Source organism: Pseudomonas sp. MWU16-30323, from assembly GCF_020515595.1.
Classification (GTDB): Bacteria; Pseudomonadota; Gammaproteobacteria; order Pseudomonadales; family Pseudomonadaceae; genus Aquipseudomonas; species Aquipseudomonas yamanorum.
This window is the reverse complement of the sequence record NZ_JAIWYM010000001.1, coordinates 509,571-567,241: the sequence shown is the minus strand read 5'-3', so window position 1 is coordinate 567,241 and position 57,671 is coordinate 509,571. Positions and strand designations below refer to the sequence as shown.

The window sequence follows — 57,671 nt, the reverse complement described above, 5'->3', positions numbered from 1 at the left end:
GAAGCCACCGCCGTTGGTGCCCAATTGCTTGATCGCAATCTGGCTGGCAGCAGGCCCCAGCGGGATCACCTGGTCAACGCCCTGCAGGGTCACCGCGTTCACATAATGAGCGAAGGTTTGTGGCACCCCCTGCCAGACCAGGAACAACGCAAACACCAGGCACAACGGCAACAGGCCGTAGAGGGTAGCGCGGGTCATGTCGACCCAGAAGTTGCCCAAGGTCTTGGTGGATTTGCGACCGATCCCACGGCACAGCGCAACCAGCACGGCAAGGCCGGTGGCGGCGCTGACGAAGTTCTGCACGGTGAGACCGGCCATCTGGCTGAGGTAGCTCAGGGACGCTTCACCACTGTAGTTCTGCCAGTTGGTGTTGGTCATGAAACTGATCGCGGTGTTAAACGCCAGTGTCCATTCCAGACCCGGCAATTTCTGCGGGTTCAGCGGCAGATACTGCTGGAACAGCAAAAACGCGAACAGCAGCAGGAAACCCGCGAAGTTGAAGGCAAGCAACGCCAGCGCGTATTTCTGCCAGCTCTGTTCCTGGTCTGCATCGACCCCCGAAAGGCGATAGCAAACACGCTCGACCGGGCCGAACACCGGCGTGAGCCAGGTTCGCTGCCCTTCCATTACCTTGTAATAGAACCGCCCCAGGGCCGGTGCCGGAATCAGCACCAAGGCAAAGAAGGCGATGATCAGCCAATAGTCATAACTGTGCATAGCCTGCTCCTAGTTCCGATCCGCGCGTAACAGCGCAACCAGCAGATAAATGAACAGCGCCACAGCCAACAGCAGTGACACCCCGTCCAGAACGCTCATGGAAGTTTCTCCGTCGTGCGGCGACTGCCGCGTGTAGGAGGATTGTCCGCAGGAGTGGCGTAAAGGAACGAGAGCGACGGTAGGGGTGGGGCGTAAAGACGGCGTAAAGAGTGGGTTTATGCGGGGTTTACGGGGGGTATGCACTTCAAATGTGGGAGCCGGGCTTGCCCGCGATAGCGTCAGACCAGACACCAACGCCCTCATCTGGTGCAGCGCTTGAGATGATTCAAACGCCAAACCGTTCCCTCGGCGACAGTTCGGCGCCTTTACGACACCGCATTGGCTAATGGCATGTCCGCTGCAATGCCCTGAAACATTCCAAACCGTTCAGGGAGCGCTACACGATGAACACACACCTCAAACCCACCTTGGGCACCCTGCATTTGTGGGGCATCGCCGTCGGACTGGTGATTTCCGGAGAATATTTTGGCTGGAGCTACGGCTGGGGCGTGGCAGGAACACTGGGCTTCCTGGTGACCTCACTGATGGTCGCCGCCATGTACACCTGCTTTATATTCAGCTTCACCGAACTGACTACCGCGATTCCTCACGCCGGCGGCCCGTTTGCCTACAGCCGCCGGGCATTTGGTGAAAAAGGCGGATTGATTGCCGGGCTGGCAACACTGATTGAATTCGTGTTCGCCCCGCCCGCTATCGCCCTGGCCATTGGCGCCTACCTGAATGTGCAGTTCCCGGCCCTCGACCCGAAACACGCGGCCGTCGGCGCCTACATTGTGTTCATGGGCTTGAACATTCTTGGCGTGAAGCTGGCGGCGACCTTTGAACTGGTCGTATGCGTGCTCGCCGTGGCCGAACTGCTGGTGTTCATGGGTGTGGTCGCTCCCGCTTTCAGCTTCAGCCACTTCGCCCTGAATGGCTGGGCCGGCTCCGACACCTTCGGCGCGCCGGCAATTGCCGGGATGTTCGCGGCGATTCCCTTTGCCATCTGGTTCTTCCTCGCCATCGAAGGCGCCGCCATGGCCGCCGAAGAAGCGAAAGATCCCAAGCGCACCATTCCAAAGGCCTACATCAGCGGCATCCTCACCTTGGTAATCCTGGCGATGGGCGTGATGTTCTTTGCCGGCGGCGTCGGCGATTGGCGCACCCTGTCGAACATCAACGACCCCCTGCCCCAAGCAATGAAAACCGTGGTCGGCGACAGCTCGGGCTGGCTGCACATGCTGGTGTGGATCGGCCTGTTCGGCCTGGTGGCCAGCTTCCACGGGATCATCCTCGGTTATTCCCGCCAGTTCTTCGCCCTGGCGCGCGCGGGGTACCTGCCCTCTTTCCTGGCCAAACTGTCGCGCTTTCAGACGCCGCACCGGGCAATCATCGCCGGCGGCATCGTCGGTATAGCCGCCATCTACAGCGACGGACTGATCAACCTGGGCGGCATGACCCTGACCGCAGCAATGATCACCATGGCCGTGTTCGGCGCCATTGTCATGTACATCATGAGCATGCTCAGCCTGTTCAAACTGCGTAAGACCGAACCGCTGCTGGAACGCACCTTCCGCGCACCGGGCTATCCGATCGTGCCGGGGATCGCGCTGGTACTGGCCGTGGTGTGCCTGGTGGCGATGGCATGGTTCAACGCGCTGATCGGCCTGATCTTCCTGGGCTTCATGGCGGTGGGGTTCGTGTACTTCCAACTGACCGCGCAAGATCGCGCCGATGCACCGGCCGATGCAATGTTGACCGGGCTATAAGGTTACCGAGGCAGAACGGGCCTACAATGAACTACTAACAAAGCCCGTTACTCAAAGCAGTCATTACCGTGGGAAATTCCCCCCACGGTTTGCTGCCTCAAGGAGAGCCCTATGCCGTGGTATGCCTGGTTGATATTAGTGGTCGCGATCGGTTCGATCGTCGGTGGTTTGTTGATGCTGCGAGACAGCGCCAACAAGGTTGAATTGACCGAAGAACAACGCCAGCGCGTGGCAGAGCGAAATGCCCAGGCGGACTCCAAGGATGCCCAGGATCGCTGAGGCTGAAGCGGCTCCCCGTTGAGCCGCACAATTTTGTAAACACCCGCGTATGCCCCGCCAAGCTTGGTTAATATGGCCTGATGTTTCGGAGGCCTTCCTATGCGCTATTCACAAGACCACAAAGCTCAAACCTACCAGCGCATCATCAAGGAAGCCTCGGTACGCTTTCGCCGCGACGGCATTGGTGCGACAGGTCTGCAGCCGCTGATGAAAGCGCTGAACCTGACCCATGGTGGGTTTTATGCGCACTTCAAGTCCAAGGATGAATTGGTGGAGAAGGCGTTGCAGGCGGCAGCGGCAGAGTTGGATGCGTATTGCGAAAAGCTGTTTAGCCAGGAGCGGCCGCTGGAAGCGTTTATCGACAGCTATCTGTCGGAATGGCACCAGACTTCGCCGCATGAAGGGTGCCCGCTGACGACCATGTCTCCGGAGATGGGGTTGCGTGGGCAGCACAGCCGCACGACGGATGAGGTGCTTAAAGCGCGACTCAAGCAGGTAGAAGCGGCGCTTGGCAGCCCGAATGCCGGGGAGCAGAGCCTGGTGCTGATGTCGACGCTGGTGGGGGCGTTGGTGTTGGCGAGAAGTGTGAAGAGCGCCGAGTTGGCGACGCGGATTCTTGATGTGGTGCGGGGAAGCTTGAAGGCGGAGCTTGTTGAGCAAAAGAAAGCCGGTCGATGACCGGCCTCCCCGCCTGCTTTCAGGTTCTTATTTCACCTCAAGCCTGTCGCGGTTCTTTTCCAGAAGCGCCTTGCCGATTCCCTTTACTTCCAGTAACTCATCTATCGCCGTGAAGGGGCCGTTGGTTTCACGGTAGGCGATGATGGCCTTCGCTTTGGCTGCGCCGATGCCGAATAGGTCGCGGCGCAGGGTTTCAGCGTCGGCGGAGTTGAGGCTGACTTTGGTGGATTGCTCGACCTTGGTCATTTGAGTGGCGATGGGGGTCGGGCTCTCGGGTTTGGTGGCGGGTGCGGCTGTGGTGGCTACCGAGAGGCTGGTGAGGAAGGCGAAGATGAGGGATGAGAGATACGCTTTATGCATTGGTGACGCTCCATGACATCGATAAGGGAAAAGCAGCTTTTCCGAAGCTGCTTTTCAAACTTAGGTGATGTTTGGAGTGAGTCAAAAATGGGTGAGTTACAGGGTGTGAGTTTAGGGTTCCAGGCGGCGTTGTTGGTAGATCCAGTCGACGATTTCGCTATCCGGGGCGTAACCGCTGACAGTGTCACGTAGAAGCTGGCGCACGCGGGTGTAGTCGTCCTGATCCACAGCAGCAAGCAACTCGGTCAGCTTGACCTTGAGTACATCCCAAGCCAAATGATCTTCATTGGCGCTCATGATCATCGGGTGTTGAGTAGCTACCACGTTGTCACCAATCAGCAACTCTTCGTAAAGCTTTTCGCCGGGGCGCAGGCCCGAGAACTCTATGGCGATATCGCCATGGGGATTCTTATCGGAGCGAATACTCAAGCCAGAGAGGTGAATCATCTTCTCTGCCAGCTCGACTATTTTCACCGGCTCGCCCATGTCCAACACGAATACGTCACCACCCAGGCCCATGGAACCTGCCTGAATCACCAACTGCGCGGCTTCAGGGATGGTCATGAAATAACGTGTGATCTTCGGGTGGGTCACCGTGAGCGGGCCACCTGACTTGATCTGTTTGTGGAATAGCGGAATTACCGATCCCGATGAACCCAGCACATTGCCGAATCGCACCATGGTGAAACGGGTTTTGTTGACCCGTGAGATGTTCGCCTTGTCACCGAACAATACCGGTGCCAACTCACGGCTAAGGGCTTGCAGAGTCAACTCGGCCAGGCGCTTGGTACTGCCCATCACATTGGTCGGGCGTACAGCCTTGTCGGTGGAGATCAGCACAAAGTTCGACACACCCGCCTGCAACGCCGCCTGTGCAGTGTTCAAGGTGCCGATGACATTGTTCAATACGCCTTCGGCGATGTTGTGTTCAACCATCGGTACATGCTTGTAGGCTGCGGCATGGTAGACAGTGTCCACGCGCCAGGTTTTCATTACATCCAGCAGTTTGGACTGATTGCGCACCGAGCCCAGGATCGGCAACAGCTTCACCGGCAGCGACTCACGATGGACACGCTGCTCCAGCTCCGAAAGGATGCTGTAGAGGTTGAACTCACTGTGCTCAAATAGCAGCAATGTGGTCGGACGCAAGGCCAGGATCTGTCGGCAGAGCTCGGAACCGATCGAACCACCCGCCCCGGTCACCAGGACGCTTTGCCCCTTGATACAGTGCTCCAGCAACTCGGCTTGCGCAGGCACCGCATCACGCCCAAGCAGGTCGGCGATATCGACTTCCTGGATGTCATCCACCTTGACCCGACCACTGGCCAGGTCCATGAACCCTGGAACACTGCGCACGTGGAGTGGAAAGCCCTCGAGGTAGCCGAGAATTTCCCGACGACGACCGCGATTGGAGGAAGGGATGGCCAGCAATATTTCCTGGGCACCAGTGATGTCGACCATCCGCTGGATGTGTTTGGGTTTAAAGACCTGCAAGCCAGAAATGACACGGTCTGAGATGCTGGCATCGTCGTCGATAAAAGCCACTGGACGCATCACACGTCCCATACGCAGAGCCGCGACCAACTGGTTGCCCGCGGCACCGGCGCCATAAATGGCAACCCGTGGCAGACCATCCTCACGATTCGTGAACGGCACGTGTTGAGCGGCAGCGAACCAGTCCCCGAGAAAGAACTGACGCATGCCCAAACGCAGTCCACCCACCATGATCAGACTGAGCCACCAGTAATTGAAAATAATGGAACGCGGGACGACAGTCTGATGGTTGCCGTACCAGTACACCAACACACCCAGAATGAGGGAAGAAAGACTCACGGCCTTGATGATTGCTATCAACGCATCATTGCCAAAGTAACGCATCACTGCCCTGTACATCCCAAAACGGACAAACAAGGGAATGGCAACTATTGGCGCAGCGAGAAACAGCCACAGATGGGCCTTCAGCGGGTTGACCATCTCATCAAAGCCGAGCCTTACGACAAATGCCAGCCACAAGGCCGCCCACACGACAAATATGTCGGTAGACACCTGAATAAGCCGTTTCTTACGCCGCGGAAGGCCCAAAAGAACCGTCCGTAACCTCCCCATAATCCCTTCGTTCACTCAGACTGCTCCTGCTATTTACTCGCCAGCGCTCATTCTACGTTTCTTAGCGAATTTTTCCTGAAAAAAGTCGCAATACACTCAAACGACCTTCTCAAGTGACCCCGCGTGAAACTTGATAGCCAATGCAACCAGCGGCAGATAAGCCAATAATAGGCACACCAAGCCGTCCAGTTGTAACAATACAACCGCCGCAGCCCAAGGCAATAGCCAGAACAGGTTGATAGCCCCCACCGCCAAGGTTATCGGGCGATGCGTGCCAAACTGCCTGGATGCATACTGATAGGCGTGGCTGCGATGGGCTTCGTAGACTTTATCACCACGCAGCAGCCGACGGATCAATGTGTAAGTGGCATCGACGATAAAAACCCCTAACAGGATCAACCATGCCCAAAGCAGTTGCGATGAAGCCCACGCCGCTTGAATTGAAATAATTCCAAGGGCAATCCCAAGGAATCCGCTGCCTGCGTCCCCCATGAAAATGCGCGCAGGGGGGAAATTCCAAAACAGGAAACCTGCTACCGCCATCGCGAGAATAAATGGCAACCAAATAAGGTGATCCAACCCGGCTAACCAGTAAAGCAGGCATACGCCTAGGCAGGCACAAATAGCCTCGACACTGGCAATGCCGTCAATCCCGTCCATGAAGTTATAAAGATTGAGCATCCACACCAGATAGAACGCTGCCAGAACGTGCCCGATCCAGCCAAAGTCAACACTGAAGCCTATGACTTGAAGGGGCGGCAATCCGCCTAACCAGAAGAGCGCCCAGGCCGCCGCGGCAAAATGTCCCAGCAAACGCCAACGTGCAGCAATATGACCATGATCGTCCATAAAGCCGACAATCGCGATCAGCGCACCTGCGCCGCCCAAACCGATAATGATCGCAGCCGGTACAAGTTGCGCATACCCCAGTACCAACAGGGAAAGCAGAAATGCCACCACAATCGCAACACCACCGCCGCGAGGCGTTGGCACCGAGTGTGAACTTCTGGCATTTGGAATATCTATGATGCTTCGAGACAGCGCATAACGCCTCAATGCCCAAGTCAATCCGACCGACAATGCAAAAACGACGACAGCAAAATACCCATAGATCATCGTTTTTTAAGCTCCATATAATGTGACGCCGTGACCTTCAGCGCGGCGTCAACCGACAGCGGCGGTTGCCACTGCAACAGATTCCTGGTTTTCGAAATGTCGACCTGCAGCGACCCCAGGAGTCGCTGCGAAATCGCTTTTTTGCCCACCAACGTTGCGGCGGCCTGCAACATATAGCCGGGCATTGGGAAAAGATTGGCACGCTTATTCAATGCCTGTGCCATCTTCTTCAACAGGCTGGCAGTTGATAAATCGTCACCATCACTGACCAGAAACGTTTGATTAGCCGCGTTTGGATGAGCAATACAGGTGACGATCAAATCCACCAGGTTATCCAGTGCCACCAGACTCCGGCGGTTATCAATCGCAGCGAAGGGTAAGGGAATACCTTTGTCCATCCAACGTATCATGCTCAAGAAGTTAGCCTTGACGCCCGGCCCATAGACCAGCACAGGGCGGATAATCACAACTTCCATACCGGTCTTCTCAGCCATTGCTCGCAATCCTTGTTCCGCCTCCATCTTGGAAACGCCGTATGGGTCGCGAGGGGACGGCACGTCGTCTGCAGTGAACGGTGAGCCCGCCTGAGTAGCCTCACCGTTTACTTTGATCGAGCTAATAAAAATAAATCGCTTGACGCCGGCCGCCGCCGCTTGAGCTGCCAAGTGCAAGGTGCCCGAAACATTGACCTTGCGAAACTCGACAAGAGGGTCAGCAGAAGCATCGTTCATTACATGTACACGAGCAGCGCAATGCACAACCACCTCATGACCGGCTAACACAGGCGACCAGTTAAATGTATTATCCAGCGAATCGAATTTTACACGCTCAACACTGGCCGGGATTGATCCCAACGGTTGTCGAAGTGCGGCAGTGCAAGAAAAATTCAGAAAAGCCAATCGTTCTATTAATGCCCGCCCCAAAAATCCAGAAGCGCCTGTCACAAACACCTTGGTCATCAACATAGCCCCCGCACTAGTAAATTCCAAAAACGATAACTACCGCCAGAAGAACGCGATCTCGAAAACGTCGCCGGGTGCTGTTTAGATTTTTTACAAGAAATGAAAAAGGCACTTCGCCACGGCGAACCAACGCAACAGGCAACTGTGGCAAATTGGTCGACAACAAGCTGGAAATCTTGGAAATTTCGTTTCGATACCATCCAGATCTCATCAACGCCAAACGCGCGACAAGCGCCTTGATCCCCTTATTTGCGCCCACCTGATTATTGCTATGTTGGCGATAGAGAATCTTGGAGGAAGGATCAATAAACCAGGCTATCTTGTTAGAACGGTACCACGCATAGGCTAACCAATCGTGCAAGGATACTTCATTCGCGACCGACCAGTTCTCCACAAGAAACGCTTTGAAACGGAGCGCTTGCGAAACGCTAAGCACGTAGCTGCAACCAGGCCCCGCCGCTTCAAATACAAAATCATACTCGCGTTGTTTTTGGGACTTATCAAGAATCACTTGACGACCATCCGGCCAGAACGCCGTCACGTTGCAGGAATAAGCTGAATATTCAGAGTTCGACAGTTTCTCGTGAGCCGTGAATAGCTTGTCATCAATCCAAATATCGTCCTGATCGGAAAATGAAATGTAATCAAAATTGCTGAAGTCAACATCGCGAATCAGTCGAAAGAAATTCTTCGCCGCACCACCAAATTTCATACCGTAAGGCAACAACCGAACGCGAGCATCCTGTTTGCCGAGTTCTTCAAACCACGCCTCGGTTCCATCAGAAGAAACATCAACGCTGACGAAAAGTGTCACATCGACACCTTGCTGATTCAAAATGGAATCCACTTGCTCCTGCAACCACTGGGTGCCATTGTACGCAGCCAGCAACACCGCCACCTGCGCACGTTTCGATGAACAACTGCTAACTACCGTCATACATCCACCCAAGCCGAGTTTTCAGCGTTATATACCTTTATCACTTTCGCTGGCGAGCCCACCACAATGCTCATGGGTGGAACGTCGCGAGTAACAACAGACATTGCACCAACAATACTGCCCTTCCCAACCGTCACCCCTGGCAATACACACACAAACTCCCCCAACCAAACGTCATCTTCTATAACAACGGGAGCAGCAGCAATTTCGCGGGTAACCGGATTCTCGAAAGGCGAAGAATGCTTGCCACTTCCCTTATAGACCCCATGATTGTGGTCGCTAATAAAGACTTTACTAGCAATCAGAACCCGATTGCCGATCGTTATTGATTGAACCGCACCGATATGCACATAGTCATTGATCTGTACATCATCGCCCACGCTTAGGCAAATTCCCGGTATTGTAGGGAATGCATCAATCCGACACCCCACGCCTGTCGTAAAATTTTTACCGATTGTCACATGACTACGGCCGCGAATATAAAAAGGCCGCCTAACTATTCTCGCTGTTCGATAAAACAACTTTGTATAGATGAGGTCACCCAGCAGCTTTATCCCCCCCCAAACACCATAGACCTTTAGCACTTTAATAACCTTCTCTTAGTAAGGAGAGTATCCACAAAACTTTACCATCTTGGCCACTGCACGCAGCAATAGAGCTGATCGACCAAGCGCCAAAACCACCTTGTGTTTCTGCCCGAGTAACGCGTAAGTGTCTGAACGCCTGGCACTCTTGATCACCGGGAGCCCACGGAGTTCAACGACAATGCGTGAATAATCTCCATAAGCTGGCACCCTGAACGCGGCAAGCACCAACGCATGAGCAACCTGCTTGGAGGCATGAGCGGAAAACAACGTGTCGTATTTTTCCCAAACGCCATTTTTCATCAAAAATTGCTTTTCCAGCTCTAACGTCTTTATCAGAGAGGCAAAGAAAACCTCGCCCACTGCACGGCTGGTGCTGCCGTCTCTCACCAAGGCATGATAATAGACCTTGGAAACAAAGGCAGTGGTTGACGAGAAAAATGAAATCGCTCGCGAAAAATACATATCTTCACAAGCTCTAACGGGCGGAAATTCAATACCGTGCGCGTTAATAAACGAACGCCGGTATACCTTATTAACAGGGCTGGACAGCACCGAATCATCCAGCATGGCCGCGACAAAGATAGCTTCGCCCGACAACTCTGAATACTTGAAACTGTCAATTTTATGAACGACCTGGTTATTCTGATCGATAAAATCCAAACCATAACTAATAAAATCGAGTTGATTTTCTTCAATACGACAAATCATATCAGAACAAAGACTTTCATCTATCCAGTCGTCAGCATCCACAAAAACGATATACTCACCCGAAGCGACGCTTACACCAAAATTGCGCGCCACACCCTGACCACTGTTGACTTGAGTCAAAATCTTTACATTATCGACGCCGTCGAAATAACGCTCACAGACATTCAGGGAATTATCCGTCGAGCCATCATCCACGATAATAATTTCTATAGGCTTATACGTCTGTGCCACCAAGCTTGCCAAGCAACGCTCAATATAATTTTCGACGTTATACATGGGCACAATAATGGAACATAACGATTGCGGCATCATACTTACTCCCAAAAAAACATATAGGGAACAAAAGGTGAAGCTCCCTCACCAACACTGTCCGAAAAGTTTTTCATCTTCAGTACAAAGGCAATAACAGCTACAGCAACAAGTGTAATTTTAGTGATGTTGGAAAGCACAACACGCTCGCCAGATATGGATATTGCAAAATACAAAAACGTCCCAAAACTTATCAATTGCAAAAAGCGTAATCCAGCATAAGAATATTGTGCTAGGCCAAACATGAAAAAGGACAATCCCAATAGAACCAAACAAGCAGGCAAGGTATTCTTGCGAGTTCCAGGATCAAGCATCCATATAGACAACGAGCATGCCGTGACCGCTAACGTCGACAGGCCAGAAAAAATCGACGTGGTGTATATTTCAGAGTAACTTTCCAGCTTCGCCATAAAATACGGATAAGCAGCAGCAAACCCCGCTCCAAACAAAATGCCTGATCCGATTAATACCTTCCATTGCCTACTGTAAAGAACATAGAGCATAAGCCCCAGCACACCTCCGGAACTCTGAATCAAACTTGCGACCACCACCCACACAATAAACTTTTTTACCTGGTACTCCCTTAAATATCGCTGCGCCCAAAAAACAATAGCAAAAGAAAGACCATACCGTATGCCGTTCATGACCATATCAAAGTAATAGGTCGGTATGATAAAAGCACAAAAAATAAACAGTGACTGTTTTTTGTCCATCACCCCCAAAACCAAAAATAAAGTTGTGAACGCGCCTAACGCAGCCAGTATTGCCCTTGGGTTATCTAAAACACTGGAGAGCAGCAGAATCAACCCTTCAAAAAAAGGCTCAAATGTGTGCGTATATTCCCCAGCTTCAATTATCTTCTGAATTTCCTGCAAGTAGACTGCAGTGTCGACTCCGACATTGCCCCTCAACAGGGCAAGCAAAATCATTGGCATCAACCCAAAGATGACAAACGTACGAGGCCATCTTATTTGGCCACCCAGCGTACTTACACACACAAAAAACAAGGTACTTAAAATGTAGAAGGCCATAAAACCTCACATCGCTGCAAAATCAATTCATAAAAAGCTAAGGTTTGGACCAATAACATTCCACACACTCAAAGCACCTTCATCGTGCACGACAGGCAACAACCGACGCTCCACGTTTACACTGCACTCCTTAATCAAACATACCGACCACCCAGCCTTAGCAAAACTTCGCTGTCCAGCGTTAGAGTATTAGAAACACAGCTAACGCTTATTTAGACCGCCCTATTTTTTTAACGTGGAAGTTGTAGCCTGACACCGTGCCCCTCAAGAAATGTTTGCAACGCCTTCTTCGCCGAATACGAAGTTGCTTCGCCTTTCAAAATCGCCACTTCACTACCCCCCGCTTTTCGGCCGCGCAGGCGACTGGCAATCCGCGAAACGACCCAAAGAAACTCGGACCAAACAGAACCGATCAATTGACCGACAATCTTGCCGTAGCCATATAAAGAAGCCGATTTCCTTAAAGAGGCGAACGTCTGTTTATACGAGCCGGGAAAATACAAAAAGCACTTGACCAATAACCGACCGAAATTTGGCCGAATTCGAACCCGATCAGCCATCTCCACTTGTTCTATCGCCTTTAGAAGCGAGTAAGACCAGACAGTGGGCACAGAGTAGAATTCTGGAATGCGCTCATCCCAAACCAGATTCTTAAACGGTGCAATATGCGCGTTCTCTCTGAGCTTTCCGTAATGCCCGCCCGAACTGCTTTGCCCGGAAGTACTGACACCTGATGCACCTGGAACGATCACCGGGTAATCAATGAGAAAACAATTCGTTGACTCATTAGAAATAAGGTATGAACTATAGATATCGGGGCTGACCCCGCCAAATAAATTACCGTACTTTATTTTGATCCTGCGAGCCAAGTCCGCCGATATCATGCCGGCATACGCACGCGGCATGTCAAAAACGCCACCGCCGAAATTGTCAACGGCGTAGGTCATTGATGCTTTCAGGTCGTGGGAAGTCACTGCACCATTGAACGGCGTGATGTGTACCGTTCCAGAATACATGTCACCACGGGTTGAATGTTTGAAGTCATCCCAATAATACAGCGCAGGGAAACTGAACTTCAAAGAGTCGATATGCTTTTCTTTCGCCCACGCAGCGACTTGCATGACTTCATTGGAGACGAAATCATCATCTCCAATAAAAATCAGATACTCGCCATCGGCAGAGTCCAAGCCAAGATTAAAGTTATCTACCACACTTATGCCTTGTCCGGATCGCACCAACTTTAAACGGGATGCCGAGTACTCGCCCGCAAAATGACTGGAAATATCGTCTACCGGACTTGAGTCACACACGACTACCTGAATATCCTGTGAAATCTCCAGAATAGACCGGATAGATTGCACAGCATATTTGGCCCTGTTATGCGTTGGTATGATTACACTTAATAGAGTCATACCTATTAACCGATACTTTGCTTAATGTAAGCCAACGTCATCAGCAGTTCTTTAATTTTTTCAATGCTCAGTAGTTCTGTATTGTGAGAAGTGTAGTCGTCGATCGCATTGGCCTCAGGATGACCTTCAATAATAAATTTATCATAGTTAAGGTCACGGTTATCCGCAGGGATACGATAGTAACGGCCCATGTCCTTAGCTTTGGCCATTTCCTCACGAGACACCAACGACTCATAGAGCTTTTCACCATGGCGAGTGCCTATGATATTCACTGCGGCATCACTGGCAAACAACTCCTTAAGTGCAATAGTCAGGTCACCGATAGTGCTGGCGGGCGCCTTCTGAACGAAAATATCGCCCTGTTCACCATACTCAAATGCATGAAGTACAAGATCAACAGAGTCTTCCAGGCTCATCAAAAAACGAGTCATGTTTGGATCAGTCACGGTGAGCGGTACGCCGGCCTTGATCTTTTCAACGAAAAGAGGAATCACAGAGCCGCGTGACGCCATCACGTTCCCGTAGCGGGTGGCGCAAAAGACCGGGCCGCCTTCACGGACAGTCCGAGACTTAGCGATCAAAATCTTTTCGCCCATTGCTTTGGAAATACCCATTGCATTAATTGGGTACACTGCTTTATCAGTGCTGAGGAGCACAACGCGTTTAACATTATTGTCAATCGCAGCATTCAAAACGTTTTCGGTCCCGGTAACGTTCGTCAGTACTGCTTCCATTGGATAAAATTCACACGAAGGTACCTGCTTCAGGGCTGCGGCGTGAAACACGTAGTCCACACCAGCCATGGCGCGGTTGATACTTTCATAATTCCGTACGTCACCAATATGGAACTTCACTTTAGGATTATTCAAAGCAATACGCATATCTTCTTGCTTCTTTTCATCCCGACTAAATACGATGATTTCTTTGACATCAGTATTCAGAAACCGATTCAATACGGTATTACCAAACGAACCGGTACCGCCTGTGATCATTAAAACTTTGTTATCAAACATAGTACGACCCACCTATCAACTAAGTATATATAAAGCAGAACCAAAAACTGAAACAGATGCGAGAACCAGGGTAAGCACCAACAATGCTGAGCGTATCGCGTACGGTCTTACAGCGGGCAGACGGGACGCCCTGATCCAAGACAGCACTGTCGAAGCGGTATGGTAGCCGGAGTAAATATAGCAAACCGCTTCAATATTTCTTCCCACTGCGGCTACCGTCGCGAGCACTAACGTAATAACAGTCAGCGACGCAGAAATCAGGGCTTGATAACGATAGTCTTTGGAATAAATCAACAAGCTATAGGGTATAAAGCCAAATGCACCGATGGCTAAGCCTGGAAGCAGAATTGCAACATAGGTTGCAATTAGGGAGTTATTATCACTTGTACCAACCCAAAGATCGATAATAGGTGTACGAAACCACCACAAGATAAAGGTTGGCAATGCGGTAACGACAAATACCGATAGCGCAAATCTGATCACTGTCTTATGTGCGGCACCTGCCTCTCCTCTCGCGGTCTCACGCAAGAAAATTGGCTGAAAATACTGACTAACCGGTCCCGCCAGAATAGAAATAGGCGTCATACACAACAAGCTAGCCAAATAGTAAGGCGCAACACTACTGGCGGATGCGAACATTGAAATGATCGGCTTATCCAACTGGGTTACTGCCGCACCCGCAGCGGAAAACAAAACTAGCGCACCCCCCATTTTTGTGAGCGCCAGTGCGTCCTTCAGCGTTGGACGTTTTAGTTCGAGAAGCACACCGTTCTTGCTGGAAAGTGCATTCGTAATGAATAAACGTGAAAACCACCAATGGACAGCGGTGACAGCCAACTGTGTGACGATGAATGTTTCCAGCGTAGCCGACACATAATACAATGCAGCGGCAGTTACACATGCACGAAATACAACACCGACGATTTGTATTGCACTACCTAACGTATAACTGCGGCGCGCAATCAAACTGCAATAGTATAAATTCTGCATGACGAGAAGCCAAAATAAAACTACTGCGCCTATAACTACTAACCAGGAAGCAGAATTGCCGATATAAAAAAACTTCAACGCTACCGCAAGCAGTAGCAAAGCCGCGTAAAATCCGGACAGACTTAACTCAGCAGTTCGCAGTTGACCAAGAATGGATCCATTGTCATCAGCGGAGGAAACAGAAATTTCTCGCCCTATCAGCGTGGACATTCCAAGGTCCATCATTACCAGAAGCGCTTGAAGCGATAGAATCACCGCTACTACCCCGAACTGCGCACTTCCCAGCAAACGGCTATACAGAGGCAAAAAAAGGAAGGCCACGATCAAGCCGGAAGACCTTCCCACGTACAGCATTAACATTTTACCGACAATAGAGGCTCGCAAGTTCATGCGCTTTTATCAACTTTCATATTAACCACTTCTTTCAAAGCATTGGCAATATATAGCACATCAGCCTCTTCCAACCACCACCCACACGGAATGCCGATAATATGGTCCTGTAAATAATCTGTATTGGGTAACGGGCAGCGTTTACCATCAAACCCACTATAAATATCATTGCGCTGATGTACACCAGAAGCCATCACGCCGCGCTTTTTTAACTCACTGATTACGTGCTCTTTCTCTTCAACGAATACTAAAAGAACCCAATAGGCGGGTTTGTCAGATTCACGTACGGGAACAGGCTTCAGTCGCGGAATATCTGCGAGGAGCGTCTGCAACAGACCAGCATTCCTAAGAGTAATATTCCGCCTGGCCATAAGCGTTTCGAATTGCGCGCAGCCCAACGCAGAACAGAGATTATTTAGAGTTATCCCCCAGCCTATCTCGGGAATATCGGACAACGGGTTAATTTCCCCCGACGCAGCTCTGAAGTGATCAAAGTTGATACCAAAACGCCTCAAATGACGGGCCCTGGTCGCCATCAGCTCGCTGCGGCAGGCTAATGCTCCACCCTCAGTCGTATTGATCTGCCGATTAGGATAAAACGAGTAAATAGCAAAATCGCCGTGTGTGCCTACGGTGAGCGCATCTTGCTCCGCCAGAAGAGCATTATCGCAATCCTCTATGAGCACAAGATTGTATTTTTTGCATAAATCACTGATTTCTTTCGCGGGTCCTGGGTATCCCGCTACGTGATACAAAATCACGGCTTTGGTCTTATCAGTAATTTTCGATTCCAGATCCGCCAAGTCCACAATTACATTCCCAGGGGTTACATCGACCCAAACGGGGGTGGCTTTGACCTGGGCGATTGCTGAGTTGGTGGACAAACAAGCGAATGCAGTCGTGAGTACCTCGTCGCCTTGTGTCACCCCCGCCAGATGCAGAGCGAGAAACAAAGCACTCGTCATGTCTACTGTGGAGACTACGTGGGGCATCCCGACGATGCTCTTTAGGCCCGTCTCAAACTTTGCAACCCACTCTCCACCTGCGATCCTGCCAGAGCGCAGTATATCCACAGCTACAGCCTCCATTTCGGGAAGACCGACCACACCGTACAGAGGCAATACCTTAGACATCCTGACTTCTCTCTTCAACCGCGCTTAAGTACGTCGACAATACGCTCACGATCCTCAACAGACACCCACCAGCCACACGGAATATGGATCAACCGCTTGTAAAAATCGTCCAGACCGGGCATAGCACCTGCGAAAGGCTTGAATACAGAATGAAAGTGATTTGGACGATGGAGCTTGGAAGCCATCACCCCGCTGGCAGCTAACAGCTTTTCAACTTCAGACGAATCATCCGATAGAAGTGTATACAGCCAGTAAGCAGGGTTCACCGCTGACTGTACTGGGGCAGGACACAAACCTGGAATCTCTTTCAAGGCTTCGTCAAAAAAACGCCCGTTGTCTTGGTGTCTTTTCAATAGAGGTGAAATTGTTTCAATCTGCTTTAAGCCAATCACCGCAGCGACGTTGTGCATATTGTATTTATAACCAACCGTCGTGATATCAACTTCAGTGCGCGGCACACCTTTTGCCAAACCAAACCAACGGAGCTTACGGGCGTCGCCCATCTGGCTAGGGTCTTTCATCATAAGCATACCGCCATCAATGGTGGTCATATGCTTAATCGCTTGAAAAGAAAAAATAGCGTAATCGCCGACTGTACCGATCGGTAGCCCGTTATATTCAGCCCCCAACGCATGAGCGCAGTCTTCAATCAGCGAAAGGTTGTGACGGTCGGCAATTTCCCTCAGCTCTTTTAAACGGGCAGGATAGCCCGCGTAATGAACAACGCAGATGGCCTTTGTTTTGGAGGTCACAGCAGCTTCTACTGCATCGGGGCAAAGATTCCCCGTATCACGCTCAACATCCGCAAATACCGGGGTCGCCCCCATCTGCAAAATAGTGGTGTTAGTTGGCTCAGCAGTCATGGAAGTCGTGATGACTTCGTCACCGGCTTTAACGCCCGACAAAATCATTGCCAAGTGAAGTGCCGCAGTACCACTGCTGGTGGCCAAGACATTTTTCAGTTTGAACGTTTCGGCAAAAACGTCTTCAAACCGATAAACATACTCCCCCTCGGAAATCATGCCACTGTATAGCACCGACTCCAAGGCAGGCATCAGAATCTCGCGCCGCGGCATCGCAACTTTCACTAGAGGAATCGGTGAGTTTACATTTGACATTTTTCAGATCCGATCAAGAAATTTAATGTTGGGTAGTTCAACAGGAGCAGCGACGCCCAAATATCTAACCATCCTAATGGCCGCTGGACTTAAATCAAATTCAAGGCCCTGTTCTTCCAACTCGGCTATTAAAGAATCCTCTTCACCAACGTTGAGAGAACAGCGATCCGGCATGGATGCCCTGATCAAATCGACAACATCTTTTTTCTTCCCAAACCAGTCCGCTATGCTGAGTCCTCCACCCGCTACGAGCACGATGATTCCCGCGTTCTCGCTTGAGATCATCTGCCCGCCGGTCGCAAAAGGAGGAAGGCCACGCTCAGCCTCGCCGGCATATGATGAGTCGGGCCAGTCGCGCGTCGTATACTCTAACGTGCTGCGTTGCTCTTGCATCAACTGAATATGGCCGAAGCGGTCTCGCTCATCGGTGATAAACCCTTGACCGGTATAAACCTCCGGCTTTTGCGTCCACAGGATCAATGCAGCCAGATTTCGGTGCTGGCCAAATTCTATGGCGCTGCTCATTAAGCTCGAAGCCAAGCCTTTTCCACGGGATTTTTCATCCACACAGACTAAACCTATGAGCCCAACAGAAACGTCTTTGCTGACATCCAGGGTTCTAATGACTAATGCAGCGATTGTCTCATCAGAGCCTGATGAGTCCTTGATTTCGACACAAGAGACCTTTTCGACACACGACATCCAAGGAAAATGGGTGAGCAGGTCGATTCCCCGCCCTCTGGAGGAAAAAAAAACCTCCCAAAACAGTCGACGAGCACTCTCCGGAACCCCCGAAGAAATAACTGGCTTGAACGTAGGGTCCATCCGATGTGACTCCATTTATTAAGGCGGCACAAGACAAAATGACAAAATTCTGACTCGAGATTTTACCGTTTTTATCGTTGCTCCGCACTCAAAAGCCCATGGGACGATAAAGGCCATCCTGACTTCAATGTTGGGTTGAGCGAGATGCCAGGCCTCTCACGCGAACATCCAAGCGCATCGATTGCTCATAGGATGCTCTGTTATCTCCCGAGTTCCCACATGAAGGCAACGAAAAAGCGCTCCTCCAGCACCCTCAGGAAGAATAGAACGCACTCGCAGGAGAACCTGGATCAGGCGTAAAGGCGAGCATATAGCCGCCCAGGGAATCACTTAGCCTGAGGACTTTCCACCCTCATGGGAAGACTCACCATCGCAGGACGACTCGCCGCCCAGCCACGCGCAAGTGCGATGACCCCACCGAGAAGACCGCCCGCAATCAGGCCAAACAGAATGATCAGTGTTTTTTTCGGTTTCAGCGGCTGCAATGGCTCCAGGGCCTGCTGATCAATAACGACAAGTTTGAGATTGTCCAAGTTGACATTAAGGTTCTTCAACCGGACGATTTCGGCGCGCAACGGCTCTATGCCCGCAAGAAAAATATCTTCATTTTTACGCTGATTTAGCACTTCAATTTGCCGATTTGACTTGAGCAATTGCAACTCTTTTGCTATTTGCGAGATGCGCCCCTCGGTGAAATCGTCTGACTTGCGCGCCATCAACGCCGCACGCTCAGCCTTTAGTGCATCCACCCCCATAAAGTAAAGGGGGATTTGCTGATTGTTTATCTCTGTTCGCATAACACTAACGTTCGAACCCGCCGAGTCACCCAAAGACGTAGGCGTGGTGGGCTTAACAATCCCCAACGAACGCGCGATACCAATAGCCTCATCCAGCTGGGCTATACGGTAAGTGCGCTGGGTCTTCAACTGCTCACGAAGGGCTTTTAGCTCATCCATTAACTGAGAACGGCGCAAAACGTCAACTTCTTGCAAAGAGGCAATTTTGCTCTGCTTATCATTTAAATAACCTGAGCGTGCCGCCTCTAACTTGCCTTGTAGCTCGTTGAGCCGATTTCTCACGATCACATCAATGTCCGCGGCAACTTGCTTGCGCTCGACGGCAACGGCATAGGCTACAAAGCCATTAAGAATAGAAACACCATCAACGCCTTCAGGGTAATTCATCTCAAGTTTTAGAAATGAACTTAGAGCATCGGTATTTTTCGTGTCCGATGAGGAAAGATTGATGGAGTTCCGATTAAACTCTTCGAAACTTTGCTCCAAGCTCCGCCCTGGATGTACAAAGGCCTTGAACAACTGTTGATGTTCACGAAAGAACCCGAGCCTTGTCTCATAAGACTCCAGCGAAGTTCCGACCTTTAAAAGCGCAGCACTGGGAGGAAGCGTATAAACCTCTGACCGGTTCAGCGCATCCAGCTCGTTGATGGCAACAGGGCGCAAGACGCTACTTACCTGATACACCGGAGTGGCCGTGAACGCATATATGCCAGCCAGCAAGCCAGTGCCAGCCGCCATGATCATGATGAGTTTTTTTTGCCGCCAAATCGCTTGAATTAGCGCGACGACATCGATTTCGTCGGACGGTGGTACGGGTGGAGCGCGAAAACTACTACTCACAACAAAGACCTGCCTTCAAAGAGAAACTGCTGGCTCGTTATGCAGACTTAATTGTGTGGGTTCTTTTATTCTGTTTATCTAGCCGCTAAGTCCCGGCGTCTCTGCCAAGTTTTTAGCGCACAATTGCCCGTTTCGAGAACTGATCTCAGTTTGCCAGCTATCCGATACATTACAAGTCTTGACATATTCGTAGGAATACTCCTACTGCACTAGGGGAAACCCTGAACGGCTTCGCTCCAGGAGAACAAAAAAGGGGAAAAATTCTGAATGGGCGAGATAACACTGAATGTAACGTCCCCATAGGTTCCTACAGCGACCGCATCAATACGGCACCCTGCATCGATCGAGACTCAATTTAAATAAAATTATCTGACGAACGGTATCCAGCCCCCCTCATGAGCCTTTGCAAAGCAATCTGGAACCGCGACTAGATCCTTCCCGCAGCAGCGGCCTTATGGCGGCGATGGCCAAACAAAGCCCCCAATAGTGGCCCGAGCAACATTCCAACAATAAAAGCGAGCACAATAAATACCGACGCCGGTGCCTGCCCAGTAGCAAGCCCCAGGAATGAAAGGGTCACGCTCTGCTGATTCTCCAGCACAAATGCCACTACTACCAAAGCAACAATCAGCACCACCAGCACAACCGCAACGCGCTTAACCCCACGCATAACCTTCTCCTACCCCAAAAACACTCAGACGCCTTCTTCCTCATCTTCGTTCACCCGGTCACGCAATTCCTTGCCCGGCTTGAAGTGAGGCACGAACTTGCCATCGAGGCTAACGGATTGGCCAGTCTTAGGATTACGCCCCACACGCGGCGCCCGATAATGCAGCGAAAAGCTACCAAACCCACGAATCTCAATCCGATCGCCGGTGGCCAGGCACTGTGACATCTGTTCAAGCATGGTCTTGATGGCCAGCTCCACATCTTTGGATGAGAGCAGCCCTTGATGGGTGACAATTCGTTCGATCAACTCCGACTTCGTCATATTTTTCCCTTCTTTTTCAAGCAGCTAGGAAAAGCGCTTCGAAGGTTTTAGCATGACCGGAGGAATTTGAACAGCCCATGTATTGACTTATATTCAAAGACTTGGGGTGTAACTCGAAGAGAGTTGTCACTGTGCCCCACGACAGCCAGCTCTCGCTCAGCCTCACTGGAGCCACTCCAGCGCGGTCACTGCCAGATAGAGCCTACAATCGCGAATGCACTGCCAGCGCGACGACAGCGCTCCTGCCGCAGAACGCCAAGGAGACGCTGCGCACAACACCAAATCCCAGGCACAAAAAAGGGCGACCGAAGTCGCCCTTTTTCTATGGTCTGACAGAACTTAGTTCTGCTTTTCCATTTGTGCACGCAGCAGGTCGCCCAGAGTGGTAGGACCAGCAGAAGGCTCAGAGGTAGCTGGCTTGTCGCGCAGGCTCTGGATGGCTTCTTTCTCTTCAGCATCGTCTTTCGACTTGATGGAGAGCTGGATTACGCGGCTCTTGCGGTCAACGCTGATGATCTTGGCTTCTACTTCTTCGCCTTCTTTCAGAACGTTGCGCGCGTCTTCAACGCGGTCACGGCTGATTTCGGAGGCTTTCAGAGTCGCTTCGATATCGTCGGCCAGAGTGATGATGGCGCCTTTAGCGTCAACTTCTTTCACGATGCCTTTAACGATTGCGCCTTTGTCGTTCTCTTGAACGTACTCGGAGAACGGATCGCTTTCCAGTTGCTTGATACCCAGGGAGATACGCTCGCGCTCTGGGTCAACCGACAGGATAACGGTGTCCAGCTCGTCGCCCTTCTTGAAACGACGAACAGCTTCTTCGCCAACTTCGTTCCAGGAGATGTCGGACAGGTGAACCAGGCCGTCGATGCCGCCGTCCAGACCAATGAAGATACCGAAATCGGTGATCGACTTGATGGTGCCGGAGATTTTATCGCCCTTGTTGAACTGGCCAGAGAAATCTTCCCATGGGTTAGATTTGCACTGCTTGATGCCGAGGGAGATACGACGACGCTCTTCGTCGATGTCCAGAACCATAACTTCCACTTCGTCGCCGACTTGTACGACTTTCGAAGGGTGGATGTTCTTGTTGGTCCAGTCCATTTCGGAAACGTGTACCAGGCCTTCTACGCCTTCTTCCAGCTCTGCGAAGCAGCCGTAGTCGGTCAGGTTGGTAACACGCGCGGTGACGCGAGTGCTTTCTGGGTAACGAGCCTTGATAGCGACCCATGGATCTTCGCCCAGCTGCTTCAAGCCCAGGGAGACACGGTTGCGCTCACGATCGTACTTCAGAACCTTGACATCGATCTCGTCGCCAACGTTGACGATTTCCGATGGATGCTTGATACGCTTCCAAGCCATGTCGGTAATGTGCAGCAGGCCATCGACGCCACCCAGATCGACGAATGCGCCGTAATCGGTGAGGTTCTTGACGATACCTTTGACTTGTTGGCCTTCCTGCAGGGATTCCAGCAGAGCTTCACGCTCGGCGGAGTTCTCTGCTTCCAGGACGCTGCGACGGGAAACGACAACGTTGTTGCGCTTCTGGTCGAGCTTGATGACCTTGAATTCGAGTTCTTTGCCTTCCAGGTGCGTGGTGTCGCGCACAGGACGAACGTCGACCAAAGAACCTGGCAGGAACGCACGGATGCCGTTAACGTCGACAGTGAAGCCGCCTTTAACCTTACCGTTGATAACGCCCTTGACCACTTCTTCAGCTGCGAAGGCTGCTTCGAGAACAATCCAGCATTCAGCGCGCTTGGCTTTTTCACGGGACAGCTTGGTTTCACCGAAACCGTCTTCAACCGAGTCCAGAGCAACGTGAACTTCGTCACCGACATTGATAGTCAGGTCACCAGCATCGTTGTAGAACTGTTCCAGCGGGATCAGAGCTTCAGACTTCAGACCAGCGTGAACGGTTACCCAGCGAGCTTGGTAATCGATATCAACGATAACACCGGTGATGATGGAGCCTGCCTGAAGGTTCAGGGTTTTTAGGCTTTCTTCAAAGAGTTCCGCAAAGCTTTCGCTCATTTTAATTCCTGTTGATAAGGGCGAAGAATACGCCCATCTCCACACCCCAGACGGTGTGGGTCAGTTTCAATTAAAAGAAGCACCACAGGACTATGACTGGTCCCCTGCAGCCTTCTTGGTCACCCGGCGATATCGCGAATGGCGATTTCACTCAAGATGCGTTCCAGCACCTGCTCGATGGACAACTCCGTGGAATCCAGCTGTATGGCGTCAGCCGCCGGCTTGAGCGGGGCTACCGCACGCTGGGTATCACGCTCATCGCGTGCACGGATCTCATCTAGCAGACTCGACAGACTAACACCATCGACTTTGCCCTTCAACTGCAAGTAACGGCGGCGGGCCCGCTCCTCGGCACTGGCAGTCAGGAAAATCTTCAGCGGCGCCTCGGGAAACACCACCGTGCCCATGTCGCGGCCATCGGCCACCAGACCCGGCGGCTCCTGGAAAGCCCGCTGGCGCTGCAGCAAAGCATCGCGCACCGCCGGCAATGCGGCGACCTGGGAAGCCCAGGAACCGACCTGTTCGTTACGCAGGTCATCGGTCACATCGTCCCCTTCCAGGATGATGCGCTGGGGATGACCTTCCGTCGCCCCGACGAACTGCACGTCGAGATGCGCAGCCAGCAGCTTCAGCGACTCTTCGTTGGTCAGGTCGACACCATGGTTGCGTGCAGCAAACGCCAGCAAGCGGTACAGCGCCCCGGAGTCCAGCAGGCACCAGCCCAGGCGCTTGGCCAGGATGCCGGCGATCGTGCCTTTGCCCGAGCCACTTGGCCCGTCGATGGTAATCACCGGTGCTTTGATATTCACAATTGAGCCTCTTGGGCAACACGGATGCCGACTTGGGCACACAGTGTAAGAAAATTCGGAAAAGACGTAGCCACGTTGGCACAGTCATGGATACGAATCGGCGCAGCCGCTCGCAAGGAGGCCACGCTGAAGGCCATGGCAATCCGGTGATCGCCATGGGCATGGACTTCGCCGCCGCCTATCACGCCACCGTCGATGATAATCCCATCAGGTGTCGGTTCACACTTCACGCCCAGGGCGAGCAGACCGTCGGCCATGACCTGGATCCGGTCAGACTCCTTGACCCGCAACTCCTGCGCCCCGCGCAATACCGTCCGGCCTTCGGCGCACGCCGCAGCCACGAACAGCACCGGGAACTCATCGATAGCCAACGGAACCAGAGCTTCAGGAATCTCGATCCCCTTCAATGGCGCCGCGCGAACACGCAAATCCGCAACCGGCTCACCACCCACTTCCCGCTGGTTTTCCAAGGTGATATCCGCGCCCATCAGCCGCAGGATATCGATCACCCCGGTACGGGTCGGATTGATGCCCACATGCTCAAGCAATAGCTCGGAGCCTTCGGCAATCGACGCCGCCACCAGGAAGAACGCCGAAGAGGAAATATCCCCGGGCACTTCGATATGGGTTGCGGTCAACGCGTGACCGGACTCGACCGAAGCCGTAGCACCCGCCACTTCCACCGGGTAACCAAACCCACGCAACATCCGCTCGGTATGATCACGGGTCGGCGCCGGCTCGGTAATCGAGGTTTTCCCCTCCGCATACAACCCAGCCAGCAACAGGCAGGATTTAACCTGAGCACTGGCCATTGGCAATGCGTAGGTCAGCCCCTTAAGTGCCTGGCCACCGCGAATCGTCAGCGGTGGGCGCCCTTCCGGCCCGGTTTCGATCACCGCGCCCATTTCCCGCAATGGCTTGGCCACGCGATTCATCGGACGCTTGGACAGCGAGGCATCACCCGTCAACACACTGTCAAAGCTCTGGGCCGCCAGCAAACCGGACAACAGCCGCATGGAGGTGCCGGAGTTACCGAGATAGATCGGACCTGGCGCCGACTTCAAGCCATGCAGGCCAACCCCGTGAATGGTGACGCGCCCATGGTGCGGACCTTCAATCACTACACCCATGTCGCGAAACGCTTGCAAGGTCGCCAGGGCATCTTCACCCTCCAGGAAACCCTCTACCTCGGTGACACCGTCCGCCAGGGAGCCGAGCATGATCGAGCGATGGGAGATCGACTTATCCCCAGGCACCCGAATCTGCCCGCTCAAGCGGCCACCGGGGTTGGCCAGAAACACCAGGTCATCCGCACTTGCAGCCGCATCCATGTAAGCCCGACGCGCCAGAATCTTGCTGAAATGCTCCCGCGCCACCCGCGCACGGGTGAACACGCCCAACAACTGATGCCCGTCGCCCGCATCCACCGCGTCGCGCAAGGCGTCGAGGTCGCTGCGGAAGGTATCCAGGGTGCGCAACACTGCATCGCGGTTGGCGAGGAAGATGTCGTGCCACATCACCGGGTCACTGCCGGCGATCCGGGTAAAGTCGCGGAAACCACCGGCGGCGTAACGGAAAATCTCGAGGTTCTCGTTGCGCTTGGCCAGCGAATCCACCAGGCCAAACGCCAGCAAATGCGGCAGGTGACTGGTCGCTGCCAACACTTCATCGTGGCGCTCGACCTGCATATGCTCGACATCCGCCCCCAGCTCGCGCCAGAGCCGATCCACCACGGCCAATGCCGCAGGATCAGTCTCCTCCAGCGGCGTCAGAATCACTTTATGGCGACGGAACAGCTGCGCATTGGACGCCTCTACCCCACTCTGCTCGGACCCGGCAATCGGGTGCCCGGGCACAAAGCGCGCGGGCATGCCACCAAAGGCCAGCCGCGCCGCGCGCACCACATTGCCCTTGGCACTGCCCACGTCGGTCAGGATCGCCTGCCCCAGATCCATGCCAGCCAACAGCGCCAGCAACTTCTCCATGGCCAGGATCGGCACCGCCAACTGAATGACATCCGCCCCCTGACAGGCAACGGCGAGGTCCGCCTCACAGCGATCCACCACGCCCAACTCCACCGCCAACTTGCGCGATTGCGGGTCCAGGTCCACACCGACCACTTCGCCACACAGGCCGCTTTCCCGCAGACCCTTGGCAAAGGAGCCGCCGATCAATCCCAGACCGACCACCACCAGGCGACCGATCATAGGCACAGCAGGTTGCAATGCAGTGACATCAACCACGAGCCAGAACCTTGGCCAGCGCCTCGAGGAAGCGGCTGTTTTCAGCAGGCAGACCGATGGTGATGCGCAGGTGGTTCGGCATGCCGTAATTGGCCACCGGACGCACGATCACACCTTCACGCAACAGGCCCTGGAACACGGGAGCGGCCACTTGACCCAGGTCGACACAAATGAAGTTGCCCTTGGACGGAATCCAGCCAAGGCCCAACTCACGGAAGCCTTCCTGCAACTGCAGCATGCCGCTTTCGTTGAGGCGACGACCTTCCTCCAGGTACTCAGCGTCCTGCACCGCGGCGCAAGCCGCCGCCAGCGCGAGGCTGTTGACGTTGAATGGCTGGCGCACGCGGTTCAGCACATCGGCCACCACCGGGGTGGACAGGCCATAGCCGACCCGCAGCGACGCCAGGCCGTAAGCCTTGGAGAACGTACGCGAGACCAGCAGGTTTGGATAAGCCGCGAGGAAGTCCAGGCCATCCGGCAGGTCGCTGCCTTCGGCGTACTCGATGTAAGCCTCGTCCAGTACCACCAGCACGTGCTCCGGCACGTCTTGCAGGAAGTTGTCCAGCACCTCGGCACTGAACCAGGTGCCGGTCGGGTTGTTCGGGTTGGCGATAAACACGACGCGGGTCTGCTCATCGATGGCCGCCAGCATGGCCTGCAGGTCATGCCCCCAGTCTTTCGCAGGAATCACGCGCGCCTCGGCGCCAACGGCCTGAGTGACGATTGGATAGACCGCAAACGCATGCTCGCTGAACACGGCGTTCAGGCCCGGCGCCAGATAGGCACGGCCGACCAGCTCCAGAATGTCGTTGGAGCCGTTACCCAAGGTCACCTGATTCAGCTCAACGCGGCACTTTTCCGCCAACAAGGACTTGAGTTCAAAACCGTTCCCATCCGGATACCGGGTCAGTTCAGCCAGCGCATCACGAATCGCAGCCAAAACCTTGGGGCTTGGGCCCATCGGATTTTCGTTACTGGCCAGCTTTACGATCTTCGACGGATCCAGATTCAACTCACGCGCCAGCTCGTCCACAGGCTTGCCCGGAACGTAAGGCGACAGTTGTTGCACGCCCGGCTGTGCCAGGGCGAGGAAGTTGCCACTCATGTTAAAGCCTCACAAAACCGCTTTCGGGTAAGAGCCCAGCACCTTGAGTGCCACGGCTTCCTGACTGATTTTCTCGAGCACGCCCTTGACCAGTGGGTCGCGGTGATGGCCGACGAAGTCGATAAAGAACACATAAGTCCATTTACCGCTGCGCGAAGGACGAGTCTCGATTCGCGTCAGGTCAATCCCGTTGTCGTGGAACGGCACCAGCAGCTCATGCAGCGCGCCAGGCTTGTTGCTCATGGAAACGATGATCGACGTCTTGTCGTCGCCGGTCGGCGGCACTTCCTGGCTGCCGATCATCAGGAAGCGCGTGGAGTTATCCGGGCGGTCCTCGATTTTCTCGGCCAGGCGCGTCAGGCCATACAGGCCAGCGGCCATGTCGCCGGCAATGGCCGCCGAATTCCACTCACCCTTGACCCGCTTCGCCGCTTCGGCGTTGCTGGACACCGCCACACGCTCCACATTCGGGTAGTGCGCGTCCAGCCACTTGCGGCACTGGGCCAGGGACTGGGCGTGGGAATAGATGCGGCTGATGCTGTCGGTCTTGGTGTTCTCACCCACCAACAGGTGGTGGTGGATACGCAGCTCGACTTCGCCGCAGATCACCATGTCGTGCTCAAGGAAGCTGTCGAGGGTGTGGTTGACGGCGCCTTCGGTGGAGTTCTCCACCGGCACCACGCCAAAATTCACCGCACCGGCTGCCACTTCACGGAACACTTCATCGATCGCCGCCATCGGCTTGCTGATCACCGCGTGGCCAAAATGCTTCATGGCCGCGGCTTGGGTGAAGGTGCCCTCAGGGCCCAGGTAAGCCACTTTCAGCGGCTGTTCCAGCGCCAGGCACGAAGACATGATTTCACGGAACAACCGCGCCATCTCTTCGTTGCCCAGCGGGCCCTTGTTGCGCTCCATCACGCGCTTGAGCACCTGGGCTTCACGCTCCGGACGGTAGAAAACCGGCACTTCGCCTTCAGCCAGGGACGCCATTTTCACCCGTGCAACTTCCTGGGCGCACCGCGCGCGCTCACTGATCAGCTCCAGGACTTTCTCGTCCAGGCTGTCAATGCGTACACGCAGGGCCTTGAGTTCTTGCTCAGACATTAGCCGTGTTCCTTTTCGAACTCTGCCATGTAAGCCACCAGCGCCTTGACGGCGTGGATATCCACAGCGTTATAGATGGAGGCGCGCATGCCACCTACCGAACGGTGGCCCTTGAGGTTCAACAGGCCGCGCTCGTCGGCGCCAGCCAGGAATGGCTTGTCCAGGCGGTCGTCCGCCAGGCGGAATGGTACGTTCATCCACGAGCGGTCGGTCAGGTTGATCGGGTTGCTGTACAGGTCGCTGGCGTCGATGAAGTCGTACAGGGTACGTTTCTTCTCTTCGTTGAGCTTGCCCATGGCAGCCACGCCGCCCTGCTCCTTCAGCCATTCGAACACCAGGCCCGACAGGTACCAGGCGAAGGCCGGCGGGGTGTTGTACATCGAGCCGTTATCGGCCGCGACCTTGTAGTTGAGCATGGTCGGGCACAGCGAACGTGCACGACCCAGCAGGTCTTCACGGACGATGTTGACCAGGATGCCGCTCGGGCCGATGTTCTTCTGCGCGCCGGCGTAGATCATGCCGTACTTGGACACATCGATCGGGCGCGAGAGGATGTCCGAGGACATGTCGCACACCAGCGGAACATCACCCACTTCCGGCACCCAGTCGAACTCCAGGCCGCCGATGGTTTCGTTCGCTACGTAGTGAACGTAGGCCGCATCCTTCGACAGTTTCCATTCGTTCTGACCAGGAATGGCGAAGTAGTCGTAAGGCTTGGCAGTGCCCGCCACATTGACGTGGCCGTAACGGGAGGCCTCTTCAATGGCCTTCTGCCCCCAGATACCGGTATCGATATAGTCGGCAGTGCCACTTTCCGGCAACAGGTTCAGCGGGATCTGGGCGAACTGCTGGCTCGCGCCGCCTTGCAGGAACAACACTTTGTAGTCAGACGGGATGTCCAGCAAGTCGCGCATATCCTGCTCGGCCTTGGTGGCGATGGACACGAACTCATCGCTGCGATGGCTCATTTCCATCACGGAGAGGCCTTTTCCATGCCAGTCGAGGAGTTCACCCTGCGCGCGCTGCAGGACTGCTTCAGGAAGCGCCGCGGGACCGGCACAGAAGTTATAGGCTCTCTTGCTCACATCCAATCTCACTCTGATCTGGTGGGGTGGTGCAATAAATCGGGGTTTCAATATTTCAAAAGGGACAAACAACAAGGGGGCGAATCTTCATCCGCCCCCTGTGTGTCCGCTTATTCCTGCGGTTCTTCTTCGTCTGCGGCAGCGTCGAGTGTTGGCTCGTCGACGCCGTCATCGGCATCGCCGATCACTTGCCCCTCGAGCGCAATCCCCTCTTCGCCTTCCAGCTCCTCGCCTTCGACTTCCGATGGCTCCTGGACACGCTCAAGGCCGACCAGTTTTTCGTCCTTGGCCAGCTTGATCAAGGTCACGCCCTGGGTGTTACGCCCCAGGCTCGACACTTCATCAACCCGGGTACGTACCAGGGTGCCCTGGTCGGAAATCAGCATGATTTCCTCGCCGTCGAGCACCTGGACCGCGCCGACCAGGCGGCCATTGCGGTCGTTGCTGACCATGGCGATAACGCCCTGGCCACCACGCTTGTACTCCGGGAACTCGCTGATGGCGGTGCGCTTGCCATAACCACGCTCGGAAGCGGTGAGGATCTCGCTGCCTTCTTCCGGAATCAGCATCGAAATCAGCTTCTGCCCTTCCGGCAGCCGCATGCCGCGCACACCGCGGGCGGTACGGCCCATGGCGCGAACGTCGGATTCCTTGAAGCGCGTGACCTTGCCGCCGTCGGAGAACAGCATGACTTCACGCTCGCCATCGGTGATGGCCGCGCTGATCAACACGTCGCCTTCGTCCAGTTCGAGGGCGATCAGGCCCACGCTGCGTTGACGGCTGAAGGATTCCAGCGGGGTCTTCTTCACGGTGCCCTTGGCGGTGGCCATGAAGATGAAGTGACCTTCGGTGTATTCGTCCACCGGCAGCATGGTGGTGATGTATTCATCACTGTCCAGCGGCAGCAGGTTGACCAACGGACGACCACGGGCGGCGCGGGACGCTTCCGGGATTTCGTAGGTTTTCAGCCAGTACACCTTGCCCTTGCTGGAGAACAGCAGCAGCGTGGTGTGGCTGTTGGCAACCAGCAGGTGAGCGATGTAGTCCTCATCCTTGACGCCGGTAGCCGATTTGCCTTTACCGCCACGACGCTGGGCCTGGTACGCAGCCAACGGCTGGGTCTTGGCATAGCCGCCGTGGGAGATGGTCACGACGCGATCTTCTTCCGGGATCATGTCACCCAGGGTCAGGTCGAGACGGGCATCGAGAATCTCGGTGCGGCGCACATCGCCGTATTCGGCGCGGATCACTTCCAGTTCTTCGCGGATCACTTCCATCAGGCGCACGGCGCTGTTGAGGATGCGGATCAGCTCGCCGATCTGGTTGAGAATCTCCTGGTACTCGGCCAGCAGCTTCTCGTGTTCCAGGCCGGTCAGACGGTGCAGACGCAGTTCCAGAATGGCCTGGGCCTGTTCCGGGGACAGGAAATACTTGCCGTCGCGCAGGCCGTACTGTGGATCCAGGGTCTCCGGACGGCACGAATCGGCACCGGCACGTTCAACCATCGCCACTACGGCGCTGGATTCCCACGGCATCTTGATCAGGGCTTCCTTGGCTTCCGACGGGGTCGGCGAGGCCTTGATCAGGGCGATGACCGGGTCGATGTTCGACAACGCAACCGCCTGGCCTTCCAGGATGTGGCCGCGTTCACGGGCCTTGCGCAGTTCGAACACGGTACGGCGGGTCACCACTTCGCGGCGGTGACGCACGAAGGCTTCCAGCAGATCCTTGAGGTTCAGGATGCGCGGGCGGCCGTCGATCAGCGCAACCACGTTGATACCAAACACGCTTTGCAGCTGGGTCTGGGCGTAGAGGTTGTTGAGGATCACCTCAGGCACTTCGCCACGACGCAGCTCGATCACCACGCGCATACCGTCTTTGTCAGACTCGTCGCGCAATTCGGTGATGCCTTCCAGTTTCTTCTCTTTAACCAGCTCGGCGATCTTCTCGATCAGACGCGCCTTGTTCAGCTGGTAAGGCAGTTCGGTGATGACGATCTGCTGACGGCCACCGACCTTGTCGATGTCTTCGATGATCGAGCGGGCGCGCATGTAAATGCGGCCACGACCGGTGCGGTAGGCTTCGATGATGCCGGCACGACCGTTGATGATCGCGGCAGTCGGGAAGTCCGGGCCGGGGATGTATTGCATCAGCTCATCGACGGTCAGCTCAGGGTTGTCGATGAGGGCCAGGCAACCGTCGATCACTTCACCGAGGTTGTGTGGCGGGATGTTGGTGGCCATGCCCACGGCGATACCGCTGGAGCCGTTGACCAACAGGTTGGGAATACGGGTCGGCATGACCGCCGGGATCATTTCGGTGCCGTCGTAGTTCGGCACCCAGTCCACGGTTTCCTTGTGCAGGTCAGCCAGCAGCTCGTGCGCCAGCTTGGTCATGCGCACTTCGGTGTATCGCATGGCCGCAGCGTTGTCGCCGTCGACCGAACCGAAGTTGCCCTGGCCGTCTACCAGCAGGTAGCGCAGGGAAAACGGCTGGGCCATCCGAACGATGGTGTCGTACACCGCAGTGTCGCCGTGAGGGTGATACTTACCGATCACGTCACCGACAACACGGGCAGATTTCTTGTACGGCTTGTTCCAGTCGTTACCCAGCTCGCTCATCGCGAACAGCACACGCCTGTGCACGGGCTTCAAGCCATCGCGCGCATCAGGCAGTGCCCGACCGACAATTACGCTCATCGCGTAGTCGAGGTAGGACTGTTTCAGCTCGTCTTCGATATTGACCGGGAGGATTTCTTTGGCCAGTTCGCCCATGAGAAGCCTGATTCCTTTTTCGGGTGAAACCTCGTCACATCCTATGGGACGAACGAAGCTCGCCGCTGCCGGCATGATGCCTGGCAACGACTTACGACAAATCAACGAGTTATGACACGGATCTGCGCATTGAAGGTTACCCCTTGGGGTGACCCTGGAAACCGCCGGATGTTATCACAATCGCCGCCACGCACCTATCCCCCTGATGCGCATGGAGCATAGTAAGTTGACGGATGACAGGCTTGACGGCGACGAGAGGGGCTTAGAACTGGATCCCGGATGTTTTTTGGAGGCGAATTGCCTTAATGCAGGCGTTTACGACACATCAATTGCGCCATCTTCGCCGTGTCCGGGCGCTCGACGATGCCTTTTTCAGTGACGATCACATCAATCAGGTCCGCTGGCGTCACGTCAAATACCGGATTGAAGGCGTCTACATCGGCGGCTACACGGGTGCCGCCGACTTCCAGCAGCTCCCGGGCGTCGCGCTCTTCAAGCGGCACGTCATCACCACTGGCCGCCATCAGGTCGATGGTGGAACTGGCTGCCACCACCATGAAGCGCACGCCGTGGTGCATGGCGCACACTGCCAACTGATAGGTGCCGATCTTGCTGACCACGTCACCATTGGCCGCAATGCAGTCGGCACCGACGATCACCCAGGTCACGCCCTTGGTCTTGAGGATATGCGCACCCGCCGAATCGGCATTCACGGTGACAGGGATGCCCTCATTGGCCAACTCCCAGGCCGTCAGCCGCGAGCCTTGGAGCCAGGGCCGGGTTTCGTTGGCATAGACTCGCTCCACCATGCCTTCCAGGAACGCCCCGCGAATCACGCCGAGGGCCGTACCCACGCCGCCCGTGGCCAGCGCCCCTGCATTGCCATGGGTCAGGATCGCCTGGACGTTGCCCTGGTGCTTGCGGATCAGCTCAACACCCAGCTGCGCCATGGTCAGGTTGGCTTCGCGATCACTTTGGTGAATCGCTACCGCCTCAGCTTCCAGTACCGCCAGCGGGTCGGCGTGTTTCTTGAGGCGATCGAGGCAGTCACGCATGCGCTTCATGGCCCAGAAAAGATTCGACGCCGTCGGACGGGTATCCGCCAGCAATGCGTAGTCCTCTTCCCAGGCAGCTTGCCAGTCATCGCCCTCGGCGATGTGAGCGCGAGCGGCCAGCACCAGGCCATATGCCGCACTGATGCCAATGGCCGGCGCACCGCGCACCACCATCGAGCGAATGGCCTCGGCCACCTGCGCCGCACTGGTACAGGCGACCCAGGTTTGCGCAGACGGCAAAATACGCTGATCGAGCAGGTACAGTGCGCCATCACGCCAGTCGATGGCCTTCACTTTCTCCGCTGCCAACAGTCGATCGCGCATCCCTCACCCCGCACTCATGAACAAAAGCCGCCGATTATAGCGATCCGCCAGCCAGGACGCTCGGGTATACTTCGCCGTTCTCTATAGATGCCTGGGAAACTGCCCTCGATGACACCGACTGCCGCCCCGCTCGACTTATTGCTGCTGCCCACTTGGCTGGTACCTGTCGAGCCTGCCGGCGTAGTGCTCAAGGAGCACGGCCTGGGCATTCGTGACGGGCGTATTGCATTTATCGGCCCACGCGCCGCGGCCCTGAAGCTTGCCGCGACCGAAGTGCGCGAACTGCCGGGCATGCTGCTCAGCCCTGGCCTGATCAACGCCCATGGCCACGCGGCCATGACGCTGTTTCGCGGCCTGGCCGACGACCTGCCGCTGATGACCTGGCTGGAAAACCATATCTGGCCCGCCGAGGCCAAGTGGGTCGACGAAGCCTTCGTGCGCGACGGCACTGACCTGGCGATCGCCGAGCAGATCAAAGGAGGTATCACGTGTTTCTCGGACATGTACTTCTTCCCGAAAGTCGCCAGTGAACGCGTGCACAACGCAGGCATCCGCGCGCAAATCGCCATCCCGATCCTGGATTTCCCGATTCCCGGTGCTGCTGACGCCGACGAGGCGATTCGCCAGGGCGTCGAACTGTTCGGCGACCTCAAGCATCACCCACGGATCAAAATCACCTTCGGCCCCCACGCGCCGTACACCGTCTGCGATGAAAACCTGGAAAAAATCCGCATGATCGCCGAGGAGCTGGACGCCTCGATCCACATGCACGTACATGAAACCGCCTTCGAAGTGCAGCAGTCCGTTGAACAGCGCGGTGAACGCCCGCTGGCACGGCTTGGCCGCCTGGGTTTGCTGGGGCCGCGCTTCCAGGCCGTGCACATGACCCAAATCAGCGATGACGACCTGGCTTTACTGGTAGAAAGTAACACCAGCGTGATCCACTGCCCGGAGTCCAACCTGAAACTGGCCAGCGGCTTCTGCCCGGTGGAACGCCTGTGGCAAGCCGGCGTCAATGTGGCAGTAGGCACCGACGGCGCCGCCAGTAACAATGACCTCGACCTGCTGGGCGAAACCCGCACCGCCGCGTTGCTGGCCAAGGCCGTCGCCGGCTCGGCCACCGCCCTGGATGCCCACCGCGCCTTGCGCATGGCCACCCTCAACGGCGCTCGGGCCATGGGCCTGGAAAGTGAAATCGGCTCGCTGGAAGTCGGCAAGGCCGCCGATATCGTGGCCTTCGACCTGTCGGGCCTGGCGCAACAACCGATCTACGATCCGGTCTCACAGCTTATATATGCCACCGGACGCGATTGTGTGAAACACCTTTGGGTCGGCGGCAAGCAATTGCTCGACGACCGGCAACTGACCCGCCTGGATGAACAACAGGTGCGCGCCACGGCCATCGCCTGGGGCCAGCGCATCAGCGGACACAGCGAATAACGCCTCCCTGGCAACGCATGCCAGGGCCGGCAAACCGTTTTATCAGATTTAGAGGATTCCCCATGAGCAACGTCGACCACGCTGAAATCGCCAAATTCGAAGCCCTCGCCCATCGCTGGTGGGACCGCGAAAGCGAGTTCAAACCCCTGCACGACATCAACCCACTGCGGGTCAACTGGATTGACGAACGCGTCAACCTGGCCGGCAAGAAGGTACTGGATGTAGGGTGCGGCGGCGGGATTCTCAGCGAATCCATGGCCCAGCGCGGCGCCACCGTGATGGGTATCGACATGGGCGAAGCCCCCTTGGCCGTGGCCCAGTTGCATCAGCTGGAATCCGGCGTGAGCGTTGAATACCGGCAGATCACCGCCGAAGAGCTGGCCGAAGAGATGCCCGGGCAGTTCGACGTGGTCACCTGCCTGGAAATGCTTGAGCACGTGCCGGACCCCTCCTCGGTGATCCGCGCCTGCTTCCGCATGGTCAAGCCCGGTGGCCAGGTGTTCTTCTCCACCATCAACCGCAATCCGAAGGCCTACCTGTTCGCGATCATCGGTGCCGAATACATCATGAAGCTGCTGCCTCGCGGCACCCATGACTTCAAGAAATTCATCCGCCCTTCCGAGCTGGGTGCCTGGAGCCGCCAGGCCGGGCTGACCGTCAAGGACATCATCGGCCTGACCTACAACCCGCTGACCAAGCACTACAAGCTGGCCAGCGACGTTGACGTCAACTACATGATCCAGACCCTGCGCGAGGAGTAAGCCTGTGAAGTTGCGAGCGGTTCTTTTCGACATGGACGGTACCCTGCTGGACACCGCGCCAGACTTTATCGCCATCTGCCAGGCCATGCGGGCTGACCGCGGCCTGGCGCCGATGAACGACCAGCACATCCGCGATGAAATCTCCGGCGGCGCCCGGGCGATGGTCGCCGTGACCTTTTCCATGGACCCCGAGTCCCCAGGCTTTGAAGAGCTGCGCCAGGAATTCCTGGAGCGTTACCTCAAGGGCTGCGCGATCCACAGCAAGCTGTTCGAGGGCATGGAAGAGCTGCTGGTGGATATCGAGAAATCCAAGCTGATCTGGGGCGTGGTCACCAACAAGCCACTGCGCTTTGCCGAACCGATCATGCAGCAACTGGGCCTGGCCGAACGTTCGGCGCTGCTGATCTGCCCGGACCACGTGAAGAACAGCAAGCCGGACCCGGAGCCGTTGATCCTGGCGTGCAAGATGCTCGACCTGGACCCGGCCAGCGTGCTGTTCGTGGGTGATGACCTGCGGGACATCGAGTCGGGCCGCGACGCCGGCACCCGCACTGCGGCGGTCACCTACGGCTATATCCACCCGGACGACAACCCGCGCAACTGGGGTGCCGACGTGGTGGTGGATCACCCGCTGGAATTGCGCAAAGTGCTGGATAGCGCGCTGTGCAGCTGCTGATCGGGACTGCCTGAGGTTGATGCAACTGTGTGGCGAGGGAGCTTGCTCCCGTTGGGTTGCGAAGCAGCCCCGCTTTTCGCGACTGCTGCGCAGTCGAACGGGAGCAAGCTCCCTCGCCACAGAAGCCTTAGCCAGCCTTAGCCGCAATCAATCACATGGATTTTCTGTGAACTTTGTCGAGGTTGTTTATGTTTGATTACTCCGCACGTCCAGAACTGCTCAAGGGCCGGGTCATCCTGGTCACCGGCGCCGGTCGCGGAATCGGTGCCGCAGCGGCAAAAACCTATGCGGCCCACGGCGCCACCGTACTGCTGCTGGGCAAGACCGAAGCCAACCTGGCCCAGGTGTATGACGAAATCGAAGCCGCCGGCCAGCCACAGCCGGTGGTGATCCCGTTCAACCTGGAGACCGCCCTGCCCCATCAATACGATGAGCTGGCAGCAATGATCGAAAAGGAATTCGGCCACCTCGACGGCCTGCTGCACAACGCCTCGATCATCGGCCCGCGTACGCCCATCGAGCAGTTGTCCGGTGAGAATTTCATGCGGGTGATGCACGTGAACGTCAACGCGATGTTCATGCTGACCAGCACGCTGTTGCCGCTGCTCAAGCTGTCCCAGGATGCGTCGGTGGTGTTCACTTCCAGCAGCGTGGGCCGCAAGGGCCGGGCTTATTGGGGGGCGTACGGGGTGTCGAAGTTTGCCACCGAAGGCCTGATGCAAACCCTGGCGGACGAGCTGGACAACGTCGCACCGGTGCGCGCCAACAGCATCAACCCGGGCGCCACCCGCACCAGCATGCGGGCCCAGGCATATCCAGGGGAGAACCCGACCGATAACCCGACACCGGAAGAAATCATGCCGGTGTACCTGTACCTGATGGGGCCGGACAGTACGGGCATCAATGGGCAGGCGTTTGACGCGCAATAACAGCTGACACGGTCTGTGTGGGAGCTGGCTTGCCTGCGATAGCATCACCGCGGTGTAACTGAAACACCGAGGTGCCGGCATCGCAGGCAAGCCAGCTCCCACATTGGTTTGTGGTGGGGTTAAAAACTCAGTTCTTCACCACTTCCTCAAGGGTGAAGCGCCCCAGCGGGTTTTGCAGGAAGTTGCTCACGTTCTTGCGTGAGATGTTGATGTACGGGCTGTAGTACAGGTCGATCCAGTTCACATCCTGTTTCGCCATTTTCTGCAGGTCCACGTACATCTGCTCACGCTTGACCGGATCCGCCTCGATCCGTGCGGCCGCCACCAGGTCCTTGACCTTGTCGTTCTTGTAGCGGGTCATGTAGTTCTGGTTGGTGTCGTGGCCCAGTACGAAGGTGGTCTTCTGGTCTGGGTCGAGGATGTCGTTGGTCCAGTACATCACCGAAATATCGTAATCACCGTCCACCAGCATCTGCCAGCTTTGGGTCGGGTCGACCTTTTGCAGGTTGGCCGTTACACCGACCTTGGCCAACTGATCCTTGATCATCACCGCAATCTGCTCGTCGGCTTCGTTGCCGGCGTTGACCACGTAGTTGAGCTTCAAGTCCTCGGCGCCGGCAGCAGCCAGCAGTTTCTTGGCTTCGGTCGGGTCATACGGGCGTTGCAGGTTGTTGGCGTAGTGGTACAGCGAGCCTTTGGGGATGTAGGAATAGGCCACGGTGCCTTGGCCGAAGGTGGCGGTTTTCACCAGCGATTGTTTATCGATGGCCATGTCCAGCGCCTGACGCACTTCCGGCTTGGCCAGCAGGCCGTGGGCGTGATTGATCAACAGGTGATCTTCACGGGTCGACGGGTCGGAGTGCACCACCACGTTCTTGTCTTTTTTCAGCTCTTCAACCCGGGAAAACGGGACGAAGATCGCCGTGTCCAGTTCGTTGTTCTGCACCATGCGCATGCGGGTATTGTCGTCAGTGACCGACACCCACTCCACGCCATCCAGGCTCACCTTACCGGCCTGCCAGAAGTTCGGGTTCTTCTTCAGGATCACCCGATCGCCCTTGCGCCACTCGCCCACGGTAAACGCACCGGAGGTCACCGGGTTTTCCGAGTAGGCGTCTTCGCCCATCTTGGTCATGGCTTTTTCCGACAGGATCGACACCGTCGGCGAAGCCAGTTGCGAGAGGAAAGCGACCGCCGGGGTTTTCAAGGTCACCACCAGGGTCTGCGGATCAGCTGCCTTGGCGGTGTTGATCAGGCTGAACGGGTCGCTCCACAGCGAGGCCTTGTTGTCGCGAATGCGCAACAGGCTGAAGGCGGCGTCGTCAGCAGTGATCGGCGAGCCATCCGAGAACTTCGCAGCCCGCAGTTTGAAGGTGTACGTCAGGCCGTCCTTGGAAATGTCCCAGCTTTCGGCCAGCCCCGGTTCCATCTTGGTGCCCAGGTTGTCCACGCGCACCAGGGTGTCGTAGACGTTGGCGAACACCCAGGTGTCGCGGTTCTGCGCGCTTTTGATCGGGTCAAAGGTGGTGCTGTCTTCACGGCAACCGATGGTGAGTACACCGGCCGCGTGGGCGATACCGGCGGTCAGCGACCACGCGGTGAGTGTGGCGGCGGCGAGCAACTTCAAGTGACGGGATTGCATGTCATAACTCCTTGTCTATAACGGCGGTTGTTCATGAACGGCAGGAAGGGTTCAAAGCAAAGGTTCTTCAAGCACGCAACTGTACCGATGCATTTGCACAACGTGAGTCGGCGGCAATACCTCGGCACACACGGCTCGTGCATGCCGACAACGCGGGTGAAAGGCGCAGCCACCGGGCAATTTCAGCGGGCTCGGTGGCTCGCCCGGCAACGGTTCGCTGGGCAACGGGCGGTACGGATCAATCTCCGGGATCGCCTGGATCAACGCTGCCGTGTAGGGATGGCGCGGCGTGGTGAACACCGCTTCCACCGGGCCTTCCTCGACGATCTTCCCCAGGTACATCACCGCCACCCGGTCGCACAGGCGGCGGACGATGGCCAGGTCGTGGGCGATAAACAGGATCGCCAGGTTCATCCGCTGTTGCAGTTCCAGCAGCAGGTTGATGATCTGGCCCTGGATCGACACATCCAGGGCAGCCACGCATTCGTCGGCGATGATCAGCCGTGGCTCCACCGCCAGCGCCCGGGCGATGCCGACGCGCTGGCACTGGCCGCCGCTCAGGGAGCCGGGCTTGCGGCTGGCGAGCTCGGGCCGCAGGCCTACCAGGTCGAGTAATTCGTCGACCCGGCGCGGGATGTTTTCCGATGTCACCTTGCGCTGCACCCGCAGAACTTCGGCGATGGTTTCGCCGACCGTAAGACGCGGGTTCAGGGCCGCGTAGGGATCCTGGAAGATCATCGCCGTCTCGTGCCGCAAACGCGCGATGTCGACAGGCCCGGCGTGGGCCATGTCGATGCCGTCAAACACCACCTGCCCGGCGCTGATGGAATTCAGGTGCAGGATCGCCCGCCCGAGGGTGCTTTTCCCGCTGCCGGACTCGCCCACCAACCCAAGGGTTTCGCCGGCCGCCAGGGTCAACGACACCCCATTGACCGCCCGCACCCACTGTTTATTCAGGCCAAACAGGCCACCGCCAGCGGCGGCAAAACGCACTTCAAGGTCATTCACCTGCAAAAGCGTCATGGGCGAACTCCCAGGGGATAGTGGCAGGCAACCCGCGCGCCTTCCGGCAGCCGCTCGGTGCACAAGGTGCCGACTTGTGGGCAACGCGGGTTGTACCTGCAGCCCTTGGGCAACGCATCGAGCAACGGCGGCTGCCCGGCGATGGTGCGCAACAAGGCATGGCCACTGCTGGTGGCGGGCTGGCACTCGATGAGGCCGGCGGTGTACGGGTGTTGCGGGTGCGCCAGCAGCTCGTATTTGCTGCCGTGTTCGCACAGGCGGCCGGCGTACATCACGGCGATGGAGTCGCAGGTTTGCGCCACCACGCCCAGGTCGTGAGTGATCATGATGATCGCTAGGCCGCGCTGGTCCCGCAGGTCCAACAACAAGCGCAGAATCTGGGCCTGCACGGTCACGTCGAGGGCGGTGGTCGGCTCGTCGGCGATCAGCACTTTGGGATTGCAACCCAGGGCCACGGCGATCATCGCCCGCTGGCGCATGCCGCCGGAAAACTCGTGGGGATAGTTGTCGATTCGCGCCTGGGGATCGGGAATACCAACCTGGCGCAGCACCTCGATGGCCTGCAAGCGCGCGTCTTTTTTCGACGCGCCCTGATGCAGGCGGATGCCTTCGGCGATCTGCTCGCCGATGCGCATCAACGGGTCGAGGTGGCTGCTGGGGTTCTGGAAAATCATCCCCAGTTGCCCGCCGCGCACCGCACGCATCCCGGCATCATCCAGCGTGAGCAACTCCTGGCCGGCCAAACGTACCGAGCCGCCCTGCACCCGCAAGCTCGGGGACGGCAGCAAGCGCATCAGCCCGCGACAGGCCATGGTCTTGCCTGAGCCGCTTTCGCCCACCAGGCCGAGGATTTCACCTTCGGCCAGGTCGAAGGAGACTCGGTCCACCAAGGTCACATCGCGCCCGGTGTTGTTGGCGATCACGCTCAGGTCGCGCACTTGCAGAAGACTCATGAGCGATCCCCCAGCACTTGCGCCACACCATCGGCCAGCAGGCTGAACCCCATGGCCAATGTCACGATGGCGAGGCCCGGGAAGGTGCAAATCCACCACGCGGTGGTGATAAACGCCTGCCCTTCGGCAACCATGGTGCCCCACTCGGCGGTCGGCGGCTGTACGCCCAGGCCGAGGTAGCTGACGGCTGCGCCGTTGAGCAGCACCAGCACCGCGTCAGACATGGAAAACACAATCGAGCCGAACATCGCGTTAGGCAATAAATGCCGAAACAGAATGCGCCCATGGCCAAAGCCCAGGCTTTTGGCGGCCAGGGCGAAGTCGCTTTCCTTGAGCACCAGGATCTGCGAGCGGATCAGCCGCGCGTAGGACACCCAGCCCACCAGCGCCATGGCGATATAGAAACTCTTCAAACCCGGGCCGAGAATCGCCATGATCGCCAGCATCAGCACCAGGAACGGGAAGGCGAGGATCACGTCGATCACCCGCATGCAGAAGCTGTCGAAACGCCCGCCGATATAACCGGACACCGCGCCGACAAAGGTGCCGATCAGGAACGGAAAGATCACCCCGACCACCGCCAGTTGCAGGTCGATGCGTGCACCCCAGACCACCCTCGAAAGAATGTCTCGCCCGTAGTTATCCGTGCCAAATGGATGGGCCAGGCTGGGGCCCAGCAAACTGATATCGGTATTTTGCGCAATCGGATCAAAGGGTGCGATCCACGGGGCGAACACGGCCAGCGCCAGCCATGTCAGCAGAATCAACAGGCCCCAGGCCGCCGTCAGCCGGCCATTGCGAAAACCAAAGCGCAGGCGCAAGCGCCACGGGGCAATCAATGGGCGGCTGCTCATTGCATCTTCACTCGTGGGTCCAGCGCGACGGTCACCACATCGGCAACAAAGTTGACCAGCACGGTGGCACAGGCCAGCACCATCGCCACGCCCTGCACCACCATGTAGTCGCGGGTGAAAATCCCGCGCACCAGCAACTGGCCAATGCCGGGAATCGCGAACAGGCTTTCGATCACCACCGTGCCGCTGATCAGCCAGCCAATGTTCACCGCCAGCAGGTTGACCGCCGGCACCAGGGAATTGGGCAGTACGTGGCGACGAAACACCGCCGCCTCCGACAAACCGCGCGCCCGGGCGGCGGTGACGTGATCGGCCTGCAATTCCATCAACATGCTCGCCCGCAGGTTGCGCACCAGCACCGCCGACAGCGCCAGGGCGATAGTCAGGCACGGCAGGACCATGTGGTGCGCCTTGTCCAGCCAAGTGCGCCCATACCCGGAGACCGGGAACAGGCCCCATTGCACGCTGAGCAACAGGATCAACATCAAGCCCAGCCAGAACGCCGGCATGCCCAGGCCGACCGTGGTAAACAGCCGGATCAGGTTATCCGCCCAGCCGCCTTTATTGCGTGCGGCCACGGTGGCCATCGGCACGGCGATCAACAGCGCCAGCAGCACGCTGCCGAGTACCAGGAACAGGGTCGGCTCGATGCGGGTGACGATCAGTTTCAGCGCGTCGACCTTGTACAGCAGGGACTGGCCGAGGTCGCCCTTGAGCAGGTTCTTCAGGAAGTAGAAATATTGCAGCCACAGTGGCTGGTCGAGGCCGTACTGGGCGCGGATCTTCAACAAGGCGTCCGGGGTGCTGCGCGAACCCAGCAGCGCCCGCGCCGGGTCGCCGGGAATCGAGCGCACCAGCACGAAGGTGATCAGGCTGATGCCAAACAGCACCGGCAGCAATTGCAGCGGCCGGGACAGCACAAAACGGTAACGCGCCAGGTTCATCCGTCAGCCTCGGTGACGAGCAAGGAAGTCCAGCAACACCGGGAAGTAAGCCTGGGGCTCTTCGTAAAACGGCATATGGCTGCTGTTGGGGAACACGTGCAATTCAGCGTGCCTGGCCGCACTTTTCATACGCATGGCGCAGGCCGGGGTCAGTTCGTCGTGCTGGCCGGTGGTGATCAGTATCGGCATCTTGAATTCGGCCATCTCGGGGATGCGGTTCCAGTCCTTGAGGTTGCCGATATAGAGGAATTCGTTGGGGCCCTGCATGGTTTCATAGGGCCCCATGTTCCAGTCGCCGAGGGAACGCTGGACCGGCGCCGGCCACTCGTCCAGGCGGCAGACATGGCGGTAGTTGAGCAAGGTAATAGCGGCCTGGTACTGCGGATGGTCGAGGGTGCCCATGGCTTCATGGCGTTGCATCATCGCCACGGTCTCGCTACCGAGAGCGCCGCGCAGCCGTTCCAGTTCCAGGGACAGGTGCGGAATGTCGCCGACGGTGTTTTCCAGGATCAGGCTTTTCAGCGCGTCGGGATAGTGAATGGCGTATTCGATGCCCAGCCATCCGCCCCAGGAATGTCCCAGCAGGTGCACGCGCCCCAGCCCGAGGGCCTGGCGCACGGTCTCGACTTCTTCGACATAACGGCTGATTTCCCACAGCGAAACATCGGTCGGTCTGGCTGATGCGCCGGTGCCAAGCTGGTCGAATGCAACCACTCGCAGGCCGTTGTCCTTGAGCCAGCCATGGGCGTCGCGCAAGTAGTCGCAAGGCAGGCCTGGGCCGCCATTGAGGCACAGCAACACCTCGTCGCCTTCGCCAAAGCTGTAGGCCACGAGGTTGTGGCCATCGACTTGCACGTTGTACTGCTGGTCGGGGGCAATTTCACGCCACATGCAGACATTCCTTGTTGTGTGTCGGCCCTGGGGATAGTGGCCGTTTAAAGGCCAACACTACCGAGGATGCCGCGCGTCCATAACCTGGTAATTCTTATAGGTTTGGTCTGGCAGTCCTTCGCCGGGGCGTGGCATTCTACTTGCAGCAAGACGAGATTCAAACGAATTCGGGAGCAGAACGGATGCTGGCCAGGTTAACTGCCTTTAATGACCGTCTCATCCCCGGCAGGAGCCTGGATGAACAGATGGACAACACCCTCGTATTGGCCCAGGACCTGGGTTTTGATGCGCTGGTCTACGACTACACCCCCGTGCCCATTGACCATAATGGTGCACTGATCACCCCTTCTGTGCTGCAACTGCGCAATACGCCGCCCGACTGGTACAGCTTGTGGTGCAGCGCCGGCTTTTATCAGATCGATCCGGTGCAGCATCTGGCACTGTCGACGGTTTCACCCTTTGTCTGGTCCTACGAAGCCAAGGCCGACACGGCGCTGCAAAAGATCATCGACCCGTGTCACGCCCCCGTATCCAGCTACCTGCACGACCGGCAGATGACCTGCGGCGTCAGCGTGCCGATACATTTGCCCCGGGGCGGCTTCGCCTCGCTGACCGGCCTGCGCACCGGCAAGGCCAGCACGGTGCTGGAGGACGCCCGCCAGACCCTGTCGGAATTCAGCCTGATTACCCACGCGTTGCAGGAAGCGGCCTACCCGCTGTTCAGCAAGGAACTGCGCTCCTACCCGCATATCCGCCTGACCAAGCGTGAGCGCGAATGCCTGAAATGGGCCGCCGACGGCCTGACCGCCGCCGAAATCGCCACGCAATTGAGCCGCTCCCTGGCAGTCGTCACCCTGCACCTGGCGTCGGCCATGCACAAACTGGGGGCCAAGAACCGGGTGCAAGCGGTCGTGCGCGCCACCCATTACCGGTTGCTGGAAGACTGAGCCGAAGGAAAAACCTAGCTGTTTTGCTAGTTACTTAAACTTTACGTGCCGACTATCGTGTACCTGATCATTTTTTCTCAGGGCAGGGCACGAAATGGAATTCATCGACACCATCCGCGAAGGCTATGCGACTTTTCGCGACTACCATACCTGGTACCGAATCACCGGCAACCTGGACAGCGGCCTGACGCCGCTGGTCATCCTCCATGGCGGCCCGGGCTGCACCCATGATTATGTCGACGCCTACAAGGACGTGGCTGCCAGTGGCCACGCGGTCATTCACTACGACCAACTGGGCAACGGCCGCTCCACGCACCTGCCCGACAAAGACCCTTCCTTCTGGACCGTCGGCTTGTTCCTGGAAGAACTGGACAACCTGCTGGACCACCTGCAGATCAGCAACAACTACGCAATCCTGGGGCAATCCTGGGGCGGCATGCTCGGCAGCGAACACGCCATCCTGCAACCCAAGGGCCTGCGCGCGTTTATCCCGGCCAACTCGCCAACCTGCATGCGGACCTGGGTCGCCGAGGCCAACCGCCTGCGCAAACTTCTACCTGAAGGGGTGCACGAGACCCTGCTCAAGCACGAACAGGCCGGCACCTACCAAGACCCTGAATACCTGGCCGCCTCACGAATTTTCTATGACCAGCACGTGTGCCGGGTCAATCCATGGCCCGAAGAAGTCGCGCGCACCTTCGCCCAAGTGGATTCGGACCCGACGGTGTACCACGCCATGAGCGGCCCGACGGAATTCCATGTGATTGGCAGCTTGAAAGACTGGAACGTGATTGGCCGGCTGTCGAAGGTCAATGTGCCGACCCTGGTGATTTCCGGTCGCCATGACGAGGCCACGCCGCTGGTGGTCAAGCCGTTCCTGGATGAGATTGCCGACGTGCGCTGGGCGCTGTTCGAAGACTCCAGCCACATGCCCCATGTTGAAGAGCGGCAGGCGTGCATGGGGACGGTGGTGCAGTTTTTGGATGAGGCGTGTTCGGTGCCACACAGAAAAGTCAGCTGATGACACCGTTTATGTGGCGAGGGAGCTTGCTCCCGCTCGACTGCGAAGCCGTCGCAAAAGCTGGGGCCGCTTCGCAGCCCAACGGGAGCAAGCTCCCTCGCCACAATGATTTGCTGTTACACCTCGCTGGTCTGTGCCCTGCCGTGCACCGCCGCTTTCTTCGGCACCTCTGCCAGCAACGGAATCTCCTTGCCCTCGGCATCAAACAGCTTGCCGCCGCTGAAGTAATCCCCGTCCCGCAACGCCGCCACATCTTGGAAGCACAGGCTGCGCTCCGTCCCGGCGACAAACACTGACTGCTGGTCCGAGTTGCCCGTGGTGAAATGGTTGAACGCCAGGTTCAACAGGATCGCCATGATCGCCGACGAACTGATCCCCGAATGGAAAATGGTCGCGAACCAGCTCGGGAAGTGATCGTAGAAACTCGGGGCCGCAATCGGGATCATGCCAAAACCGATGGAAGTGGCGACGATGATCAGGTTCATGTTGTTGCGGTAATCCACCTTGGACAAGGTCCGGATACCACTGGCTGCCACGGTGCCGAACAGCACGATCCCGGCCCCGCCCAGCACTGAAGTCGGCACTGCCGCAATCACCCGCCCCATGAACGGCAGCAGGCCGAGGATCACCAGGAATATCCCGCCGGTGGCGACCACATAACGGCTCTTGACCCCGGTCACCGCCACCAGCCCGACGTTCTGGGCAAAGGCACTTTGGGTGAACGAGCCGAAGATCGGCGCAAACATGCTCGACAGCATATCCGCGCGCAGGCCATTGCCGAGGCGCTTGGAGTCGACCTTGGTGTCGATGATTTCACCTACCGCGAGAATGTCCGCCGAGGTTTCCACCAGGGTCACCATGACCACGATGCACATCGAAATGATCGCCGCCAGATGAAAGGTTGGCATGCCGAAATGGAAGGGCGTGGGAAAGCCGAACATCGGGCCCTGGGTCACGCTGGAGAAGTCAGCCATGCCGAGGAACACCGCGATCACTGTGCCGATCACCATTGCCAGCAGGATCGACAGCCGCGAGATGGTCGCGCTGCCGATTTTGCTCAGCAGCAGCACCAGCACCAGGGTCAACGCCGCCAGACCGATGTTCGGCATGCTGCCGAAATCCGCGGCGCGGCTGTTGCCGCCCATGGCCCAGCGGGCGGCGACGGGCATCAGGGTCAGGCCGATGGTGGTGATCACAATGCCAGTGACCAGCGGCGGGAAGAATTTGGTTATTCGTGAGAACACCGGGGTGATCAGCAAGCCGATCAAGGACGCGGCCATCACCGCCCCGAGTATCGCCGGGATACCGCCGGCGCCGTCGCTGCCGACGATCGCCACCATGGTCGCCACCCCGGCAAAGGACACCCCTTGCACCAGCGGCAACTGGCAGCCGAAGAACGGCAACCCGAGGGTTTGCAACAGCGTGGCCAGGCCGCCGGCAAACAGCGACGCGGCGATCAGCAGGCCGATATCGGCGGGGGACAACCCGGCCGCCTGGCCGACGATCAACGGCACGGCCACGATGCCGCCGTACATGGTGAGCACATGCTGCAGACCGTAAGCCATGTTGGCCGCGACGCCGAGATTCTCGTCTTCTGGCCGCTGCGGTGACGCCTTCGGGATAGTCATGGTGAGGGGTTCTCTGTTTTTGTTGTGCACTCACTGTATGCAATAGAAAGATTGGATGTCCATAGAGTTGTATACAATCAGTTTCACAAAGAGACCATCAACGGCGTTACAAAAATCCATTCAGCCGCCCTGCCCCGTGGCTCGAAGCACTGCGCACAAGGACTTGAAAAAAAATGCTCAACCGCAAGCTGCGCATTCACGCCCCGGCGATTTACTACTTCGACATGGTTCGCCGCTGCCACTCGATCCGCGAAGCCGCGCGCCGCTTGAACGTGGCGTCTTCGGCGGTGAACCGGCAGATCCTCAAGCTGGAGGACGAAGTGGGCGCGGCACTGTTCGAGCGCCTGCCCGGCGGGCTGCGCCTGACCGCTGCCGGTGAGATCCTGACCCGCCACGTGAGTGTCCTGTTGCAGGATGTGGAGCGCGTGCGCGGCGAACTGGACGGCTTGAACGGCGTGCAGACCGGCCATGTGGAAATCGCCACGGTGGAAGGCGCCACTGTGGAACTGCTGCCCGCCGCCCTCAAGCGCATGCGTGAGCGCTATCCGAAGGTGACCATTGGCGTCACGGTACAAGGTTCGCAGTCGATTCCCGGCGCGGTGGTCAACGGCCAGGCTGACCTGGGGCTGGCCTTTGCCTTACCGCGCAGCAGCGAAACCATCCAGGTGTGTGTCGGCCATTTCCGCCTGGGTGCGCTGATGGCGCCGGGGCATCCATTGGCCGGCGAGGAGTGCGTGAGTTATGCACGTTGCTGTGAACACGGGGTGATCCAGGCCAAGAGCGAACTCTCGGTTCATCACCTGATTGCGCCGCTGCACAAGCGTGCGGCGGCGGCGAACAAACCGCTGCTGCAGAGCAACTCCATGGAACTGGCTCGGCAACTGGCGCGCCAGCAACTGGGCATCGCGTTCCAGACCCGCATTGGCGTGGAGGCCGATTTGGCCCGTGGCGAACTCTTGCACATCCCACTCAGCGACCAGGGCGGGATCTTCAGCGACCTCGGCTTGTACGCCCGCAAAGACCGGGACTTGCCGATGGCGGTGCAAGCCATGGCCCATCTGCTCAGTGAAGAAATCAGCTTGCGCGAACATCAGGAAACGCCCTCCGCGCCGCGTATTTCCTGACTCTCAGGCCAGCTTCAGTGCTGCCGTTTCGGCATCGGCCCAGGCGAGATTCTGTTCTTTGGAACCCACAACGGATGTGCCGATACTGCGCCCGGCGACCCTTGCGCGGTCGCCATGAGCCAAAACGCCAAAGGAATTAAAACAATGAAAAAGGCACTGCACGGCGCAACCGTATTACTCACACTGTTCGGCGGCGGGGAGGCTGTCGCGCTGGAATGGATGAACAACAGCGTAGGATTTCGCTACGGACAGCAGTTCACCAATCCGAACAACCCGGATGAATTCAGCAAGCGCATCTACAGTTTCACCCACGCCAGCGGCTACCAGTACGGCAGCAATTACCTGAACCTCGATGTGTTCCTGTCCGACAGCCGCGACCCACGCAAGGGCACCGACCACGGCGGCAGCGAAGTGTATGCCGTGTACCGGCATCAGCTGTATGCCTCACGGGTATTCGATGTGCCGCAGGGCACCGGGGTGATCAAGGATTACGCCCTCACCTTCGGCTTTGACGCCAACCGCAACAACAACCTGGCCTCGGCGAAAAAACGTGCACTGGTGATTGGCCCGACCTTGAAGTTCAACACCGTCGGCGTGCTGGACCTGAGCCTGATGTACTACAAGGAAAGAAACCATTCCGGCATCCCGGGCGCGAAAGAACCCGACCACACCTTCGACGACACCTACATGCTCAACCTGACCTGGATGCGGCCTTTCGAGATCGGCAACCATGGGGCGAAGTTTCAGGGGTTTATCAATCACGTCGGGGAAAAGGGCGAGGACTTCCATGGCCGCGATACGGCGCCGGAAACCCTGATGCGCACCGCGCTGATGGTAGCGGTGCGCCCGGGAAAGAGCGTCAAGCCGAACCTGTATCTGGGGGTGGGTTACGAGTATTGGCATAACAAGTTCGGCGTGGACGGCGGCCGGGGCAGCCGCACATCAACGCCGACGGTGAACATGGAAGTGACGTTCTAGCGGGCGCGCACCAGGTCGGTATCCGCATCGTCAACCTTCGGCCGCGCCAGCCAGTAGCCCAACACGGCCAATGGCGCGGTCGCCAGCATCACGATCGCGGTGATCAACAGCGGCTGGTCGATCATCGACGACACAATCAGGCTCCCGAGAAAGCACAGGCCCAACTGCAAGGTGTTCTGCAAGGCTGCCGCTTTGCCGGAATTTTCCGCAAACGGCATCAGCGCATTCGCCACCACGATCGGGTAGCTCGCGCCATTGACCAGCGCCATCAGGCAGAACGGAATCAGCAAGGTGGCGAGCGTCGGCACCGTCAAGGTCGCGACCAGGTACAACGCGACCATGCTGATGCAGTACGCCAGCAGCAGCCACGGCAACAACGTCTTGCCCTGGAACCGCTGCAACGCACTGCGGCAACTGTAGCCACCGATCAGGAACGACAGCGTCGGCAACACGTAGCTCAAGCCGATGTCATTGGGGCTGTAGCCCATGCCGCCGAGGATGAACGGCGAAGCGGTAAGCCAGGCGAAGAAACTGGCCGAGCACGCGGCGAAGATCATCACGTTGCCGGTAAACACCCGCGACTTGAGCAATTGCCCATAGCCGAGCCGGGAAGGTTCGGCATCGGTTGTCAGGCGTTTCGGCAGCGGCCGGAGAAACAACGTAGGCAGCAGCAGGAGCAGCGAGACCACCAACAACACACCGAAGATCGCCTGCCAGCCCCAGTGATTCAACATCAGCGCCCCCAGCAGCGGCGCCAGGGCCGGCGACAGTGACATCAGCGGCATGATGCCGGCGAACACCCGGTGTGCCTTGTCCGCCGGGTAGCGGTCGATCACCAGCGCCTGCCAACTGACAGCAGCGGAACACACGCCAATCGCCTGGACAAAACGCAAGGCCAACAGTTGTGGTGCAGTCTCGACCCAGAACATGCCCAGGCAACCGAGCACAAACAGGGAAAGGCCGGTGAGCAGGACCGGCTTGCGCCCCAGGCGGTCGGACAGCGGCCCCCACAGCAACTGCCCTACGGCAAAGCCGGCGAGGAAAATACTCAGGCTTGCGCCCACCGCGCCGGGGGAAATCTGCAGTTGCTCGCCCATGGCGCCAAACGCCGGCAAGTACATATCCATGGCCAGATAGCCGAGCATGCTCAGCCCCGCCAGGTACCAGGTGAATCCAAAAGAATTTTTCATTGAAGCCTTGTATAAACTGCCATCAAACTATTTGCTGACTGGCGCCTATTATGAAGCTGAGCATTTCCCTGTGAAGCGATAATAATTGAACACTCTTATCAATATTTTTGAAGGCAAACCCCATGTGGTCTGAATACTCCCTGGATGTCGTGGATGCGGTGGCCCGCCACGGCAGCTTCAGCGCCGCCGCCCAGGAACTGCACCGCGTGCCATCGGCCATCAGCTACACCGTGCGGCAAATCGAAGAATGGCTGGCAGTGCCGCTGTTTGTCCGACGTCATCGGGACGTGGAGCTGACGCCCGCCGGTAAATTGTTCGTCGACGAAACCCGTGGCGTCATGAAAAAAATGCTCGGCACCCGCCGACTGTGCCAGCAAGTGGCCAATGGCTGGAGTGGCCAGTTGAAGGTCGCGGTGGATTCCATCGTCAAACAGCAGCGCTGCCGGCAACTGGTGCTGGATTTCTATCGGCAGTTCCCGGAGGTGGAATTGCTGATGGAATACGAGGTGTACAACGGTGTGTGGGATGCCCTGGCCGATGACCGCACCGACATCGTGATCGGCGCCACCAGCGCTGTGCCGGTGGCCAGTCAATTCACGTTTCGCGACATGGGCCTGCTGAACTGGCTGTGCGTGGTCAGCAGCCGGCATCCGTTGGCGGCGGAAGAAGGCCTGCTCAGCGATGACCAATTGCGGCCCTTCGCCTCCCTGTGCATGACCGACACCTCGCGCAACCTGCCCAAGCGCGACACCTGGACCCTGGATAACCAGCGTCGTCTGGTGGTGCCGCACTGGGCTTCGGCGATTGATTGCCTGCGGGACGGCCTGTGCGTCGGCATGGCGCCGGCACACCTGGTGCAGCCATGGATCGACCGCGGCGAACTGCGCGCCCTGCAACTGTCCCGGCCCTTCCCCGCCAGCCCGTCGTGCGTGGCGTGGGCGCAGAACAAACTGTCGCCGGCCATGGCCTGGTTGCTGGACTACCTGGGGGATACCGAGACCCTGAACCAGGAATGGTTGAACGGGGTGCAGGTGGGCTCCGGCTACCCCGTTTGAGGATCGTTCCCACGCTCTGCGTGGGAATGCAGCCAGTGACGCTCCGCGTCAGCCTCATCCATGTCTAGTCCAGCAGCCGGGAAAGTGCGCGCACGATCATTTCCACCTCCTTGCCATCGAGGGTCAGCGGCGGCAGCAGGCGAATGATCTTGCCCCGCGTGACGTTGATCAGCAGGCCATGCTCTTGCGCCGCACGCTGGGCCAAGTCGCGATGCGGGCTTGCCAGCTCGATGCCGATCATCAGCCCTTGCCCGCGAATCGCCAGCACCTGGGGATGTTCGCTCAATTCCACCCGCAGGCGCGCCAGCAACCGCTCGCCCTGTTGCGCCGCATTGTCCAGCAAGCCTTGCTCTTCAATGATTTCCAGCACCGTACACCCCACGCGACAGGCCAGCGGGTTGCCGCCAAAGGTGCTGCCGTGGCTGCCGGGGGTGAACAACTGGGCAACGGAGGCCCGAGCCAGGCACGCGCCAATCGGCACGCCGTTGCCCAGGCCTTTGGCCAAAGTCATCACATCCGGCACGATGCCTTCATGCTGGAAAGCAAACCAGCGCCCCGTGCGGCCGATCCCGGTCTGGATCTCATCAAGCATCAACAACCAGCCCTGCCGGGTGCAGTGCTCGCGCAAGGCTTTCAGATAGCCCGGCGGCGCGACCTGCACACCGCTTTCGCCCTGGATCGGCTCCAGCAGCACCGCCACAATCCGCGCACCAAACTTCTGGGTCACGGCTTCCAACGCCTTCAAGTCCCCAAAGCCAACCTTGATAAAATCCCCCGGCAACTGTTGAAACCCCAGCCGCACGGAAGGCCCGTCGCTGGCGGACAGGGTGGCCAGGGTGCGCCCGTGAAAGGCATTCTCCATCACCACCACCAGCGGCTGTTCGATGCCCTTTTTCCAGCCATGCAGCCGGGCCAGCTTCAGTGCCGTCTCGTTGGCTTCGGCACCGGAGTTGTTGAAGAACGCCTGGTCCAGCCCGGAAAGCAGGGTCAGTCGTTGGGCCAGCCGCTGCTGCCAGTCGATGCTGTAGAGGTTGGAGGTGTGCAGCAGCAAACCCGCCTGCTCACTGATGGCCGCCACCAGCCGTGGGTGGGAATGACCGACGTTGGTCACCGCCACACCGGCCACCGCGTCCAGGTATTCACGGCCCTGCTGGTCCCACAGGCGCGTGCCAAGGCCACGGGTAAAGCTCAGGGGCGACGGTTGATAAGTGGTCATCAGGCAGGCGGCGGTCATGGCATCAGGCTCCAGTGCATCGTAGTGATGCACCAGTATCGTTAGCCACCTGAGCTGGATAAACTGCACAACACTGCGATCACTTTAAATCAGGGCTTGATAATGGATCTGTTCCAGGCGATGACGGTGTACGTGAAAGTGGTGGAAGCCGGCAGCATGACGGCGGCGGCGCAGGTGTGCGGCATGTCCACCACCATGGTCGGCAATCACCTGCGCGCCCTGGAGCAACGCCTGGGGGTCAGCCTGCTCAAGCGCACCACGCGCAAGCAAAGCCTGACCGAGTTTGGCGGGATTTATTACCAGCGTTGCCTGGAGGTGCTGGGCCTGGTGGCCGACTCCGAGCAGATGGCCGAACAAGCCAACAGTGACGTGCCCAAGGGCCTGCTGCGGATCACCGCACCCCCGGCCTTCGGCACCGAACGCCTGGCACCGGCGCTCAGCGAATTTTCCCGGCGCTACCCACAGATCAAGCTGTACGTGGTGCTGAGCAACCAGCGGATGGACATGGTCGACAGCGGCTTCGACGTGGCCATCCGCTTGGGCGAGTTGGACGCACCAAGCCTGATTGCCCGCCCCATGCAGGATTACACCATCACCCTCTGCGCCTCTGCGGCGTACCTGGCGCGCCGTGGCACACCTCAACGCCCCGATGATCTGCAGCAACATGACTGCCTGGCGTTCGCTTACCCGGCGACCGACGATTGGCGCAACGCCGACAAGTTGTGGCGAATGCGCGGCGCAGAGGGCGAAGTGGAAATTCCGGTTTCCGGCTCATTGACCATCAACAGTTCGCAGGCCTTGCGCCAGGCTGCCCTGGAAGGCATGGGCATTGTGATGTTGCCTGACGCCCTGGTCGAGCCAGACTTGCGGGCCGGGAAACTGGTGGCATTACTGACGGACTACCAACTGCCCAGCCGGCCAATGCACTTGCTCTACGCCCAGGACCGCTATCGCCTGCCCAAGCTGCGGGCATTCGTGGATTTCGTCATGGAGAAGTGGGCGCGCTAGAGGCTCCCCCCCCAGTTCGATCAAGCGCTCACGGGTCTGCGGGGCAGATACGTGGTGAATCCCTTGCCAACCGAGCGCAATGGCCGCCTCGATATTGCCGGCTACGTCGTCAATAAACACCACTTCAGCCGGCTGGATATCCGGCAGATGGGCGCGCACCTGCGCCAGGCTGGCGTGGTAGATCGCGGGATCGGGCTTGATCAGTTTGATTTCGCCGGACACTACGATGTCGCGAAAATACTGCAGGAACGGGTAGTTGGCCCGGGCATAGGGAAAGGTTTCGGCGGACGCGCACAAAAAAGCGGCCCCGGGAGGCCGCTTCTTCGTTACCGCAAGCGCTTAAGCCTGAACCAGGCCCTTGATCTTCACGGTCGGATTGACGTCAGCGTCGTAGTCCACGCCGTCGATCTCGAAACCGAACAGGCGCAGGAATTCTGCCTTGTAGCCGGCAAAATCGCTGATCTCGTTGACGTTGTCGTCGGAGACCTGATTCCACAGGGCCGCTACCGCGTCTTGAACCTTCGGTTCAAGCTCCGCGAGGTCGGCACGCAGGCGGCCGTCGGCGTCGAGCTTGGGCTCTTTGCCATACAGGCTGTCCTTGAACAGGCCGTAGACCTGCTCGATGCAACCTTCGTGGGTGCCCTGCTCTTTCATCACTTTAAACAGCAGCGACAGGTACAACGGCATGATCGGGATCGCCGAACTGGCCTGGGTCACCACGGCCTTGAGCACCGACACACGGGCGTCGCCCTTCAGTGCCGCCAGGTTTTCGCGCAGGGTCAGGACTTTCTTGTCCAGGTCCTTCTTGGCTTCGCCGATGGAACCGTTCCAGTAGATATCCTGGGTCAGCTTCTCGCCGAGGTAGGTGAACGCGGTGGTCTTGGCGCCTTCGGCCAACACGTCGGCGTCACGCAGGGCGTCGATCCACAACTGCCAGTCTTCGCCGCCCATGACTTTCACGGTACCGTCGATTTCTTCCTGGGTGGCCGGCTCAAGGGTGGTGTCGACCACGACGCCCTTGTCGGTGTTGATGCCGCGCAGGGTCACGGCCTTGCCGATCGGTTTCAGGGTGGAGTTGTGCACCACGCCTTGCGGGTCGGTACGGCGTGGCGCGGCCAGGCTGTAGACCACCAGGTCGATCTTGCCCAGGTCTTTCTTGATGGTTTCGATGGTCAGGCGCTTGATCTCGTCAGAGAACGCATCGCCGTTGATGCTCTTGGCGTACAGGCCTTTTTCCAGCGCAAACTTCTCGAAGGCGGCGCTGTTGTACCAGCCGGCAGAGCTGAGCTTGCCTTCTTCGCCTTCTTTCTCAAAAAACACGCCCAGGGTGTCGGCGCCGCAGCCAAAGGCAGCGCTGATGCGCGCAGCCAGACCGTAGCCGGTGGAAGCCCCGAGGACCAGCACCTTTTTCGGGCCGCCTTCAATGGCACCGTGTTCGGTCACGTAGTCGATCTGCTCTTTGACATTCGCTTCACAGCCAACCGGGTGAGCGGTCACACAGATAAAGCCACGAACCCGCGGTTTGATGATCATAAAATTTCTGCCTCTTCCAAGGTGCCGAAGGCCAATGGTGGCCATTACAGCGTCAATCGTACCGGTCTATGACGCCCGGAAAACCGAAGCGTCACGATAGTCGCAAATCTTCTGTTCACAAAATGCTATCCGCAACACGGCCGACCTGGCCATCCGCCGAGGCATTTTAGGGGGACAACGGTAAAAATCTGTGCAGCGACTTCACAAATTTCCAGCATTTAAAACGCCACGTGAGGGCGATAACACCCTATCATGACCACATTATTTCGATATGTTTCGGCTCGGGCATGATGCCCACGGGTTGACTGACACCTTCGCCTGGCCTGCCAGTCAACCGCAGACGGTTTTGAAGCAATCGAAAACCGTCCGATGGAGCCCAGTTTCATGAGTAAGAGTGTCATCCGCAAACGCCTGGCATCCGCCGCTTGGGCCCTTGGCGTATTGCTGTTCATTTATTGCTTTCCGAAGACCACCCTGGTGTTTCTGCTGCTGGTGGTGTTCTGCGGGCTGTACGACTTCCTGCGCAATGGCCTGTACGACAGCGCGACCATCAAGAAGTATTTCATCGGCAACGGGCGCAATACCTGGCTGCTGGCGCCGTTCAACACGCTGTTCGACTTGTTGAGCCAGCGTAATCGCCACGTTTATAAAATGAACGACCTGCCGCCGGCCTGGCGCGAAGACCTGCAAAAGGTGATCGACGACGCCATGGCCAACAAGGACGAGATCATCCAGTACCTGGATGAGCGCATGGCCGAGAAAAAACGCGGCATGCTGTTTTTCCAATGGTACGGCCGCCCGATCGAGACCAGCCTGGATATCCCGCAACTGCGGGAAAAACTGCCCTACGTGAAAACCATCGGCGTGTCGGTATTCAACGAAAACCGCTCCACCTCGTTTCACTTCGGCCCGCTGCGCATGATGTTCCGCGTGCTCTACAACATGGCACCGGCGCCCCATCACGACGGCGTGTACATCCAGGTCGGCAAGCACAAGCACTACTGGCACGATGACCCGCTGTTTATCTTCGATGACACGCTGATGCACGCCTCTTTCAACAAGAACGACGCCAAGCGCTACTGCCTGTTCATCGATATCGTGCGGCCAACCCTGGTGCCGTCGTTGCTCAACGGCCTGATCGCGGGCTTTGCCGGAGCGGTCTTTACCTTGCGGCGGTTTTTCTACAAAAACTGGAAGCTGATTCAGTAACTTCTGCGGCATGATGGTGCGCGACGGTGTTTGCGCTCGGCTCCCGTGCCGGGGAAAATGCCAGTCCAATGCGACCGAACACGGCGCGCACTATCCTCAAGCCACTGGCCCTGCATGGTCCGGTGGCCGTGCTTTCAGGGAATCAGAATGCCCCAAAGACAAGTCATCAATGCCTCCGTAAGCCCTAAAGGCAGCCTTGAAACGCTGTCGCAACGTGAAGTCCAGCAACTGAGCGAAGCCGGTACCGGCAGCATCTACACCCTCTTCCGTCAATGCGCCCTGGCCATTCTCAACACCGGCGCGCACATCGACAACGCCAAGACCATCCTCGACGCCTATAAAGATTTCGAAGTGCGCATCCACCAGCAGGACCGTGGCGTGCGCCTGGAACTGTTGAATGCCCCGGCCGACGCCTTCGTCGATGGCGAAATGATTGCCAGCACCCGGGAAATGCTGTTCAGCGCCCTGCGTGACATCGTCTACACCGAAAACGAACTGGACAGCCAGCGCATCGACCTGAGCAGCTCCCAGGGCATCACCGACTACGTGTTCCACCTGCTGCGCAACGCCCGCACCCTGCGCCCGGGCGTGGAGCCGAAGATCGTGGTGTGCTGGGGCGGGCACTCGATCAATACCGAAGAATACAAATACACCAAGAAAGTCGGCCACGAACTCGGCCTGCGCAGCCTCGATGTGTGCACCGGCTGCGGCCCCGGCGTGATGAAAGGACCGATGAAGGGCGCGACCATTTCCCACGCCAAGCAACGCATTACCGGCGGGCGCTACCTGGGCCTGACCGAGCCTGGGATCATCGCCGCCGAGGCGCCGAACCCAATCGTCAATGAGCTGGTGATTTTGCCGGACATCGAAAAGCGCCTGGAAGCCTTCGTGCGCGTCGGCCACGGCATCATCATCTTCCCGGGCGGCGCCGGCACTGCCGAAGAGTTCCTGTACCTGCTGGGCATCCTGATGCACCCGGACAACCACGACG

Annotated in this window: 52 protein-coding genes and 1 pseudogene (2 of these 53 cut by a window edge); 15 read left to right on the top strand and 38 right to left on the bottom strand. The window is 57.4% G+C overall.

Going from position 1 to position 57,671, the window contains the following annotated elements; genetic code table 11:
• Positions 1-717, bottom strand: the beginning of a protein-coding gene (gene kdpA, locus LIY45_RS02690; RefSeq protein WP_226475227.1) for a potassium-transporting ATPase subunit KdpA. It extends 978 nt beyond the left edge of the window; 717 of the gene's 1,695 nt are visible here — the first part of the coding sequence; its start codon is at positions 715-717; its stop codon lies off the left edge, out of view.
• A 9-nt stretch (positions 718-726) separates the two neighbouring features.
• Positions 727-816 (bottom strand): K(+)-transporting ATPase subunit F, encoded by a 90-nt coding sequence (kdpF, locus tag LIY45_RS02685; RefSeq protein ID WP_003218754.1) that lies wholly within the window; start codon positions 814-816, stop codon positions 727-729.
• A gap of 344 nt (positions 817-1,160) precedes the next feature.
• On the opposite strand from kdpF, the gene eat reads away from it, so the two are divergent.
• The 3 genes from eat to LIY45_RS02670 all read left to right on the top strand — a co-directional run bounded on the left by eat (position 1,161) and on the right by LIY45_RS02670 (position 3,482).
• Positions 1,161-2,525, top strand: coding sequence for an ethanolamine permease (gene eat / locus LIY45_RS02680; protein WP_226475226.1), 1,365 nt, complete (start codon positions 1,161-1,163; stop codon positions 2,523-2,525).
• A 111-nt stretch (positions 2,526-2,636) separates the two neighbouring features.
• The gene (locus tag LIY45_RS02675) at positions 2,637-2,804 is read left to right on the top strand and encodes a DUF2897 family protein (RefSeq protein ID WP_017477341.1); all 168 of its coding nucleotides are present in this window, start codon (positions 2,637-2,639) and stop codon (positions 2,802-2,804) included.
• A 99-nt stretch (positions 2,805-2,903) separates the two neighbouring features.
• The gene (locus LIY45_RS02670; protein ID WP_226475225.1) at positions 2,904-3,482 is read left to right on the top strand and encodes a TetR/AcrR family transcriptional regulator; all 579 of its coding nucleotides are present in this window, start codon (positions 2,904-2,906) and stop codon (positions 3,480-3,482) included.
• A gap of 27 nt (positions 3,483-3,509) precedes the next feature.
• On the opposite strand, the gene LIY45_RS02665 is transcribed toward LIY45_RS02670, so the two are convergent.
• The 25 genes from LIY45_RS02665 to mtnA all read right to left on the bottom strand — a co-directional run bounded on the left by LIY45_RS02665 (position 3,510) and on the right by mtnA (position 33,640).
• A complete protein-coding gene (locus tag LIY45_RS02665) occupies positions 3,510-3,842 on the bottom strand; it encodes a helix-hairpin-helix domain-containing protein (protein ID WP_226475224.1) in 333 nt (110 codons plus the stop codon).
• A gap of 111 nt (positions 3,843-3,953) precedes the next feature.
• Positions 3,954-5,951: a nucleoside-diphosphate sugar epimerase/dehydratase gene (locus LIY45_RS02660; protein ID WP_226475267.1), complete on the bottom strand. Its 1,998-nt coding sequence runs from the start codon at positions 5,949-5,951 to the stop codon at positions 3,954-3,956.
• Positions 5,952-6,044: 93 nt separating this feature from the next.
• Positions 6,045-7,064: a glycosyltransferase family 4 protein gene (locus tag LIY45_RS02655; RefSeq protein ID WP_226475223.1), complete on the bottom strand. Its 1,020-nt coding sequence runs from the start codon at positions 7,062-7,064 to the stop codon at positions 6,045-6,047.
• The gene (locus tag LIY45_RS02650; protein ID WP_226475222.1) at positions 7,061-8,023 is read right to left on the bottom strand and encodes an SDR family oxidoreductase; all 963 of its coding nucleotides are present in this window, start codon (positions 8,021-8,023) and stop codon (positions 7,061-7,063) included. Before LIY45_RS02650 ends, LIY45_RS02655 begins: the two co-directional genes overlap by 4 nt.
• Positions 8,024-8,039: 16 nt before the next feature.
• Positions 8,040-8,963 (bottom strand): glycosyltransferase, encoded by a 924-nt coding sequence (locus LIY45_RS02645; protein ID WP_226475221.1) that lies wholly within the window; start codon positions 8,961-8,963, stop codon positions 8,040-8,042.
• Positions 8,960-9,547 carry an acyltransferase gene (locus LIY45_RS30760; protein WP_346268999.1) on the bottom strand — a complete coding sequence of 196 codons (588 nt, stop codon included), beginning with the start codon at positions 9,545-9,547 and terminating at the stop codon, positions 8,960-8,962. The genes LIY45_RS02645 and LIY45_RS30760 overlap by 4 nt, the downstream gene beginning before the upstream one ends.
• Before the next feature lie 15 nt (positions 9,548-9,562).
• Positions 9,563-10,570: a glycosyltransferase gene (locus tag LIY45_RS02635; protein WP_226475220.1), complete on the bottom strand. Its 1,008-nt coding sequence runs from the start codon at positions 10,568-10,570 to the stop codon at positions 9,563-9,565.
• Between the two features lie 2 nt (positions 10,571-10,572).
• Complete coding sequence (locus LIY45_RS02630) at positions 10,573-11,598, bottom strand: EpsG family protein (protein WP_226475219.1); 1,026 nt, start codon at positions 11,596-11,598, stop codon at positions 10,573-10,575.
• 230 nt (positions 11,599-11,828) lie between these two features.
• Positions 11,829-13,010, bottom strand: coding sequence for a glycosyltransferase (locus LIY45_RS02625; RefSeq protein ID WP_226475218.1), 1,182 nt, complete (start codon positions 13,008-13,010; stop codon positions 11,829-11,831).
• Positions 13,011-13,015: 5 nt separating this feature from the next.
• Positions 13,016-14,023: a polysaccharide biosynthesis protein gene (locus LIY45_RS02620; RefSeq protein WP_226475217.1), complete on the bottom strand. Its 1,008-nt coding sequence runs from the start codon at positions 14,021-14,023 to the stop codon at positions 13,016-13,018.
• 15 nt (positions 14,024-14,038) lie between these two features.
• On the bottom strand, positions 14,039-15,403 hold the full coding sequence (locus LIY45_RS02615; RefSeq protein WP_226475216.1) for an oligosaccharide flippase family protein: 1,365 nt from the start codon (positions 15,401-15,403) through the stop codon (positions 14,039-14,041).
• A complete protein-coding gene (locus tag LIY45_RS02610; RefSeq protein WP_226475215.1) occupies positions 15,400-16,536 on the bottom strand; it encodes a DegT/DnrJ/EryC1/StrS family aminotransferase in 1,137 nt (378 codons plus the stop codon). Before LIY45_RS02610 ends, LIY45_RS02615 begins: the two co-directional genes overlap by 4 nt.
• Before the next feature lie 14 nt (positions 16,537-16,550).
• The gene (locus tag LIY45_RS02605; RefSeq protein ID WP_226475214.1) at positions 16,551-17,654 is read right to left on the bottom strand and encodes a DegT/DnrJ/EryC1/StrS family aminotransferase; all 1,104 of its coding nucleotides are present in this window, start codon (positions 17,652-17,654) and stop codon (positions 16,551-16,553) included.
• Between the two features lie 3 nt (positions 17,655-17,657).
• Positions 17,658-18,479: a GNAT family N-acetyltransferase gene (locus LIY45_RS02600; protein WP_226475213.1), complete on the bottom strand. Its 822-nt coding sequence runs from the start codon at positions 18,477-18,479 to the stop codon at positions 17,658-17,660.
• A 326-nt stretch (positions 18,480-18,805) separates the two neighbouring features.
• Positions 18,806-20,116 carry a Wzz/FepE/Etk N-terminal domain-containing protein gene (locus tag LIY45_RS02595; protein ID WP_226475212.1) on the bottom strand — a complete coding sequence of 437 codons (1,311 nt, stop codon included), beginning with the start codon at positions 20,114-20,116 and terminating at the stop codon, positions 18,806-18,808.
• A 427-nt stretch (positions 20,117-20,543) separates the two neighbouring features.
• Positions 20,544-20,786 (bottom strand): LapA family protein, encoded by a 243-nt coding sequence (locus LIY45_RS02590; protein WP_226475211.1) that lies wholly within the window; start codon positions 20,784-20,786, stop codon positions 20,544-20,546.
• A 24-nt stretch (positions 20,787-20,810) separates the two neighbouring features.
• Complete coding sequence (gene ihfB, locus LIY45_RS02585; RefSeq protein WP_003218804.1) at positions 20,811-21,107, bottom strand: integration host factor subunit beta; 297 nt, start codon at positions 21,105-21,107, stop codon at positions 20,811-20,813.
• A gap of 339 nt (positions 21,108-21,446) precedes the next feature.
• Positions 21,447-23,141 (bottom strand): 30S ribosomal protein S1, encoded by a 1,695-nt coding sequence (gene rpsA, locus LIY45_RS02580; RefSeq protein ID WP_003218806.1) that lies wholly within the window; start codon positions 23,139-23,141, stop codon positions 21,447-21,449.
• A 119-nt stretch (positions 23,142-23,260) separates the two neighbouring features.
• The gene (gene cmk, locus LIY45_RS02575; protein WP_003172653.1) at positions 23,261-23,950 is read right to left on the bottom strand and encodes a (d)CMP kinase; all 690 of its coding nucleotides are present in this window, start codon (positions 23,948-23,950) and stop codon (positions 23,261-23,263) included.
• Positions 23,947-26,157 (bottom strand): bifunctional prephenate dehydrogenase/3-phosphoshikimate 1-carboxyvinyltransferase, encoded by a 2,211-nt coding sequence (locus LIY45_RS02570; protein WP_260525218.1) that lies wholly within the window; start codon positions 26,155-26,157, stop codon positions 23,947-23,949. The genes cmk and LIY45_RS02570 overlap by 4 nt, the downstream gene beginning before the upstream one ends.
• A gap of 28 nt (positions 26,158-26,185) precedes the next feature.
• Positions 26,186-27,298 carry a histidinol-phosphate transaminase gene (gene hisC / locus LIY45_RS02565; protein WP_226475209.1) on the bottom strand — a complete coding sequence of 371 codons (1,113 nt, stop codon included), beginning with the start codon at positions 27,296-27,298 and terminating at the stop codon, positions 26,186-26,188.
• A gap of 9 nt (positions 27,299-27,307) precedes the next feature.
• Positions 27,308-28,402 carry a prephenate dehydratase gene (gene pheA, locus LIY45_RS02560; RefSeq protein WP_003218812.1) on the bottom strand — a complete coding sequence of 365 codons (1,095 nt, stop codon included), beginning with the start codon at positions 28,400-28,402 and terminating at the stop codon, positions 27,308-27,310.
• Positions 28,402-29,487, bottom strand: coding sequence for a 3-phosphoserine/phosphohydroxythreonine transaminase (gene serC / locus LIY45_RS02555; RefSeq protein ID WP_226475208.1), 1,086 nt, complete (start codon positions 29,485-29,487; stop codon positions 28,402-28,404). The genes pheA and serC overlap by 1 nt, the downstream gene beginning before the upstream one ends.
• 110 nt (positions 29,488-29,597) lie before the next feature.
• Entirely contained in the window at positions 29,598-32,261 is a 2,664-nt protein-coding gene (gene gyrA, locus LIY45_RS02550) for a DNA gyrase subunit A (RefSeq protein ID WP_017477315.1), read from the bottom strand.
• A gap of 302 nt (positions 32,262-32,563) precedes the next feature.
• Positions 32,564-33,640 carry an S-methyl-5-thioribose-1-phosphate isomerase gene (gene mtnA / locus LIY45_RS02545; protein WP_226475207.1) on the bottom strand — a complete coding sequence of 359 codons (1,077 nt, stop codon included), beginning with the start codon at positions 33,638-33,640 and terminating at the stop codon, positions 32,564-32,566.
• 108 nt (positions 33,641-33,748) lie between these two features.
• Here mtnA and LIY45_RS02540 point away from each other — a divergent pair, with 108 nt between their 5' ends.
• The 4 genes from LIY45_RS02540 (at position 33,749) to LIY45_RS02525 (ending at position 37,446) form a co-directional block, all read left to right on the top strand.
• Entirely contained in the window at positions 33,749-35,080 is a 1,332-nt protein-coding gene (locus tag LIY45_RS02540) for a TRZ/ATZ family hydrolase (RefSeq protein ID WP_226475206.1), read from the top strand.
• Positions 35,081-35,142: 62 nt separating this feature from the next.
• Complete coding sequence (gene ubiG / locus LIY45_RS02535) at positions 35,143-35,841, top strand: bifunctional 2-polyprenyl-6-hydroxyphenol methylase/3-demethylubiquinol 3-O-methyltransferase UbiG (RefSeq protein ID WP_017477312.1); 699 nt, start codon at positions 35,143-35,145, stop codon at positions 35,839-35,841.
• 4 nt (positions 35,842-35,845) lie between these two features.
• Positions 35,846-36,517 (top strand): N-acetylmuramic acid 6-phosphate phosphatase MupP, encoded by a 672-nt coding sequence (gene mupP, locus LIY45_RS02530; RefSeq protein WP_063032175.1) that lies wholly within the window; start codon positions 35,846-35,848, stop codon positions 36,515-36,517.
• A 188-nt stretch (positions 36,518-36,705) separates the two neighbouring features.
• Positions 36,706-37,446 (top strand): YciK family oxidoreductase, encoded by a 741-nt coding sequence (locus tag LIY45_RS02525; RefSeq protein ID WP_003218829.1) that lies wholly within the window; start codon positions 36,706-36,708, stop codon positions 37,444-37,446.
• A gap of 127 nt (positions 37,447-37,573) precedes the next feature.
• Here LIY45_RS02525 and LIY45_RS02520 read toward each other — a convergent pair whose 3' ends face one another.
• From LIY45_RS02520 to LIY45_RS02495, 6 genes are read right to left on the bottom strand one after another with little or no spacing between them, the layout of a single operon-like run.
• Positions 37,574-39,088 (bottom strand): ABC transporter substrate-binding protein, encoded by a 1,515-nt coding sequence (locus tag LIY45_RS02520; protein ID WP_226475205.1) that lies wholly within the window; start codon positions 39,086-39,088, stop codon positions 37,574-37,576.
• A 51-nt stretch (positions 39,089-39,139) separates the two neighbouring features.
• Positions 39,140-40,111, bottom strand: a complete 972-nt coding sequence (locus LIY45_RS02515; RefSeq protein ID WP_226475204.1) for an ABC transporter ATP-binding protein — start codon at positions 40,109-40,111, stop codon at positions 39,140-39,142.
• Positions 40,108-41,064, bottom strand: a complete 957-nt coding sequence (locus LIY45_RS02510) for an ABC transporter ATP-binding protein (RefSeq protein WP_226475203.1) — start codon at positions 41,062-41,064, stop codon at positions 40,108-40,110. The genes LIY45_RS02515 and LIY45_RS02510 overlap by 4 nt, the downstream gene beginning before the upstream one ends.
• Complete coding sequence (locus LIY45_RS02505; RefSeq protein ID WP_226475202.1) at positions 41,061-41,918, bottom strand: ABC transporter permease; 858 nt, start codon at positions 41,916-41,918, stop codon at positions 41,061-41,063. The genes LIY45_RS02510 and LIY45_RS02505 overlap by 4 nt, the downstream gene beginning before the upstream one ends.
• Positions 41,915-42,862 (bottom strand): ABC transporter permease, encoded by a 948-nt coding sequence (locus LIY45_RS02500; RefSeq protein WP_076017283.1) that lies wholly within the window; start codon positions 42,860-42,862, stop codon positions 41,915-41,917. The genes LIY45_RS02505 and LIY45_RS02500 overlap by 4 nt, the downstream gene beginning before the upstream one ends.
• 3 nt (positions 42,863-42,865) lie before the next feature.
• On the bottom strand, positions 42,866-43,753 hold the full coding sequence (locus LIY45_RS02495) for a proline iminopeptidase-family hydrolase (protein WP_017477306.1): 888 nt from the start codon (positions 43,751-43,753) through the stop codon (positions 42,866-42,868).
• Between the two features lie 182 nt (positions 43,754-43,935).
• Between LIY45_RS02495 and LIY45_RS02490 the strand changes: the two genes are divergently transcribed.
• Positions 43,936-44,700, top strand: a complete 765-nt coding sequence (locus tag LIY45_RS02490) for a LuxR family transcriptional regulator (RefSeq protein WP_226475201.1) — start codon at positions 43,936-43,938, stop codon at positions 44,698-44,700.
• 94 nt (positions 44,701-44,794) lie between these two features.
• Entirely contained in the window at positions 44,795-45,721 is a 927-nt protein-coding gene (locus tag LIY45_RS02485) for a proline iminopeptidase-family hydrolase (RefSeq protein WP_226475200.1), read from the top strand.
• Between the two features lie 116 nt (positions 45,722-45,837).
• Here LIY45_RS02485 and LIY45_RS02480 read toward each other — a convergent pair whose 3' ends face one another.
• Positions 45,838-47,349: a nucleobase:cation symporter-2 family protein gene (locus tag LIY45_RS02480; protein WP_017477303.1), complete on the bottom strand. Its 1,512-nt coding sequence runs from the start codon at positions 47,347-47,349 to the stop codon at positions 45,838-45,840.
• A 173-nt stretch (positions 47,350-47,522) separates the two neighbouring features.
• Here LIY45_RS02480 and LIY45_RS02475 point away from each other — a divergent pair, with 173 nt between their 5' ends.
• Together LIY45_RS02475 and LIY45_RS02470 are read left to right on the top strand one after the other, a co-directional pair.
• Positions 47,523-48,473, top strand: coding sequence for a LysR substrate-binding domain-containing protein (locus LIY45_RS02475; RefSeq protein ID WP_226475199.1), 951 nt, complete (start codon positions 47,523-47,525; stop codon positions 48,471-48,473).
• 144 nt (positions 48,474-48,617) lie between these two features.
• Positions 48,618-49,451, top strand: a complete 834-nt coding sequence (locus LIY45_RS02470) for a nucleoside-binding protein (protein ID WP_226475198.1) — start codon at positions 48,618-48,620, stop codon at positions 49,449-49,451.
• Here the strand turns inward: LIY45_RS02470 and punC are convergent.
• Entirely contained in the window at positions 49,448-50,641 is a 1,194-nt protein-coding gene (punC, locus tag LIY45_RS02465; RefSeq protein WP_226475197.1) for a purine nucleoside transporter PunC, read from the bottom strand. The two genes, LIY45_RS02470 and punC, sit on opposite strands and share 4 nt — an antisense overlap.
• A gap of 122 nt (positions 50,642-50,763) precedes the next feature.
• On the opposite strand from punC, the gene punR reads away from it, so the two are divergent.
• Positions 50,764-51,696, top strand: coding sequence for a DNA-binding transcriptional activator PunR (gene punR, locus LIY45_RS02460; RefSeq protein WP_226475196.1), 933 nt, complete (start codon positions 50,764-50,766; stop codon positions 51,694-51,696).
• Between the two features lie 64 nt (positions 51,697-51,760).
• On the opposite strand, the gene LIY45_RS02455 is transcribed toward punR, so the two are convergent.
• Positions 51,761-52,930: an aspartate aminotransferase family protein gene (locus LIY45_RS02455; protein WP_226475195.1), complete on the bottom strand. Its 1,170-nt coding sequence runs from the start codon at positions 52,928-52,930 to the stop codon at positions 51,761-51,763.
• A gap of 102 nt (positions 52,931-53,032) precedes the next feature.
• On the opposite strand from LIY45_RS02455, the gene LIY45_RS02450 reads away from it, so the two are divergent.
• Positions 53,033-53,938, top strand: a complete 906-nt coding sequence (locus tag LIY45_RS02450; RefSeq protein WP_226475194.1) for a LysR family transcriptional regulator — start codon at positions 53,033-53,035, stop codon at positions 53,936-53,938.
• 9 nt (positions 53,939-53,947) lie between these two features.
• Here the strand turns inward: LIY45_RS02450 and LIY45_RS02445 are convergent.
• Both LIY45_RS02445 and fabV read right to left on the bottom strand, forming a co-directional pair.
• Positions 53,948-54,226: pseudogene (locus LIY45_RS02445) on the bottom strand (HAD-IA family hydrolase); the annotation flags it as partial.
• 51 nt (positions 54,227-54,277) lie between these two features.
• Positions 54,278-55,471 carry an enoyl-ACP reductase FabV gene (fabV, locus tag LIY45_RS02440; RefSeq protein WP_017477295.1) on the bottom strand — a complete coding sequence of 398 codons (1,194 nt, stop codon included), beginning with the start codon at positions 55,469-55,471 and terminating at the stop codon, positions 54,278-54,280.
• A 384-nt stretch (positions 55,472-55,855) separates the two neighbouring features.
• On the opposite strand from fabV, the gene LIY45_RS02435 reads away from it, so the two are divergent.
• Entirely contained in the window at positions 55,856-56,680 is an 825-nt protein-coding gene (locus LIY45_RS02435; RefSeq protein ID WP_226475193.1) for an aspartyl/asparaginyl beta-hydroxylase domain-containing protein, read from the top strand.
• Positions 56,681-56,827: 147 nt separating this feature from the next.
• Positions 56,828-57,671: the 5' portion of a nucleotide 5'-monophosphate nucleosidase PpnN gene (gene ppnN, locus LIY45_RS02430; protein ID WP_017477293.1), read on the top strand. It continues 530 nt past the right edge of the window; the window shows 844 of its 1,374 coding nt (coding positions 1-844); it begins with the start codon at positions 56,828-56,830; the stop codon falls past the right edge of the window.

Coding starts and splice junctions, on each gene's coding strand:
- kdpF (WP_003218754.1), bottom strand. CDS start 816: ATGAGCGTTCTGGACGGGGTGTCACTGCTGTTGGCTGTGGCGCTGTTC.
- eat (WP_226475226.1), top strand. CDS start 1,161: ATGAACACACACCTCAAACCCACCTTGGGCACCCTGCATTTGTGGGGC.
- LIY45_RS02675 (WP_017477341.1), top strand. CDS start 2,637: ATGCCGTGGTATGCCTGGTTGATATTAGTGGTCGCGATCGGTTCGATC.
- LIY45_RS02670 (WP_226475225.1), top strand. CDS start 2,904: ATGCGCTATTCACAAGACCACAAAGCTCAAACCTACCAGCGCATCATC.
- LIY45_RS02665 (WP_226475224.1), bottom strand. CDS start 3,842: ATGCATAAAGCGTATCTCTCATCCCTCATCTTCGCCTTCCTCACCAGC.
- LIY45_RS02655 (WP_226475223.1), bottom strand. CDS start 7,064: ATGATCTATGGGTATTTTGCTGTCGTCGTTTTTGCATTGTCGGTCGGA.
- LIY45_RS02650 (WP_226475222.1), bottom strand. CDS start 8,023: ATGACCAAGGTGTTTGTGACAGGCGCTTCTGGATTTTTGGGGCGGGCA.
- LIY45_RS02645 (WP_226475221.1), bottom strand. CDS start 8,963: ATGACGGTAGTTAGCAGTTGTTCATCGAAACGTGCGCAGGTGGCGGTG.
- LIY45_RS02635 (WP_226475220.1), bottom strand. CDS start 10,570: ATGATGCCGCAATCGTTATGTTCCATTATTGTGCCCATGTATAACGTC.
- LIY45_RS02630 (WP_226475219.1), bottom strand. CDS start 11,598: ATGGCCTTCTACATTTTAAGTACCTTGTTTTTTGTGTGTGTAAGTACG.
- LIY45_RS02625 (WP_226475218.1), bottom strand. CDS start 13,010: ATGACTCTATTAAGTGTAATCATACCAACGCATAACAGGGCCAAATAT.
- LIY45_RS02620 (WP_226475217.1), bottom strand. CDS start 14,023: ATGTTTGATAACAAAGTTTTAATGATCACAGGCGGTACCGGTTCGTTT.
- LIY45_RS02615 (WP_226475216.1), bottom strand. CDS start 15,403: ATGAACTTGCGAGCCTCTATTGTCGGTAAAATGTTAATGCTGTACGTG.
- LIY45_RS02610 (WP_226475215.1), bottom strand. CDS start 16,536: ATGTCTAAGGTATTGCCTCTGTACGGTGTGGTCGGTCTTCCCGAAATG.
- LIY45_RS02605 (WP_226475214.1), bottom strand. CDS start 17,654: ATGTCAAATGTAAACTCACCGATTCCTCTAGTGAAAGTTGCGATGCCG.
- LIY45_RS02600 (WP_226475213.1), bottom strand. CDS start 18,479: ATGGACCCTACGTTCAAGCCAGTTATTTCTTCGGGGGTTCCGGAGAGT.
- LIY45_RS02590 (WP_226475211.1), bottom strand. CDS start 20,786: ATGCGTGGGGTTAAGCGCGTTGCGGTTGTGCTGGTGGTGCTGATTGTT.
- ihfB (WP_003218804.1), bottom strand. CDS start 21,107: ATGACGAAGTCGGAGTTGATCGAACGAATTGTCACCCATCAAGGGCTG.
- rpsA (WP_003218806.1), bottom strand. CDS start 23,141: ATGAGCGAAAGCTTTGCGGAACTCTTTGAAGAAAGCCTAAAAACCCTG.
- LIY45_RS02570 (WP_260525218.1), bottom strand. CDS start 26,157: ATGATCGGTCGCCTGGTGGTGGTCGGTCTGGGATTGATCGGCGGCTCC.
- hisC (WP_226475209.1), bottom strand. CDS start 27,298: ATGAGTGGCAACTTCCTCGCCCTGGCACAGCCGGGCGTGCAACAACTG.
- pheA (WP_003218812.1), bottom strand. CDS start 28,402: ATGTCTGAGCAAGAACTCAAGGCCCTGCGTGTACGCATTGACAGCCTG.
- gyrA (WP_017477315.1), bottom strand. CDS start 32,261: ATGGGCGAACTGGCCAAAGAAATCCTCCCGGTCAATATCGAAGACGAG.
- mtnA (WP_226475207.1), bottom strand. CDS start 33,640: ATGCGCGATCGACTGTTGGCAGCGGAGAAAGTGAAGGCCATCGACTGG.
- LIY45_RS02540 (WP_226475206.1), top strand. CDS start 33,749: ATGACACCGACTGCCGCCCCGCTCGACTTATTGCTGCTGCCCACTTGG.
- ubiG (WP_017477312.1), top strand. CDS start 35,143: ATGAGCAACGTCGACCACGCTGAAATCGCCAAATTCGAAGCCCTCGCC.
- LIY45_RS02525 (WP_003218829.1), top strand. CDS start 36,706: ATGTTTGATTACTCCGCACGTCCAGAACTGCTCAAGGGCCGGGTCATC.
- LIY45_RS02520 (WP_226475205.1), bottom strand. CDS start 39,088: ATGCAATCCCGTCACTTGAAGTTGCTCGCCGCCGCCACACTCACCGCG.
- LIY45_RS02515 (WP_226475204.1), bottom strand. CDS start 40,111: ATGACGCTTTTGCAGGTGAATGACCTTGAAGTGCGTTTTGCCGCCGCT.
- LIY45_RS02510 (WP_226475203.1), bottom strand. CDS start 41,064: ATGAGTCTTCTGCAAGTGCGCGACCTGAGCGTGATCGCCAACAACACC.
- LIY45_RS02505 (WP_226475202.1), bottom strand. CDS start 41,918: ATGAGCAGCCGCCCATTGATTGCCCCGTGGCGCTTGCGCCTGCGCTTT.
- LIY45_RS02500 (WP_076017283.1), bottom strand. CDS start 42,862: ATGAACCTGGCGCGTTACCGTTTTGTGCTGTCCCGGCCGCTGCAATTG.
- LIY45_RS02495 (WP_017477306.1), bottom strand. CDS start 43,753: ATGTGGCGTGAAATTGCCCCCGACCAGCAGTACAACGTGCAAGTCGAT.
- LIY45_RS02490 (WP_226475201.1), top strand. CDS start 43,936: ATGCTGGCCAGGTTAACTGCCTTTAATGACCGTCTCATCCCCGGCAGG.
- LIY45_RS02485 (WP_226475200.1), top strand. CDS start 44,795: ATGGAATTCATCGACACCATCCGCGAAGGCTATGCGACTTTTCGCGAC.
- LIY45_RS02480 (WP_017477303.1), bottom strand. CDS start 47,349: ATGACTATCCCGAAGGCGTCACCGCAGCGGCCAGAAGACGAGAATCTC.
- LIY45_RS02475 (WP_226475199.1), top strand. CDS start 47,523: ATGCTCAACCGCAAGCTGCGCATTCACGCCCCGGCGATTTACTACTTC.
- LIY45_RS02470 (WP_226475198.1), top strand. CDS start 48,618: ATGAAAAAGGCACTGCACGGCGCAACCGTATTACTCACACTGTTCGGC.
- punC (WP_226475197.1), bottom strand. CDS start 50,641: ATGAAAAATTCTTTTGGATTCACCTGGTACCTGGCGGGGCTGAGCATG.
- punR (WP_226475196.1), top strand. CDS start 50,764: ATGTGGTCTGAATACTCCCTGGATGTCGTGGATGCGGTGGCCCGCCAC.
- LIY45_RS02455 (WP_226475195.1), bottom strand. CDS start 52,930: ATGACCGCCGCCTGCCTGATGACCACTTATCAACCGTCGCCCCTGAGC.
- LIY45_RS02450 (WP_226475194.1), top strand. CDS start 53,033: ATGGATCTGTTCCAGGCGATGACGGTGTACGTGAAAGTGGTGGAAGCC.
- fabV (WP_017477295.1), bottom strand. CDS start 55,471: ATGATCATCAAACCGCGGGTTCGTGGCTTTATCTGTGTGACCGCTCAC.
- LIY45_RS02435 (WP_226475193.1), top strand. CDS start 55,856: ATGAGTAAGAGTGTCATCCGCAAACGCCTGGCATCCGCCGCTTGGGCC.